The sequence below is a fragment of the Aurantiacibacter sp. KMU-128 genome (assembly GCF_056933515.1).
Window position 1 is genome coordinate 2,927,195 of the sequence record NZ_JBXORT010000001.1, and the last position, 55,378, is coordinate 2,982,572.

56 protein-coding genes and 1 pseudogene (2 of these 57 cut by a window edge) are annotated in these 55,378 nt (G+C 63.9%); 34 read left to right on the plus strand and 23 right to left on the minus strand.

All coding sequences use genetic code 11. The features are described 5' to 3' along the window. The 3 genes in view from fdxA to ACS0VV_RS14365 are tightly spaced (at most 59 nt apart) and all read right to left on the minus strand, a layout consistent with a single transcriptional unit that may run on beyond the window. On the minus strand, positions 1-40 hold the beginning of the coding sequence (gene fdxA, locus ACS0VV_RS14355) for a ferredoxin FdxA (RefSeq protein WP_483533373.1). It extends 299 nt beyond the left edge of the window; 40 of the gene's 339 nt are visible here — the first part of the coding sequence; it begins with the start codon at positions 38-40; the stop codon falls past the left edge of the window. A gap of 59 nt (positions 41-99) precedes the next feature. Beyond that, complete coding sequence (locus ACS0VV_RS14360; protein WP_483533374.1) at positions 100-369, minus strand: S4 domain-containing protein; 270 nt, start codon at positions 367-369, stop codon at positions 100-102. Continuing rightward, entirely contained in the window at positions 370-2,997 is a 2,628-nt protein-coding gene (locus ACS0VV_RS14365) for a helicase-related protein (RefSeq protein WP_483533375.1), read from the minus strand. A 193-nt stretch (positions 2,998-3,190) separates the two neighbouring features. Here ACS0VV_RS14365 and ACS0VV_RS14370 point away from each other — a divergent pair, with 193 nt between their 5' ends. The 7 genes and pseudogenes from ACS0VV_RS14370 to ACS0VV_RS14400 all read left to right on the plus strand — a co-directional run bounded on the left by ACS0VV_RS14370 (position 3,191) and on the right by ACS0VV_RS14400 (position 10,154). Then, positions 3,191-4,756 carry a peptidoglycan DD-metalloendopeptidase family protein gene (locus ACS0VV_RS14370; protein ID WP_483533376.1) on the plus strand — a complete coding sequence of 522 codons (1,566 nt, stop codon included), beginning with the start codon at positions 3,191-3,193 and terminating at the stop codon, positions 4,754-4,756. A gap of 62 nt (positions 4,757-4,818) precedes the next feature. Next, positions 4,819-5,814 (plus strand): porphobilinogen synthase, encoded by a 996-nt coding sequence (hemB, locus tag ACS0VV_RS14375; protein WP_483533377.1) that lies wholly within the window; start codon positions 4,819-4,821, stop codon positions 5,812-5,814. A 3-nt stretch (positions 5,815-5,817) separates the two neighbouring features. Beyond that, complete coding sequence (locus ACS0VV_RS14380) at positions 5,818-6,411, plus strand: GNAT family N-acetyltransferase (protein ID WP_483533378.1); 594 nt, start codon at positions 5,818-5,820, stop codon at positions 6,409-6,411. Beyond that, positions 6,404-8,632 (plus strand): fused MFS/spermidine synthase, encoded by a 2,229-nt coding sequence (locus ACS0VV_RS14385; protein WP_483533379.1) that lies wholly within the window; start codon positions 6,404-6,406, stop codon positions 8,630-8,632. The genes ACS0VV_RS14380 and ACS0VV_RS14385 overlap by 8 nt, the downstream gene beginning before the upstream one ends. Next, a complete protein-coding gene (locus ACS0VV_RS14390; RefSeq protein WP_483533380.1) occupies positions 8,629-9,216 on the plus strand; it encodes a gamma carbonic anhydrase family protein in 588 nt (195 codons plus the stop codon). Before ACS0VV_RS14385 ends, ACS0VV_RS14390 begins: the two co-directional genes overlap by 4 nt. Further along, entirely contained in the window at positions 9,197-9,481 is a 285-nt protein-coding gene (locus ACS0VV_RS14395; RefSeq protein WP_483533381.1) for a DUF167 domain-containing protein, read from the plus strand. Before ACS0VV_RS14390 ends, ACS0VV_RS14395 begins: the two co-directional genes overlap by 20 nt. A gap of 143 nt (positions 9,482-9,624) precedes the next feature. After that, positions 9,625-10,154, plus strand: a pseudogene (locus ACS0VV_RS14400) (cysteine hydrolase family protein). Between the two features lie 98 nt (positions 10,155-10,252). On the opposite strand, the gene ACS0VV_RS14405 reads toward ACS0VV_RS14400, so the two are convergent. The 5 genes from ACS0VV_RS14405 to ACS0VV_RS14425 all read right to left on the minus strand — a co-directional run bounded on the left by ACS0VV_RS14405 (position 10,253) and on the right by ACS0VV_RS14425 (position 17,428). Then, positions 10,253-11,860, minus strand: coding sequence for a cisplatin damage response ATP-dependent DNA ligase (locus tag ACS0VV_RS14405; protein ID WP_483533382.1), 1,608 nt, complete (start codon positions 11,858-11,860; stop codon positions 10,253-10,255). Then, positions 11,860-12,864, minus strand: coding sequence for a ligase-associated DNA damage response exonuclease (locus tag ACS0VV_RS14410; RefSeq protein WP_483533563.1), 1,005 nt, complete (start codon positions 12,862-12,864; stop codon positions 11,860-11,862). Before ACS0VV_RS14410 ends, ACS0VV_RS14405 begins: the two co-directional genes overlap by 1 nt. 45 nt (positions 12,865-12,909) lie before the next feature. After that, entirely contained in the window at positions 12,910-14,604 is a 1,695-nt protein-coding gene (locus ACS0VV_RS14415) for a M1 family metallopeptidase (protein ID WP_483533383.1), read from the minus strand. Between the two features lie 54 nt (positions 14,605-14,658). Next, positions 14,659-17,040 (minus strand): ATP-dependent Clp protease ATP-binding subunit ClpA, encoded by a 2,382-nt coding sequence (gene clpA, locus ACS0VV_RS14420; protein WP_483533384.1) that lies wholly within the window; start codon positions 17,038-17,040, stop codon positions 14,659-14,661. A 181-nt stretch (positions 17,041-17,221) separates the two neighbouring features. Beyond that, the gene (locus ACS0VV_RS14425; protein ID WP_483533385.1) at positions 17,222-17,428 is read right to left on the minus strand and encodes a DUF1192 domain-containing protein; all 207 of its coding nucleotides are present in this window, start codon (positions 17,426-17,428) and stop codon (positions 17,222-17,224) included. A gap of 89 nt (positions 17,429-17,517) precedes the next feature. Here ACS0VV_RS14425 and ACS0VV_RS14430 point away from each other — a divergent pair, with 89 nt between their 5' ends. The 4 genes from ACS0VV_RS14430 to ACS0VV_RS14445 all read left to right on the plus strand — a co-directional run bounded on the left by ACS0VV_RS14430 (position 17,518) and on the right by ACS0VV_RS14445 (position 21,470). Next, positions 17,518-18,522, plus strand: coding sequence for an NAD(P)H-quinone oxidoreductase (locus ACS0VV_RS14430; protein ID WP_483533386.1), 1,005 nt, complete (start codon positions 17,518-17,520; stop codon positions 18,520-18,522). A gap of 156 nt (positions 18,523-18,678) precedes the next feature. After that, the gene (locus ACS0VV_RS14435; protein ID WP_483533387.1) at positions 18,679-19,587 is read left to right on the plus strand and encodes a UDP-2,3-diacylglucosamine diphosphatase; all 909 of its coding nucleotides are present in this window, start codon (positions 18,679-18,681) and stop codon (positions 19,585-19,587) included. Beyond that, positions 19,584-20,627, plus strand: coding sequence for a glycosyltransferase family 4 protein (locus ACS0VV_RS14440; protein ID WP_483533388.1), 1,044 nt, complete (start codon positions 19,584-19,586; stop codon positions 20,625-20,627). Before ACS0VV_RS14435 ends, ACS0VV_RS14440 begins: the two co-directional genes overlap by 4 nt. 111 nt (positions 20,628-20,738) lie before the next feature. Beyond that, the gene (locus ACS0VV_RS14445) at positions 20,739-21,470 is read left to right on the plus strand and encodes a cell cycle transcriptional regulator TrcR (protein WP_483533389.1); all 732 of its coding nucleotides are present in this window, start codon (positions 20,739-20,741) and stop codon (positions 21,468-21,470) included. A gap of 81 nt (positions 21,471-21,551) precedes the next feature. Here ACS0VV_RS14445 and ACS0VV_RS14450 read toward each other — a convergent pair whose 3' ends face one another. Beyond that, positions 21,552-21,938: a bactofilin family protein gene (locus ACS0VV_RS14450; protein WP_483533390.1), complete on the minus strand. Its 387-nt coding sequence runs from the start codon at positions 21,936-21,938 to the stop codon at positions 21,552-21,554. A gap of 1 nt (position 21,939) precedes the next feature. After that, the gene (locus tag ACS0VV_RS14455) at positions 21,940-23,052 is read right to left on the minus strand and encodes a peptidoglycan DD-metalloendopeptidase family protein (RefSeq protein ID WP_483533391.1); all 1,113 of its coding nucleotides are present in this window, start codon (positions 23,050-23,052) and stop codon (positions 21,940-21,942) included. A gap of 326 nt (positions 23,053-23,378) precedes the next feature. Between ACS0VV_RS14455 and ACS0VV_RS14460 the strand changes: the two genes are divergently transcribed. From ACS0VV_RS14460 to ACS0VV_RS14510, 11 genes are all read left to right on the plus strand, one after another. Continuing rightward, positions 23,379-24,665 carry a glutamate-5-semialdehyde dehydrogenase gene (locus ACS0VV_RS14460; RefSeq protein ID WP_483533392.1) on the plus strand — a complete coding sequence of 429 codons (1,287 nt, stop codon included), beginning with the start codon at positions 23,379-23,381 and terminating at the stop codon, positions 24,663-24,665. After that, positions 24,629-25,327, plus strand: coding sequence for a nicotinate-nucleotide adenylyltransferase (locus tag ACS0VV_RS14465; RefSeq protein WP_483533393.1), 699 nt, complete (start codon positions 24,629-24,631; stop codon positions 25,325-25,327). The genes ACS0VV_RS14460 and ACS0VV_RS14465 overlap by 37 nt, the downstream gene beginning before the upstream one ends. Before the next feature lie 134 nt (positions 25,328-25,461). Further along, positions 25,462-25,857, plus strand: a complete 396-nt coding sequence (gene rsfS / locus ACS0VV_RS14470) for a ribosome silencing factor (protein WP_483533394.1) — start codon at positions 25,462-25,464, stop codon at positions 25,855-25,857. 13 nt (positions 25,858-25,870) lie between these two features. Then, positions 25,871-26,182, plus strand: coding sequence for a hypothetical protein (locus ACS0VV_RS14475; protein WP_483533395.1), 312 nt, complete (start codon positions 25,871-25,873; stop codon positions 26,180-26,182). A 29-nt stretch (positions 26,183-26,211) separates the two neighbouring features. After that, positions 26,212-26,634: a 23S rRNA (pseudouridine(1915)-N(3))-methyltransferase RlmH gene (locus ACS0VV_RS14480; protein WP_483533564.1), complete on the plus strand. Its 423-nt coding sequence runs from the start codon at positions 26,212-26,214 to the stop codon at positions 26,632-26,634. Positions 26,635-26,640: 6 nt separating this feature from the next. Next, positions 26,641-27,843: a murein hydrolase activator EnvC family protein gene (locus tag ACS0VV_RS14485; protein ID WP_483533396.1), complete on the plus strand. Its 1,203-nt coding sequence runs from the start codon at positions 26,641-26,643 to the stop codon at positions 27,841-27,843. 267 nt (positions 27,844-28,110) lie between these two features. Next, positions 28,111-29,463 (plus strand): S41 family peptidase, encoded by a 1,353-nt coding sequence (locus ACS0VV_RS14490; RefSeq protein WP_483533397.1) that lies wholly within the window; start codon positions 28,111-28,113, stop codon positions 29,461-29,463. A gap of 31 nt (positions 29,464-29,494) precedes the next feature. Continuing rightward, the gene (locus ACS0VV_RS14495; RefSeq protein ID WP_483533398.1) at positions 29,495-29,956 is read left to right on the plus strand and encodes a disulfide bond formation protein B; all 462 of its coding nucleotides are present in this window, start codon (positions 29,495-29,497) and stop codon (positions 29,954-29,956) included. Next, the gene (locus ACS0VV_RS14500) at positions 29,953-30,477 is read left to right on the plus strand and encodes a demethoxyubiquinone hydroxylase family protein (protein ID WP_483533399.1); all 525 of its coding nucleotides are present in this window, start codon (positions 29,953-29,955) and stop codon (positions 30,475-30,477) included. Before ACS0VV_RS14495 ends, ACS0VV_RS14500 begins: the two co-directional genes overlap by 4 nt. Positions 30,478-30,560: 83 nt before the next feature. After that, positions 30,561-31,190, plus strand: coding sequence for a hypothetical protein (locus ACS0VV_RS14505; RefSeq protein WP_483533400.1), 630 nt, complete (start codon positions 30,561-30,563; stop codon positions 31,188-31,190). A 28-nt stretch (positions 31,191-31,218) separates the two neighbouring features. Then, on the plus strand, positions 31,219-31,602 hold the full coding sequence (locus ACS0VV_RS14510) for a hypothetical protein (RefSeq protein WP_483533401.1): 384 nt from the start codon (positions 31,219-31,221) through the stop codon (positions 31,600-31,602). 4 nt (positions 31,603-31,606) lie between these two features. Here the strand turns inward: ACS0VV_RS14510 and fabI are convergent, their stop codons facing one another. From fabI to ACS0VV_RS14525, 3 genes are read right to left on the minus strand one after another with little or no spacing between them, the layout of a single operon-like run. Continuing rightward, positions 31,607-32,410 (minus strand): enoyl-ACP reductase FabI, encoded by an 804-nt coding sequence (gene fabI / locus ACS0VV_RS14515; protein ID WP_483533402.1) that lies wholly within the window; start codon positions 32,408-32,410, stop codon positions 31,607-31,609. Next, positions 32,407-33,429 (minus strand): YihY/virulence factor BrkB family protein, encoded by a 1,023-nt coding sequence (locus tag ACS0VV_RS14520; RefSeq protein WP_483533403.1) that lies wholly within the window; start codon positions 33,427-33,429, stop codon positions 32,407-32,409. Before ACS0VV_RS14520 ends, fabI begins: the two co-directional genes overlap by 4 nt. Positions 33,430-33,475: 46 nt before the next feature. After that, positions 33,476-34,432 carry a DnaJ C-terminal domain-containing protein gene (locus tag ACS0VV_RS14525; RefSeq protein ID WP_483533404.1) on the minus strand — a complete coding sequence of 319 codons (957 nt, stop codon included), beginning with the start codon at positions 34,430-34,432 and terminating at the stop codon, positions 33,476-33,478. 203 nt (positions 34,433-34,635) lie between these two features. On the opposite strand from ACS0VV_RS14525, the gene pdxH reads away from it, so the two are divergent. Genes pdxH through ACS0VV_RS14540 form a run of 3 tightly spaced genes read left to right on the plus strand, consistent with a single transcriptional unit; the run spans position 34,636 to position 36,970 of the window. Continuing rightward, a complete protein-coding gene (gene pdxH, locus ACS0VV_RS14530; protein WP_483533405.1) occupies positions 34,636-35,235 on the plus strand; it encodes a pyridoxamine 5'-phosphate oxidase in 600 nt (199 codons plus the stop codon). Then, a complete protein-coding gene (locus ACS0VV_RS14535) occupies positions 35,232-36,167 on the plus strand; it encodes a cation diffusion facilitator family transporter (RefSeq protein WP_483533406.1) in 936 nt (311 codons plus the stop codon). The genes pdxH and ACS0VV_RS14535 overlap by 4 nt, the downstream gene beginning before the upstream one ends. Beyond that, positions 36,164-36,970, plus strand: coding sequence for a PhzF family phenazine biosynthesis protein (locus ACS0VV_RS14540; RefSeq protein WP_483533407.1), 807 nt, complete (start codon positions 36,164-36,166; stop codon positions 36,968-36,970). The genes ACS0VV_RS14535 and ACS0VV_RS14540 overlap by 4 nt, the downstream gene beginning before the upstream one ends. Here ACS0VV_RS14540 and ACS0VV_RS14545 read toward each other — a convergent pair. Beyond that, on the minus strand, positions 36,955-38,112 hold the full coding sequence (locus ACS0VV_RS14545; RefSeq protein ID WP_483533408.1) for a serine hydrolase domain-containing protein: 1,158 nt from the start codon (positions 38,110-38,112) through the stop codon (positions 36,955-36,957). The genes ACS0VV_RS14540 and ACS0VV_RS14545 overlap by 16 nt on opposite strands. Positions 38,113-38,145: 33 nt before the next feature. On the opposite strand from ACS0VV_RS14545, the gene ACS0VV_RS14550 reads away from it, so the two are divergent. Continuing rightward, positions 38,146-38,493: a hypothetical protein gene (locus ACS0VV_RS14550; protein ID WP_483533409.1), complete on the plus strand. Its 348-nt coding sequence runs from the start codon at positions 38,146-38,148 to the stop codon at positions 38,491-38,493. On the opposite strand, the gene mnmA is transcribed toward ACS0VV_RS14550, so the two are convergent. Further along, positions 38,490-39,659 (minus strand): tRNA 2-thiouridine(34) synthase MnmA, encoded by a 1,170-nt coding sequence (mnmA, locus tag ACS0VV_RS14555; protein WP_483533410.1) that lies wholly within the window; start codon positions 39,657-39,659, stop codon positions 38,490-38,492. The two genes, ACS0VV_RS14550 and mnmA, sit on opposite strands and share 4 nt — an antisense overlap. A gap of 146 nt (positions 39,660-39,805) precedes the next feature. Here mnmA and ACS0VV_RS14560 point away from each other — a divergent pair, with 146 nt between their 5' ends. From ACS0VV_RS14560 to ACS0VV_RS14585, 6 genes are all read left to right on the plus strand, one after another. Further along, the gene (locus ACS0VV_RS14560; RefSeq protein ID WP_483533411.1) at positions 39,806-40,168 is read left to right on the plus strand and encodes a hypothetical protein; all 363 of its coding nucleotides are present in this window, start codon (positions 39,806-39,808) and stop codon (positions 40,166-40,168) included. Next, positions 40,165-40,464 (plus strand): CtrA inhibitor SciP, encoded by a 300-nt coding sequence (gene sciP / locus ACS0VV_RS14565; RefSeq protein ID WP_483533412.1) that lies wholly within the window; start codon positions 40,165-40,167, stop codon positions 40,462-40,464. The genes ACS0VV_RS14560 and sciP overlap by 4 nt, the downstream gene beginning before the upstream one ends. Before the next feature lie 114 nt (positions 40,465-40,578). Then, positions 40,579-40,845: a GlsB/YeaQ/YmgE family stress response membrane protein gene (locus tag ACS0VV_RS14570; RefSeq protein ID WP_483533413.1), complete on the plus strand. Its 267-nt coding sequence runs from the start codon at positions 40,579-40,581 to the stop codon at positions 40,843-40,845. Positions 40,846-41,082: 237 nt separating this feature from the next. Next, on the plus strand, positions 41,083-42,303 hold the full coding sequence (locus ACS0VV_RS14575) for an efflux RND transporter periplasmic adaptor subunit (RefSeq protein WP_483533414.1): 1,221 nt from the start codon (positions 41,083-41,085) through the stop codon (positions 42,301-42,303). Positions 42,304-42,308: 5 nt separating this feature from the next. Continuing rightward, positions 42,309-45,779 (plus strand): efflux RND transporter permease subunit, encoded by a 3,471-nt coding sequence (locus ACS0VV_RS14580; RefSeq protein ID WP_483533415.1) that lies wholly within the window; start codon positions 42,309-42,311, stop codon positions 45,777-45,779. 55 nt (positions 45,780-45,834) lie between these two features. Further along, positions 45,835-47,043 carry a DUF445 domain-containing protein gene (locus tag ACS0VV_RS14585; protein ID WP_483533565.1) on the plus strand — a complete coding sequence of 403 codons (1,209 nt, stop codon included), beginning with the start codon at positions 45,835-45,837 and terminating at the stop codon, positions 47,041-47,043. Here the strand turns inward: ACS0VV_RS14585 and ACS0VV_RS14590 are convergent. The 5 genes from ACS0VV_RS14590 to sucC form a co-directional block, all read right to left on the minus strand. Next, complete coding sequence (locus ACS0VV_RS14590) at positions 47,040-47,957, minus strand: hypothetical protein (RefSeq protein WP_483533416.1); 918 nt, start codon at positions 47,955-47,957, stop codon at positions 47,040-47,042. The two genes, ACS0VV_RS14585 and ACS0VV_RS14590, sit on opposite strands and share 4 nt — an antisense overlap. Positions 47,958-48,004: 47 nt before the next feature. Next, entirely contained in the window at positions 48,005-48,931 is a 927-nt protein-coding gene (locus tag ACS0VV_RS14595; protein WP_483533417.1) for an electron transfer flavoprotein subunit alpha/FixB family protein, read from the minus strand. A 123-nt stretch (positions 48,932-49,054) separates the two neighbouring features. Continuing rightward, positions 49,055-49,801: an electron transfer flavoprotein subunit beta/FixA family protein gene (locus tag ACS0VV_RS14600; protein WP_483533418.1), complete on the minus strand. Its 747-nt coding sequence runs from the start codon at positions 49,799-49,801 to the stop codon at positions 49,055-49,057. Positions 49,802-50,002: 201 nt separating this feature from the next. Next, positions 50,003-50,239: a hypothetical protein gene (locus ACS0VV_RS14605; protein WP_483533419.1), complete on the minus strand. Its 237-nt coding sequence runs from the start codon at positions 50,237-50,239 to the stop codon at positions 50,003-50,005. Between the two features lie 25 nt (positions 50,240-50,264). Further along, positions 50,265-51,464 carry an ADP-forming succinate--CoA ligase subunit beta gene (sucC, locus tag ACS0VV_RS14610; protein WP_483533420.1) on the minus strand — a complete coding sequence of 400 codons (1,200 nt, stop codon included), beginning with the start codon at positions 51,462-51,464 and terminating at the stop codon, positions 50,265-50,267. 103 nt (positions 51,465-51,567) lie between these two features. Here sucC and ACS0VV_RS14615 point away from each other — a divergent pair, with 103 nt between their 5' ends. Further along, positions 51,568-52,350, plus strand: coding sequence for a 3'(2'),5'-bisphosphate nucleotidase CysQ (locus ACS0VV_RS14615; protein ID WP_483533566.1), 783 nt, complete (start codon positions 51,568-51,570; stop codon positions 52,348-52,350). A 52-nt stretch (positions 52,351-52,402) separates the two neighbouring features. Here ACS0VV_RS14615 and ACS0VV_RS14620 read toward each other — a convergent pair whose 3' ends face one another. Further along, positions 52,403-53,083, minus strand: coding sequence for a YiaD family glycine zipper/OmpA-like lipoprotein (locus tag ACS0VV_RS14620; RefSeq protein ID WP_483533421.1), 681 nt, complete (start codon positions 53,081-53,083; stop codon positions 52,403-52,405). A gap of 199 nt (positions 53,084-53,282) precedes the next feature. On the opposite strand from ACS0VV_RS14620, the gene ACS0VV_RS14625 reads away from it, so the two are divergent. Then, complete coding sequence (locus ACS0VV_RS14625) at positions 53,283-54,575, plus strand: hemolysin family protein (RefSeq protein ID WP_483533422.1); 1,293 nt, start codon at positions 53,283-53,285, stop codon at positions 54,573-54,575. A 298-nt stretch (positions 54,576-54,873) separates the two neighbouring features. Here the strand turns inward: ACS0VV_RS14625 and ACS0VV_RS14630 are convergent, their stop codons facing one another. Together ACS0VV_RS14630 and lspA are read right to left on the minus strand one after the other, a co-directional pair. Continuing rightward, a complete protein-coding gene (locus ACS0VV_RS14630; RefSeq protein ID WP_483533423.1) occupies positions 54,874-55,284 on the minus strand; it encodes a DUF3035 domain-containing protein in 411 nt (136 codons plus the stop codon). Between the two features lie 5 nt (positions 55,285-55,289). Beyond that, positions 55,290-55,378 carry the 3' portion of a signal peptidase II gene (lspA, locus tag ACS0VV_RS14635; RefSeq protein WP_483533424.1) on the minus strand. It continues 469 nt past the right edge of the window, so only the last 89 of its 558 coding nucleotides appear in the window; the start codon falls outside the window, past its right edge; its stop codon occupies positions 55,290-55,292.

Consider the following 55,378-nt stretch of genomic DNA (forward strand, 5'->3'; position numbering starts at 1 on the left):
ATTTGCATTTGATGCAGGCGTCGGTGACGACGTAAGTCATGGCAGCAGCATTCCCTTTCGTTTGCTTGGCGCTGTCCTATGGCGATTGCCCGCAAAGCGTCAAGCGCCAGTGTGATCGCCCGCATTCAATTGCCGGTAATGGCTGCGCGCCTCGGCCGGCGGGCCGCGCCGTTCGGGCAGGCTGTCGATCGCGATCACCGCGATGCGCAGGCCGACGGGCAAGGTGAGGACGTCACCAACGCCCACCGCGCGCGAAGCCGCCACCACCCGTTCGCCATTGCAGCGGATATGGCCTTCGCTGATCCAGCTTTGCGCCACGCTCCGGCTCTTGGCGAAGCGCAAGCGGCAGAGCAGCAGGTCGAGCCGCATTCAGCCTTTGAAGAGATCGGCCAGCCCCGCCAGCGCTTTGCCGGTCGCAGGCTGGTTGGCGGGAGGACGCTGCTCGCGGCGTTCGGGTTTGGGGCCACGCCCGTCGCGCTTGCCCTTTGGCGGGCCCTTACCCTTGCCGTCGTTGCGCGGGCCGCGCGGAGGCCGTTGCGGCGCGGTGTCCTTGCGCGGCGGACGCCAGCTCCATGGCACGGGTGGAGGCGGGCCGTATTGACCTTCGGGAAGCGTGACTTCCTGCCCTTGCCGGAAGCCCGCATCCTTCATCAGACTACGGAAGTTCTCGAGCGAAAGCCCCATACTGGTGGCGAGCGCGATGTCGACCGGAAAGCCTTTGCTGCCTGCCACTTTCGCCGCCTTGGCGCGCTGTTCATGGGCGGCGCGGAACAGTTTTTCCGCCATATCGATGCGGATCGCCTGCTTGCCCGCGCGCCGGTAACCCGCCGGCACGTGCTTTGCGCCTTCGATCACCGGCGCCATGTTCTCGTTGAGATCGCGCGTATCGGCACCCAGTGCCTTGAGCAGCTTGCGCGGCGCAGGTTTGAGCAGGGCGGGGACGTAGACATCGGTCGAGCCGATTACCACGCCCAATTTGCGCAGCAGGGGCCGCTGTTCCTTGGCGACGTGTTTCAGCCCTGCATCCTCGCGCCGCACCGTGCCGTTGCGGTCGATCAGCGTCAGCAGCAAAGCGCGCACTTCGCTGCCCGCATCGGGGTCTTCCGCGCCTTGCTCCAGCACCTTCAAAGGCGCAAGCGGTTCGAGTTGCCCGTCGAGCCAGACTTGCAGCGCTTCGCCCAAACGCTTGGCGTTGGACGGATCGAGCTGGCGCAGTTCCTTGCTCATCACGATGCGCGGGGAAGCGGCGGTTTTGCCCTTCTCCAGCATAGCCACCGCCTGGCCATCGCGGCGGATCGCGCCATCGGCGATTTCCAGCGCGCCGAGTTCGGAAGTCACCAATTGCTCGGCCTTCTGCGCGAGCAGCGCGGCCATGTGCTTTTCCGCCGCGGCCAGCATCAGCTTGCGGTCTTCCTGTCCGGCATCGGGATCGACGACAAAGCGGAAGCCTTCGAGATGGCCGATCGCCTGCCCTTCCACCGTCACCCGTCCATCATCTTCGAGATTTACCCGCAACAGTCCTGCATCCTTTCCCATACCGCGCATCAATACCGCAGTCCGGCGATTGACGAAACGTTCGGTCAGCTTGCCGTGCAGCGCATCCGACAGTTTCGCTTCCGCCGCGCGCGCTCTTGCAGCCATTTCGTCGCGTGCCAACACCCAATCGGGACGTTGGCAGATATAGGCCCAGCTGCGGATCGCGGCGAGGCGGCCTTGCAGCGTGTCGATTTCGCCGCTGGTATTGCCGAGTTCGCTCACCCGCGCCGCGACATAATCCGCTCCGATATGGCCGTGGCGCAGATCGGCCCACAGGCGCGCGACGAAGCGCGAATGCGCCTCCGGCCCCAGCTGGCGGAAATCGGGGAGCTGGCACGCCTCCCAGAAGCGGCGCACCATGGCAGGTGTCGTGACGCCAGCAATGACGTCATCCTGCTCGGCGAGCCGTTTGAGCACCGCAAGATCGATCGCTTCGGGCGCGGCGGCCAGCTGCTCGCGTTCGGGGCGCATCCCGAGATCCTCGATCAACCGCGCCAGACTGTCGAAACGCGGTTCGGGATTGCGCCAGTAGAGTTTGGTGAGCGGCGCGAAGCGGTGATTCTCGATCGCGTAGATTTCTTCTTCGCTGAATTCGAGCGGCGCCGAACCGCGTCCGCTGCCCCCTGAAAGGACGCCGAAACTGCCATCGGTTTGGTGGCGCCCAGCTCTCCCCGCGATCTGCGCCATCTCGGCAGGTGTCAGCCGCCGCTGGCGCACCCCGTCGAATTTGCTCAGCGAGGCGAAGGCAACATGATGCACGTCGAGATTGAGCCCCATGCCGATGGCGTCGGTGGCAACGATGTAATCGACTTCGCCCGACTGGAAGAGCTCGACCTGGCGGTTGCGCGTCTGCGGGCTGAGCGCACCCATCACCACCACCGCCCCGCCTCTGAACCGGCGCAGCAATTCGGCGACCTGGTAGACTTGCTCGACCGAGAAGGCGACAATCGCGCTGCGCGGGGGCAGGCGTGACAGCTTGGCGGCACCGGCATGGGTCAGCGTCGAGAAGCGCGGGCGTTCCTCTATGCTGGCCTTGGGCAGCATGGCGCGGACAATCGGTTCGAGCGTGGCCGAGCCGAGGAGCATTGTCTCTTGTCGCCCCCGCGCATGAAGCAGCCGGTCGGTGAAGATATGCCCGCGCTCACGGTCAGCGCCCAATTGCGCCTCATCGAGCGCCACGAAAGCGTGCCCTCCGCCATCACGCGGCATCGCTTCGGCGGTACAGAGGAAATAGCGTGCATTCGGCGGTTCGATCCGTTCTTCGCCGGTGATCAGCGCGCAGGACGCCTCGCCCTTGATCCGGCACACCTTGTCATAGACTTCCCGCGCCAGCAGCCGCAGCGGAAAGCCGATGGCGCCTGAAGAATGCCCGCACATCCGCTCGATCGCCAGATGCGTCTTGCCGGTATTGGTCGGGCCGAGCACGGCGCGCACGGGGCTGGCGGAGGAAGAATGGGGCACAGTTCCACCGTCATGGCGACTGTGCCGAAGGTGTGCAAGCAGCGCCTCATTTGGTCGCGCGTGCGACTCCGCTCATCGACGTTAGGGTGAAATTCACTTTATCCCCGTAGGAATACGCGCAAATACCAAGCCCGCACTGGTCGCGCGAATTTCCCGAGCCTATGGCGCGCGCAAGGCCGTTTGGAGAGCGTGAGTGTTCACCGGAAACGCACAATCCTGGCATGATGATGCGCAGCGCGATGCAGCGTCTGCCGATGACGCGCGCGTGCGGAGCGGCTTCCGTCGCCGGATTGCCCGCTCTTCGCCGTTGCTGTCACGCATGCGCGCTCGTGACTGGACGCCAGACCTCTCGCGCAATATCGGCTCCAAGCGCTGGCTGCGCGGTGCGGCAAGCGTGGTCGCGCTGTCTGCCGTTGCGATCGCTGCGTGGCCCGGCTTTTCCCCCGTTTCCGCCGCACCTTCGATGCGAATCGACGATGCGGTGCGCGACGAGTTTCGCAGCCAGATGATCATGCCGCTCGCGCTTGGCGCGGATAGCGGCAAGCGCATGGGCGCAACCTTCGCGGTCGAGGAACTGGCCAGCGCGCCCGAACGCCCGCGGCTCGATTTGGTGGCAACGCTGACGCAAGGCGACAGCTTCGACCGGATGCTGCGCCGCGCCGGCGTGGGCGAGGCTGAGGCAGCGCAGGTTGCGCGCATGATTGCCAGCGCGGTGACGCTCAGCGAAATCGATCCGGGCACGCAGGTCGATATCACGCTCGGTCGCCGCACGGGCAATGATGCGCCGCGCCCGCTCGACGCGCTGTCTTTCCGCGCGCGCTTCGATCTGCAACTGGTGGTGGAGCGGCGCAACGGCCAGCTCGTGCTCGATCCGCGCCCGATCATGGTCGATGCGACACCTTTGCGGGTGCGCGGCACGGTGGGCAGCAGCCTCTACCGTTCGGCCCGCGCCGTGGGCGCGCCGCCCAGCGCGGTGCAGGAATATCTGCGCACCATTTCGCAAGAGCTGAATCTGGACGCCGATGTCAGCGCGACCGACGAATTCGATATGATTATCGATTACCGCCGCGCCGCGACGGGCGAAATCGAAGTCGGCGATCTGCTTTACGCCGCGATCATCCGCAACGACCGCCCGCGCTTGCAGCTGATGCGCTTCGGGCGCGAAGGCCGGTTTTATGACGCGGCGGGCGAAGGCACGATGCGCGAAGGGCTGATCCGCCCGGTGCCGGGCGCGATATCCTCGCGTTACGGGATGCGTCGCCACCCGATCCTTGGTTATCGACGGATGCATTCGGGCGTCGATTTCCGCGCCGCGCACGGCACGCCGATCTATGCGGTGAGCGACGGGACGGTGTATTTTGCCGGGCGCAATGGCGGCTACGGCAATTTCGTACGACTGCGCCACGCGGGCGGGCTTTCGACAGGCTACGCGCATATGAGCCGGATTGCGGTGAGCAACGGGCAAAGCGTCGCGCGCGGTCAGGTGATCGGCTATGTCGGATCGACCGGACTCTCGACCGGCCCGCATCTCCACTATGAAATGTACCGCAACGGGCAGGCGATTGACCCGCTGAGCGTGCAATTTGTCACCCGCGCGGTGCTCTCGCCCACCGAAATGGCCAATTTCCGCGAGCGGCTGGTGCGCTTGCAACGGGTCGAGCCCGGTGCTGCGCTGGCAAACTTGGCACCCGATCCCGCCATGCGCGAGGAACCGCGCCGCGAGATCGACCGGATCGAAAACCGCCGCTCCATCGACTGAACGGTTCGAAAATTCGCCGCCCGCATTGCCCGTAAACGCCTTTTGCGGCAGGACGTGCGCCCATGAACCGAAGCTACCCCAACACCCGCCTGCGCCGCACCCGCGCGACCGGCTGGAGCCGCGCCTTGGTGCGCGAGACTGTGCTGACGCCAAGCGACCTGATCTGGCCGCTCTTTGTCACCGAAGGTACAGGCGTGGAAGATCCCGTCGGCAGCCTTCCCGGCGTCTCGCGCTGGTCTGTTGACAATATCGCCAGACGTGCCAAGGAAGCCGTCGCGCTCGGGATTCCCTGCATCGCGCTGTTTCCAAACACGCAGGCAGACAAGCGCAGCGATGACGGGGGCGAGGCGCTCAATCCCGACAATCTGATGTGCCGCGCGATCAAGGCCGTGAAGGATGCCTGCGGCGAGGACATAGGCGTGCTGACCGATGTCGCACTCGATCCCTACACCACACACGGGCAGGACGGGCTGGTAAACGGCGCGGGTTATGTGGTGAACGACGATACTGTCGCCGTGCTGGTCGATCAGGCGCTCAACCAGGCGCAGGCGGGGGCGGATATCATCGCCCCGTCGGACATGATGGACGGCCGCGTCCACGCGATCCGCATGGCGCTGGAAATGGGCGGGCACCACAATGTGCAGATCATGGCCTATGCCGCCAAATATGCGTCCGCCTTTTACGGCCCCTTCCGCGACGCGGTGGGCAGCGGCGGGCTGCTGAAGGGCGACAAAAAGACCTACCAGATGGATCCCGCCAATGGCGACGAAGCGCTGGCCGAAGTCGCACTCGACATTGCCGAAGGGGCAGACAGCGTGATGGTGAAGCCCGGCCTCGCCTATCTCGACATTATCTGGCGGGTGAAGCAGCAATTCAGCGTGCCCGTCTATGCCTATCAGGTGAGCGGCGAATATGCGCTGATCGAAGCGGGCGCAGCCGTGGGCGCTGGCGACCGCGATGCGCTGCTGATGGAAAAGCTGGTCGCGTTCAAACGCGCCGGATGTTCGGGTGTGCTCACCTACCACGCGCCGGTGGCCGCGAGATTGCTGGGAGCTTGAGGGGTGACATCATTCCGGCATGAAACGCCGCGGCTGGTGCTGCGCGACTGGCGTGAGGGCGCCGAGGGCCAAGCCGATTGGGACGAACAGTTCCGCGTCACCAACACGCCCACTGTCATGCGCTGGCTCGGCGGGCAGATGGGCGAGGACGCCCTACAGGCGCAAATTGCGCGGGTCGAGAAATGTCAGGCCGCGAACGGGTTTTGCTTCTGGGTGGTCGAGCGGCGCGACGATGGCGGCCATCTTGCAGGCGAGATGCTGGGGATGTGCGGCCTCAAACGCGCCGATGCACCGGGCAGCAGCGTTACCGGCGCGATGGAAATCGGCTGGCGCCTGCGCGAGGACGCATGGGGCCATGGCTATGCCAAGGAAGCGGCAAGCGCCGCCCTTCACCTTGCCTTCACCGGTTTCGCGGCAAAGGAAGTTGTCGCCCTGACGGTGGACGGCAATTCCCCTAGCTGGGGCCTGATGGAGCGCCTTGGAATGCACCGCCGCGCAGATCTGGATTATGTCGATGAACGGTTCGGCGAAGAGCTGAACCCCACCATCATTTACGCCATCACCGCCGCGCAATGGGAGCGTGCCGCGCATGACTGAGACCGGAGCGGGCTCCGCCACCGCGCGCCGCTGGCTGTTCACACTGACCATTCTGGCGGGCAGTTTCCTGCTGTTTCTGGTGCAGCCAATGGTGGCGCGCATGGCGCTGCCCAGGCTGGGCGGCGCGCCCAATGTTTGGAACAGCGCGATGCTGGTGTATCAGGCGCTGCTGCTGGGCGGCTATGCCTATGCCCACTGGATCGGCCGCTTCACGCTGAAGACGCAAGGGATGATCCATATCGGCGTGCTGCTGCTGGGCGGGCTGACCTTGCCGCTGGCGCTCGCCGATATCGGCGCCCCGACACCCGGCTGGGAAGCGCTGTGGGTGCCCTATATGTTTCTGCTCACCGTGGGGCCGGCCTTTTTCGCTGTCTCCGCGCAGGCGCCGCTGATCCAGCGATGGTTTGCCGCGCATCCGGCGGCGGGCAATCCCTATCCGCTTTACGCCGCGTCCAATCTTGGCAGCTTCGCCGGCCTGCTCGCCTATCCGCTACTGGCCGAGCCGCTGCTGAGCATCGGGCAGCAGAGCCTGTATTGGGCGATCGGCTATGCGCTGCTCATCGCCTTCGTGGTGTCGAGCGTTTGGGCAAGGCGCGGCGCATTGGCGGAACATACGCCTGAGCCGGAAGGGCAAGAAGAAGAGCAGGGTTCGGGGGAGCGAAGCGGCTGGAAGACCGTGCTTTTGTGGCTCGCGCTGTCCGCCGTCCCGTCGGGCCTCATGCTCTCGACCACGACCTTCCTCACCACCGACATTATGGCGATGCCGCTGCTTTGGGTGATCCCGCTCGGGCTTTACCTCCTCAGCTTCTCCATCGCCTTTGCCGAGAAGCGGCATATTGCGGGGTTCTTCGTGCTGATCGCGCCGGTCGTGCTGCTCGTCGACGGATCGGTGGCGATGTTCACCGCGGGCCGCGCCAATCTCCTGGCAGCGGCGGCGAGCATCATGCTGCTGTTCGTCACCGCTGTGGCCTTGCACGCCCGGCTGTACGAGAACCGCCCGCCCGCGCGCGAGTTGACCCGCTTCTATCTGGTGATGTCGGCGGGCGGCGCGCTCGGTGGTGTGTTTACCGCTCTGATCGCGCCGGTGCTGTTCGACTGGACGTGGGAGCATCCGCTGCTCGTGCTGGCGGCGGCTGCTTTGCTGCCTCTCGGCCCGTGGGAACGCTGGATCGGCAGCCGCTTCGGCAATCCGCGCCTTGCGCTGATCGTGCTCGGCGGCGGCGTGCTGCTCGTGTTCAACTTCGCGTTCCAGATTTACCAGTCGGCCCTGAACGATGCCGTGCTGACGGGGGCGCAATGGGCGGCCTTGCTCGGCGTTCTGCTCGTCTCGGTGATTTTCGCGGCGAAGCGCTGGTCTTTCGTCGCGGGCACGGCGGCGCTGCTGCTGGCTTTGGGTGGCGTCGCCAATTTGCAAACCAGCATGGAGGGCGCGCGCGAACGGAGCTATTTCGGCATTTACTCGATCCGCGACGATGCCGATGGTGATCGCAAATTGATGCACGGCACGACAATCCACGGTGTGCAGCGCGCGGGCGAGGGGGCGGCGAGAGAGCCTACTGCCTATTACGGGCGCACATCGGGCGTAGGGCGCGCTTTGCTGCAAGCCGAAGCCATGTTCGGGTCGCAAGCGCGGGTCGGTGTGGTCGGCCTCGGCGTGGGGACGCTCGCTTGCTACAGACAGCCGCAGCAGGACTGGACTTTCTTCGAGATCGATCCCGAAGTGCTTGCCTATTCGGAGCGCGGGCAGTTCACCTATCTTTCCCGCTGCGCACCCGGCAGCCCGACAATCATCGGCGATGCGCGGATCGAGTTGGAGGCGATGGATGCGGGCCGCTTTGATATTCTGGTGATTGACGCCTTCAGTTCGGACGCCATCCCGTTGCACCTGCTCACTGCCGAGGCGCTCGATATCTATCTCCGCGCCATGAGCGAGGACGGGTTGCTGGTCATGCATATCTCCAACAATTACATCCGGTTGGAGCCGGTGATCGCGCGGCTGGCGGAAAGCCGCGGGCTTACCGTGCGCCTGCTCGCCGACGGGATGGATCGAGAGCGCGAGCTGTTCGCTTCCAACTGGGTGGTGATGGCCCGCGATCCGGCGCGTCTGGCTCCGCTGGAAGCCGAAGGAGGCTGGCGCGAACTCGCCGAGCCCGAAGGTCCTGTCTGGACCGACGATTACGCCTCGATCCTGCCCTATCTCGCTTGGGAGAACTTCTTGTGAGCGACATCGCCACCCTGCAAGCGCGCTATCCCGGCGCGACGATTATGGCGTTTGACGGCAAGGTGCCACAGATCGCCGAGAGCGCCTTTATCGCCCCGGGCGCGCGGATCATTGGCGATGTCACCATCGGGCCGGAAGCGAGCGTGTGGTACAATTGCGTGCTGCGCGGCGATATCCACCGGATTGCGGTGGGCGCGCGCAGCAATGTGCAGGACGGCAGCGTCTTCCACGTCGAAGGCCCGCGCCCCGACACCGATGGCGAGCCGACCATTGTGGGAGAGGACTGCGTGATCGGCCATATGGCCGTGGTGCATGGCTGCCAGCTCGCCGACCGCGCTTTCGTTGGCATGGGCGCTGTTGCGATGGACGGAGCGCGGATTGCCGAGGGCGGAATGCTGGGCGCGGGGGCCTTGCTCAGCCCCGGCAAGCAGATCGGCCCTGGCGAAATCTGGATTGGCCGCCCGGCGAAATATTACCGGACGCAAGACGCAGCACAGATCGCGAAGATCCGCTTCCAGACCGAACGCTATTGCAGGCTGGCGGCGACGCATTTGGCCCAAATCCGTGGCCAGGCCGAAGGCTGACTCCCTGCCCGCCGAAGCACTGCGGGCTTTGGCGGATGATCGTGGGCGGCTCGCCGTGCGGGTCACACCGGGCGCGCGGAGCGAGGCGCTGGAGATCGCCGATGGTCGCCTGCTCGCCAAAGTCCGCGCCAAGCCGCAGGACGGGGCGGCCAATGCGGCGGTGATTGCGCTGCTTGCAAAGCCGCTGGCCATCGCGTCGACGAGCATCGAATTGTTGCGCGGCGCAACTTCGCGCGAAAAGCTGTTTCGGATCGAGTTGCTCTAAATCGATGGCAGACAATTTGGGTGGAGCACTTGAACGACTGGTCTCCATGAATATCGCCCCATTCCTGCCTTTCAGCAAACGACCCCATATCTATCGTTCGGAAGCGCTTGCCGATCAACCTCAAGCGGACGTAGACAGTCCCCATGGGAAAACGCTGTCTCCTGATTGTCGATGTCCAAGAGGGCCTGTTTGCGACGCCTCGCTACGATGCGGATCAGATCGTAAGGCGCCTCAATGAACTTGCTGACAGGTTCCGCGCCAGTGGTGATCCGGTGGTCTTCGTTCAACACTGTGGCCCGGAAGGTGATCCACTTCATCCTTCTCAGGCCGGTCATGCCCTTTATTCGGCTCTCGAACCGAGACCAGAAGATGTCCGCATTGCAAAAAATCTTGCGACGCCTTTCTGGAGACAGATCTGCTTGCACTTCTCAAGGAATGGGGCGTGACCAAGCTAGTCATAAGTGGATTTGCTACAGAATTTTGTGTCGACACGACTATTCGAAGCGCATTGGCGCTAGGTTTTGAAACCGTGGTTCCCGCAGACGGCCACACAACCGCAGACCGCGAGCATATGCCGGCAGCCAAGGTCATTGAGCATCATAATGCGACCTGGCCCTGGCTCGTTACACCAGTAGGTGGAGCTACGATGACGAGATGCGCTGAAATTTTGTAAGCCCTTCTGCTGGGCTTCATGCCTCAAGACCAGCCCATCAGCTTTCCACCCAGTTTGCGCCATTAGGTCACCAAACGCGTGATCCCAAAAGCGGCCGTTCAATCTCGCACCAGCTTCCGCAGTGCCTCGATCCGGTCCGCTTCATGCACCGGCTTGTCCCAGCGGATGCGGTGGATTCTTGGAAAGCGCATCGCCAGCCCGCTTTTGTGCCGCTTGCTCGTATGCACGCTGTCGAAGGCGACTTCGAACACCAGCGTGCGTTCGACTTCGCGCACCGGGCCGAAGCGGTTGAGCGTGGTCTGGCGCACCAGCCGGTCGAGCTTTCTCAACTCCGCATCGGTGAAGCCCGAATAGGCCTTGCCCACGGGAAGCAGCTCCGCGCCCGCATCGGGATCGCCGTCCCAGCAGCCGAAGGTGTAGTCCGAATAGAAGCTCGACCGCTTCCCGCTCCCGCGCTGCGCATACATCAGCACACAATCGACCAGCAGCGGATCGCGCTTCCACTTGTACCACAGGCCGGTCTTGCGGCCGGGGACATAGAGAGAGTCGCGCCGCTTGAGCATCAGCCCTTCGATGGCGGCATCGCGGGTGCCTTCGCGTATCTCGGCGAGGTGATCGAAGTCGCGCGCCTCGACCAGTTGCGAGAGGTCGAAATGGCTCTGCGGCAGATGCGGGACGAGGCTTTCGAGCACATCGCGCCGCTGCTGCCATTCGAGCCCGCGCCGGTCTTCGCCGTCCCATGACAGCACATCATACAGCCGCACGAAAGCGGGGCTCTCGGTGAGCATTTTTTTGCTGACCGTCTTGCGCCCCAGCCGCTGCTGCAAGGCATTAAAACTCGCTGCACCGCCTTCTTCGCCGCCTTGGCGGTCGCCGCGGACCAGCAATTCGCCGTCGAGCACACCGGGCCGGTCGAGCGCCTGAACCATCTCGGGGAAAGTCGCGGAGATATCGTCGCCCGAGCGCGAATAGAGCCGCGTCTCGCCACCGTTCTCATTGGCGACATGAACAAGCTGCACGCGAATCCCGTCCCATTTCCACTCCGCCGCGTAATCGGCAAGGTCCACCACCGTGTCTTCCAGCGGGTGCGCGAGCATAAAGGGGCGGAAGAGCGGGATGTTCTTTGTATCGGGCGGGGCAGCGCCATCGGCGGCCCATGCGAACAGCTCGCCATAGGGCGGCTGAAGCGCGTGCCAGTATTCCTCCACCGCATCGACGGACACATCGAAGGCCTGCGCAAAGGCTGTCTTGGCGAGGCGCGCGGAGATGCCAATGCGCATTCCGCCCGTGGCGAGCTTGATCAGCGCATAACGTCCTGACGGGTCGAGCCGGTCGAGCAGTTTGGGAAGTTCGACAGGTGCGGTGGCGCGGGTCATGGCGCTCAAAGCTGCCACCGCTTCGCTCACAGTCGGCGGTGGCGCAACTTCGCCCAAGGGTTCCGGCCATAGCAGACTCGCCGTTTCCGCCGTGTCGCCGACAAAATCGCGGCTGAGCTGCCACAGCACCGGATCGACCCGTTCCTGCATCAGATTGCGGATGGTGGAACTCTTCACCGCCTTGAAGTCGAGCCCGTCGGTGAGCGCGCCCAAGGCCCAGCCGCGATCCGGATCGGGCGTATTGCGCAGATACTCCGCGATCAGCCGCAATTTTTCGTTGCGGGAGCGCGTGAAGACCAGCGCATCGAGCAGGGCGGCGAAGGCTTGCACTACTCGTCCTCGTCTTCTCGCCCGACCAGTGCCAGCGCCCGGGCGCGGCGCTGGTGGAGTTGGTGCCAGCGCAGCAGCGCTTCCTCTCGGCCGTGGGTAATCCAGGTTTCGTAGGGGTCGACTTCCTGGATTGTGCGGGTCAGCTCGCCCCAGTCGGCATGGTCGGAAATCACCAGCGGCAATTCGACATTGCGCTGGCGGGCGCGCTGGCGCACGCGCATCCAGCCGCTCGCCATGGCGGTGATCGGGTCGGGCAGACGGCGGCTCCACCGGTCATTGAGCGCCGATGGCGGGCAGATGACGATGCTGCCGCGCATATCGTCCTTCCCGTGATCGGCCACCAGCCGCAATTCGCCCAGATCGACACCGAATTCCTGATAGAGGCGGCACATCTTCTCCATCGCGCCGTGGAGATAGATTGGATCATGGTGCCCTGCCGCGCGCAACTCCGCGATCACCCTCTGCGCTTTGCCCAGAGCATAGGCCCCGACCAGCACGCACCGGTCTGGATGCGCGTGGAGGCGATCCAGCAGTTTCGCCATCTCGTCCGCGATGGGCGGATGGGTGAAGAGCGGCAGGCCGAAGGTCGCTTCGGTGATGAAGATATCGCAGGGCGTGACTTCGAACGGCGGGCAGGTAGGATCGGGGCGGCGCTTGTAATCCCCGGTGATGATCACCCGCTCGCCAGCGTGTTCGAGAAGTATCTGCGCGCTTCCCAGCACGTGTCCGGCGGGAATATAGGTCGCTTCCACCCCGCCGCCCAGCTTCACGCTCTCGCCATACTGCACCGGCTGCGCGCCTTCGCGCGTGTTGTAGCGCAGCTCCATAATCGCCAGTGTTTCGGGCGTGGCGATCGTCTTGCCATGCCCGCCGCGCGCGTGATCGGCATGGCCGTGGGTGACAAGCGCCTGCTCCACCGCGCGCGAGGGATCGACCCAGCAATCGGCGGGCGCGATGTGGATGCCGTGGGGATGCGGGGTAATCCAGGAAAAGGGCGCGGCCATTGGGGATGAACCCGTCAGCGCCGCGCCCGTTCCTGTCGTCAATCCCTAGAAGCGCGCGCGCCCGTCAATCGCTGCGTTGTACATCAGGATCTGGTTGCGCGGATCGATCTGCACGATGCTGTTCGCGGCAGGCAGCGCGATGCTGCCTTCGCCGCCCGTCATCGGCACCACGCGCGCTTCGCCATCGACAATCACTTCGAGCGGCATTTCGAAGGCCATTTGCGACGGCGTTTCCCAGCGCAGAGTGATCGCATCCGCGCTGCGTTCCTCGATCAGGCGCGGGAGCGGGCCCTGATAGAAATAGGCGTCGAAGAACCAGTCGAGCTCGCGCCCGGTGCGGCGTTCGAGAATGGCGCGGAAATCGTCCGTCGTCCGGCTCACCACATCGAAATTGCCCGGCTGCGGATTGTCGGTGCCGTAAGTGAGCTCGGTCAGCGCGGGGAAGATTTCATCTTCCCCCACCAGATAGCGCAAGGTGTGCATCACCCACGCGCCCTTGTTGTAGATATCGCTGCCCCAACCCGTCGAACTGTCATTGTAATCGGGCATGGTCTCACCCAAGGAGACCAGCGGCACGCGGCTGGCGATGCCCTGCCGTTTGCTCCACATATCGGCGGCGTAATACATCTCGCCATTGGCCCAGCCGAGATAGAGCGGCTGCATCCATGTACCGATGCCTTCATGCAGCCACATATGATCGATGCTCGCATGGGTCAGCTGGTTGGCGAACCATTCATGCGCGAATTCATGCGCCAGCAGCCAGTCATAGCCGAGCGGATCGGGCCGGAAGCGGTTGCCATAGGCGTTGATCGTCTGGTGCTCCATGCCCAGATGCGGGGTTTCGACCACGCCTGCCTTTTCATCGCCGAACGGATAGGGGCCGATAGTGCTTTCGAAGAAATCGAGATAGTCGGCCATCTCCGTAACCAGCCGCCGTGCACCGGCCTTGCTTTGCGGCAGGTGCCAGAACTGGATCGGGATGGTGTTGCCATATCGGCTTTCATACATCTGCTCGGTCAGCTCATACGGGCCGATTTGCAGGACGATGCCGTAATTGCTGGGATCGCGCGCGGTCCAGTGGAAGGTGGTGGTGCCATCGCCATTATCGGTCGTGTCCACCAGCCGTCCGTTGCCCGTTGCGGTCAGGCCCGTGGGCACGGTGAAGCGCGTGTCGATGCTGTCCATCCGGTGCAGCGAATTGTCGATACACGGCCAAAGCATATCGCAGCCTTCGCCCTGGAACGCGGTGGCGATCCACGGCTGGCCGCCCGATTGCGACCATACGATCCCGCCATCCCACGGCGCATTGCGCGCGACGTGCGGCGATCCCGAATAGGCGATGCTGACATCCAGCGTTTGCCCCGCGCGCGTGCGCTGTGGCAATTGCAGCGTGAGCAGTCCGTCGGGATTGCTGATCGATGCAGCAGGGAGCGCTGTTCCGCCAACGGTAACGCGGCTGACCGTGTAGCGCGGGTCGAGATCGAATTGCAGCTGGCTCAGCGCGTCCGACACTTGGATGCGGTATTCGCCTTCGCCCGCGATCATCCGCCGGTCGGGGAACACCGAAATGGCGAGTGTCACGTGCTCGATCTGCATCGAAGCGCGCGGCCCTTCGAGCGGCAGATCGGTTTGCGCGGTGCGGCCATTCAAGGCCTGCGCATTGGCAGAAGCGGGAGCGAGCATGGCGGCAAGCGCAAGCGCGCTGGCCGATGCGAGTGGAATCAGGGCTTTGCTGGTCATGCGGCGAGCCTAGCGCCTGCTACGCCCGCCGCAAGATGGAAAACGCCTGACCGGTTATCCTTCTGACGCCGTGCCGTCATCTTCGCCCGCAGCGGGCGAACCGGACGGCTTGGGTGCGGCCTTCTTGCCGGAGGTCTTGCGCTTGGGCTTGGCCTTGCCTTTGGGCGCGGCGGGGGTGAGCTCGAAGGCGAGCTTGTCGTCCTTCACGCTCACATGAACCTCGCCGCCGCTCGCCAGCTTGCCGAACAGCAATTCCTCGGCCAGCGGCTGCTTGACCTTTTCCTGGATCAGGCGCGCCATCGGGCGGGCGCCCATCAGCTTGTCATAGCCGCGCTTGCCCAGCCATTCGCGCGCATCGCCATCGAACTGGATATGCACATTCTGTTCGGCCAGCTGCAATTCGAGCTGGAGGATGAACTTGTCGACCACGCGGCTGATCGTATCGGTGCCGAGATAGGTGAAGGGGACAATCGCATCGAGACGGTTGCGGAATTCCGGTGTGAACATCTTCTTGACCGCTTCCTCGCTCGCCTCGGTCTTGGTGCCCGCGCCAAAGCCGATGCCCTGCTTCGCAGCATCCGACGCGCCGGCATTGGTCGTCATGATCAGCACGACATTGCGGAAATCCACCGTCTTGCCGTGATGGTCGGTCAGCTTCCCGTTATCCATCACCTGCAGCAGGATATTGAACAGATCGGGATGCGCCTTCTCGATTTCGTCGAGCAGCAGCACGCAATGCGGGTGCTGGTCGATGGCATCGGTGAGCAGGCCGCCCTGATCGTAGCCGACATAGCCCGGAGGCGCGCCGATCAGGCGGCTGACCGAGTGGCGTTCCATATATTCGGACATATCGAAGCGTTTCAGCTCGATGCCCATGATGCTGGCGAGCTGGCGTGCGACTTCGGTTTTGCCGACGCCGGTGGGGCCGCTGAACAGGAAGCTGCCGATGGGCTTGTCCGGATCGCGCAGGCCCGCGCGCGACAGCTTCATCGCCACCGACAGGCGTTCGATCGCCTCGTCCTGGCCGAAGACAACGCGCTTCAGATCCTTTTCCAGCGTGGAGAGCGCGGCCTTGTCGTCCTTGCTCACCGATTTGGGCGGGATGCGCGCCATCGTCGCCACGACCTTTTCGATTTCCTTGGCGGTAATCGTCTTGCGGCGGCGGCTGGGCGGCACCAGCATCTGCATCGCGCCGACTTCATCGATCACGTCGATGGCCTTGTCGGGCAATTTGCGGTCATTGATGTAGCGCGCGCTCATCTCGACCGCGGTCTTGATGGCGTCGGGCGTGTATTTGACCTTGTGATGTTCTTCGAACGCGGAACGCAGGCCTTTGAGAATCTTGATCGTGTCCTCGATGGTCGGCTCGTTCACATCGATCTTCTGGAACCGGCGCAGCAGCGCGCGGTCCTTTTCGAAGTGGTTGCGGAATTCCTTGTAGGTGGTCGAGCCGATGCAGCGGATCGCGCCGCTGGAGAGAGCGGGCTTCAGGAGGTTGGAGGCATCCATCGCCCCGCCGCTGGTCGCGCCCGCACCGATCACCGTGTGAATCTCGTCGATAAACAGGATCGCATCGGGCATCTTTTCGAGTTCGTTCACGACCTGCTTCAACCGCTCCTCGAAATCGCCGCGATAGCGCGTTCCGGCGAGCAGCGCGCCCATGTCGAGCGCGTAGATTACCGCAGGTTCGAGCACTTCGGGCACATCGCCTTCGACAATCTTGCGTGCGAGACCTTCGGCAATGGCGGTTTTCCCGACGCCGGGATCGCCGACATAGAGCGGGTTGTTTTTCGACCGGCGGCAGAGAATCTGCACCGTGCGGTCAACCTCCGGCCCGCGCCCGATCAGCGGATCGATGCGGCCATCGAGCGCCTTTTGGTTGAGATTGACGCAGAACTGGTCGAGCGCAGAATCCTTCTTCTTCTCGCCCTTTTCGTCTGCCGGTGCCTGCGTCTCGTCCTCGGCACCTTCGGGCGTGCGGCTTTCGATCTGCTTGCCGCCCTTGCCGATGCCGTGGCTGATAAAGCTCACCGCATCCAGCCGGCTCATATCCTGCTGCTGGAGGAAATAGACCGCATAGCTGTCCCGCTCGGAAAACAGCGCCACCAGCACATTTGCGCCGGTCACCGTGTCTTTGCCCGACGACTGGACGTGCAGGATCGCGCGCTGGATCACCCGCTGGAAGCCCGCCGTCGGCTGCGGATCGGCGTCTTCCTCGGTCTTCAAGGACTGGTATTCCTGATCGAGATATTGCCGCACCACGCCGGTCAGCTCTTCCAGATCAACCCCGCAGGCGTTCATCACCTCGGCCGCGTCGCTATCGCTCACCAGCGCCAGCAGCAAATGTTCGAGCGTCGCATATTCATGCGCCCGGTCGATGGCGTGCTGGATCGCGTTGTGGAGGGTCTTTTCGAGGTTCTGCGCAAAACTTGGCATGATCGTCCTTAGCGGGTGCGGGCGGATGCGGTGCCCGGAAAAAAGGCTGCGCGCAGTATGGTTAACGAACCACTAACGCGCGGCACAAACGGGCGCGTGGGTGAAGACACGCCGCGATTGGCAAAAGATGTGGGGCGCGGCAGCGCGAATGTTAAGGGGGGCAAAGGGCCGTGGCGGCCCATCAGCCGTTTTCCCGCTTGCCGAACAGCGCCTCGGCCGCCTTGCGATGGTCTGCCGCCTTGGCGTGATGCGCCTTTACGCGGGCAATCTCGGCTTCGAGCAGAGCGATGCGCGCCAGCAGCTCGTCCTGCGAATAGGTATCGAGCAGCTCGGTGCCGAGCTGGTCTGCCGCATCGCCGCGCTTCCGGGGAAGGTCGTCTGCTTCCATAATTCGGGACAATCCGCCCTGCCGCGCTTGCTGTCAATGGGGGAGCCGCCTAGGTGTGCCTGCGAACAGGGGCTTCAGCAGGAATCGTGATGGCAAGCGACATTCCGGACACAATGCAGGCGATAGCGATCACCGCGCCCGGCGGGCCGGAGGCGCTTGCGCTCACCGATTGGCCGGTGCCACAGCCTGCACAGGGCGAAGTGCTGGTGCAGGTGAGCCATGCGGGCGTCAACCGCCCCGATTGCCTGCAACGCCGCGGGTTGTATCCGCCGCCCGAGGGCGCCTCTCCGCTGCCGGGGCTGGAAATCGCGGGCGCAGTGGTCGCCTTGGGCGAAGGGGTTGATCCGGGCGAACTGGGCAAGCGGGTTTGCGCATTGGTGAGCGGGGGCGGCTATGCCCCATACTGCCTCGCGCGGCCCGAACACTGCCTGCCGGTGCCGGACAGCCTGCCCATGGCCGAAGCCGCTGCATTGCCCGAAACGCTCTTCACCGTGTGGCACAATGTCTTCCAGCGCGGCCTCGCTCGCGATGGCGAGACGCTGCTGGTGCATGGCGGCACATCGGGCATCGGCACGATGGCGATCAAGCTCGCCAGGCTGTTCGATATGCGCGTGATCGTGACCTGCGGCTCCGAAGAGAAATGCGAGGCGGCGCGCGGCCTCGGTGCGGACCATACGATAAACTACAAGGCCGAGGATTTCTCCGCCCGCGTGCTCGCCATCACCGGAGGGCGCGGCTGCGATCTGGTGCTCGATATGGTGGCGGGCGAATATACGCAGCGCAATCTCGATTGCCTCGCCGAAGACGGGCGGATCGTCGTGATTGCGACGCTGGGCGGCCCCGCATCGGACGTCAATCTGCTCAAACTGATGATGAAGCGTCAGTCGATCACTGGCTCGACCCTGCGCGCGCGGCCCGATGTCGTCAAAGGCATGATCGCCGACGAGATTTTCCGCGAAGTCTGGCCGCTCGTCGAAAGCGGCGAATTGCGCCCGGCGATGGATCGCACTTACCCCCTCGCAGAGGCCGCTGCCGCGCATGCGCGGATGGAAGCGGGCGAGCATATCGGGAAGATTGTTCTGCAAATCGCCTGAGGCCGCTTGGCGGGCGGCAATCACCGCGACTCGGTTATTACGCAGCCTGACTCGAATCTTTCACAATGTCGTCAATCCGCCGCCAAATTGCGGTCAGCGCGTAACAATCACGCGCTATCCAGAGACTCCAGAAGCGATCTTCTGGAAGGATATCCGATGTTCGACAGCTATCTGGATGCTGCGGCGGGCGCAGGCACGGACGGCGACAGCGACGATGTCATCGTGCAACTCGCGCGCGCCGAGGCGCATACGCCTGTCATCCCCGAACGCTCCCCCGATGGACGGCGCAAATATCGCACGATCTGGATTTCCGACGTCCATCTCGGCACGAAGGGCTGCAATGCCGAGCTGCTGATCGACTTTCTCGACAGCGTCGATAGTGAGACGATGTATCTGGTCGGCGACATCATCGACGGCTGGCGGCTGAAAAAGAAGCTCTACTGGCCCGCCGAGCATAATGACATCGTCTGGCGCATCCTCAAACGCGCCAAACGCGGCACGCGCATCGTCTATATTCCCGGCAATCATGACGAGATGTTCCGCCAGTTTTCGGGCATGAGCTTTGGCGGCATCGAAATCCAGCGTGCGGCCTTCCATACCACGGCCGACGGGCGCAAGCTTATGGTGCTGCATGGTGACGAGTTCGATGCCGTCATGCTGTCGCACCGCTGGCTCGCATTCGTGGGTGACGCCGCTTACCACCTCACCATGAAGCTCAACCACTATGTCAATGTGGTGCGGCGCGCTTTCGACTTGCCCTATTGGTCGCTCAGCAAGATGGCCAAGCACAAGGTCAAGAACGCGGTCGAATTCATCGGCAAATATGAAGAGGTCGTCGCCGAAGCGGCGGCGCGGCGCGGGGTTGATGGCGTCGTTTGCGGCCATATCCACACCGCCGAGCACCGGATGTTTGGCCCAACCGAATATTGGAACGATGGCGACTGGGTGGAAGGCTGCAACGCGCTGGTCGAACACGCCGATGGGCGCATGGAAATACTCCATTGGCCCGAAGAAATGGCAAAGCGCGAAGGCGGCGAAGTCACCGCAGTGGCGGAGGCGGCATGAGGATCGCGATTGTTAGCGACGCCTGGCATCCGCAGGTCAATGGCGTGGTGCGCACGCTCGATACCGTGATCGGCAGGCTGCGCGAGCAGGGGCACGAGATTGACGTCATCGCGCCATGCCAGTTCCGCTCGATCCCCGCGCCTTCCTATCCCGAAATCCGGCTGGCGCTGGCGGGAGCGACCAAGGTGGGCAAAAGGCTGCGGCGCTTTGCGCCCGATGCTATCCATATCGCCACCGAAGGCCCGCTTGGCTGGGCAGCGCGGCGCTGGTGCCTGCGCAATCGCCACCCTTTCACCACCGCCTATCACACCCAGTTTTCCGACTATTTCGCGCGCCGCACGGGTCTTCCTGCCAGCCTGTTCTGGCCCTTTATCCGCCGCTTCCACCGCCCGGCAGAACGGATCATGGTGGCGACCGAAACGATCCGCGCCGAATTGCGTGCGCAGGGCCTCACCCAGCTCCACCATTGGAGCCGCGGGGTCGACACAGCGCAATTCCACCCCGATCACGCGCCGCCTGACCTCTTCCTGCGCCTGCCGCGCCCGATCCAGCTCTATGTTGGCCGCGTGGCGGTGGAGAAGAACATCGAGGCGTTTCTCGGCAATACCCATCCCGGCTCAAAAGTTGTGGTGGGCGATGGCCCCGCGCTCGCCAAGCTGCGCGCCGATTATCCCGACGCCTGCTTCCTCGGCAAACGCAGCGGCGACGAGCTGGCGGCGTGCTATGCGGGTGCCGATGTGTTCGTGTTTCCCAGCAAGACTGACACTTTCGGCCTCGTCATGATCGAGGCGCTTGCCTGCGGGACTCCGGTGGCGGCCTATCCGGTGGCCGGGCCGCTCGATGTGCTCAGTGAAGGCAGCGGGGCGATGGCAGAGCGTCTGGAGGATGCGATTGCGCAGGCGCTCGGATTTAGCCGCGAAGATTGCCTGCAAGCAGGGCGCACCTATAGTTGGGAAGCGAGCGCGCAGCAGTTTCGCAGCGGTCTGGAGCGTGCCGATCTGGCGCAAAGTATGGCCGCCACCAAGGCCTTGACCGCCTGACGCTTGCCCAAAGGCGGCAAAGCGACTACATCACGCCCATGCAAGGCCGTCCCGCGAGGGGCGGCCCTTTTATTTCGGAGACAAAAAGTGGCGGATCAGCCCAGACCCCTCATGCCCCATGCGACGGCCAGCTGGCTGGTCGACAACACGGCGCTCAGCTTCACGCAAATCGCGGATTTCTGCGGTCTGCACATCCTCGAAGTGCAGGCGATGGCCGATGATCTGGCAGGCTCCAAATATACCGGGCGCGATCCGGTGCATTCGGGCGAGCTGACCCATGCCGAGATTGAACGGGGCCAAGCCGACCCGTCCTATGCGCTCGTCATGCAGAAGGCTCCGGTCGATGTCAGCCGCACCAAGGGCCCGCGTTACACGCCGGTTTCGAAGCGGCAGGACAAGCCCGATGGCATCGCCTGGCTGATCCGCAACCATCCGGAAATCTCCGATGCGCAGATCGGTCGTCTGATCGGCACCACGCGCAACACGATCAACGCCATCCGCGATCGCAGCCACTGGAATATCGCCAATATCCAGCCCAAGGATCCGGTGACGCTTGGCCTGTGTTCGCAGCGCGAGCTCGACGCAGCCGTGGCCAAGGCGGCCAAGCGCGTCGCCGCCAGCGAAGAGCCGGTTGCCGCGGTTGAAGGCGAAGATGCGCCTGCCACCCCCGTCGATCCGCGCGATGACAAGGCGAAGCTGATCGAGGAACTGCGCAAGGAACGCGAAGACGCCGCCAAAGCTGCCTCGCAAGCCGCGCAGGAAGCCGAGGCCGAACAGTGGCTGGCCGCCAAGCGCGAAGCCGAGGCCAATCCCGCGCCGGAGCCGGGCCCCGACGATCTCTGATCGCGCAGGATAACCCCCGCGGGAACGAAAAAGGGGCAGCCCGACGGCTGCCCCTTCCTCTCCCAAAACTGCAAATATGTCTCAGCTCGCCACAGTGAGGTCGAGCGGCACTTCACCAGCCTTGGCTGTGTTCTTCTTCGCGCCAAGCGGAGCAAAACGCCCGTCGACATTCGCACCCTGTTCGATCGTGAGCGTCTCGTAAGTCACATCGCCTTCGATCCGCGCGCTTTTCATCACGACAAGGTTCTTGGCCTCGATCCGGCCTTTCACGCGGCCTGACAGGCGCGCGCTATCGGCGGTGATTTCGCCTTCGATCGTGCTGCCATCGCCTTGTACCAGCGAGGCGCAGGAAATATCGCCGTGAACCGTACCATCGACGTGGAGATCAACCGTTGCCTCGATATTGCCGCGAATGACGACATCGGGTCCGATCACCGAGAAGGTGCTGCCCCCTGAACCGCCGCGCATATTAGCGACGCTCCCGGGCGCGGGCATTGGGGGCGAATTCGGCGCGGGCTTCTTCGAGAACATCGGGGGCCGTCTCCAGGAACGGACGCGGATTGACGGCGCGGCCATCAATGCGGACTTCGAAATGCAAATGCGGGCCGGTTGAACGGCCGGTGCTGCCGATGGCGCCGATATGGCTGCCCGCAGGGACTTCTGCGCCCACCTGCGTGTTGAAGCGCGACATATGCGCATAGCGCGTGATCATGCCGGCACCGTGATCGATCTCGACCGTATTGCCATAGCCCGACTTCCAGCCGGCAAACACCACCCTGCCTGCCGCCGCAGCGTAGATCGGCGTGCCAGTCGGTGCGCGGAAATCGAGCCCGCTATGCATTGCCGCGCCGCCATTGAAAGGATCGCGGCGATAGCCGAAGCCCGAGCTGATCGAATTGATATCGGCGGGCATGACCTGCGGAATGCTTTCCAGCCCGCGCTCAAGGGCACTCATACGTGCAAGGCTGAGGCCGAGCCGTTCGAAGCGCGGATCAAGCGAGCCGTCGGCATCCGACACCAGCCGCTCGAGCGGGCCACCGATCGCGCTTTCGTTCTCTGCCACCACCGCTTGCGGGTTAACCCCTAGCTGGCGCATCGCGTGTTCGGCGCGCGCCGCACGCCGGTCGGCATAGCGCGTCAGCCGTTCGACATAGGCGAGCTGCCGTGCTTCGATCCGGGCGAGCCCCTCCGCTTCCGGAAAGACTTCGCGCATCAAGCTGATCAGCTCGGCGCTTTCCTGCGAGGAGTCGGAGACGGTGTCTTCCGCTTCCCCGGCATTGTCTACAGCCACATCTTCGGGAAGCATCTCTGCCAAATCTTCAAGGAATTGCTGCCGCGCTTCGAGATCTTCAACGGTTGCTTCGAGATCGTCGGCATAGGCGGAATAGCGTTCTTCCGAGGAAGCCACCTGCGCCTCGCGCTCGAGCAAAGAGGCCATTTCGCTGCTGTTGCGATATTGCGTAAACGCCGCGACGCCCATGGATGTGGTCCAGCCGACAACGGCGATAACTGCCAGGCTGGCAGCGATCATCTGCGTGCGCGTGGTGATGGTGATGAAACGAACCTGACCCTGCGAGCGCATGAAAAACTCGCGCTCGGGAAACCAGCTCCGCAGGCGATCCCATTTTCCGCCAGCGTTTGACTTTGACAAAGCGACCCCGTTCATCAGGTGTTTATGATCCGGGACCGGCTTGTAAGGATGCGACACCAGAGGTCGAGTCACCTGGGGGGAATCTCCGGCGAATCGAACAAGGGGTGCGATGAATCGTTTAAATGCGTAAACTTTGTCCCCAGCCTATCGCGCAAATCGCGATTTTCGGGAACGATTCGCCCAGCCGCTTCGCTATGTGATCGTTAACACGGGCCTGCGCAGAGCCCCCGACGAGAAGGAATTTTCAAGCCAAGATTATGACCGATACCCCGACCATCCCTACCGCCGAAACCACCTCTCCCGCCCACCTGATTGCGCAGCTCGCCACCGCCGGGCACGCGGCGCAGCGTCATCTGGCGCGTGCGAGCGATGCGCAAAAGGCCGCGGGCCTGCGCGCTGCTGCAGCCGCCATCCGCGCGCAACAAGCGGCGATCCTTGCTGCCAACGCGCAGGATATTGCGGCGGGAGAGGCAAACGGATTGACGGGCGCGATGCTCGACCGGTTGAAGCTCGATACGGGGCGGCTGGAAGGCATTGCGGCGGCGATCGAGAACGTGGCTTCATTGCCCGATCCGGTGGGCGAGGAAATCGACCGTTCGGTGGCCCCTGCCGGGATGACCCTGGTGCGCCGCCGCATCCCCATCGGGCTGATCGGTATCATCTATGAAAGTCGCCCCAATGTGACCGCCGATGCCGCTGCGCTGTGTCTGCGCTCGGGCAACGCGGCGCTGCTGCGCGGCGGGAGCGAGGCGGTGCATTCGAACCGGGCGCTCCACGCCGCTTTTGCGCAAGGTGTGGCAGAGGCCGGCCTGCCCGCCGAGGCGATCCAGCTGCTCCCGACGCAAGACCGTGCGGCTGTGGGCGCGATGCTCAAGGCGGCCGGGCTGATCGACATGATCGTGCCGCGCGGCGGCAAAGGGCTGGTCGCCCGCGTGCAGGCCGATGCCCGCGTGCCGGTGCTCGCCCATCTCGACGGCATCTGCCACACCTACATCCACGCCGGTGCCGATCCGGCGATGGCGCAGGCGATTGCCGTCAATGCCAAGATGCGCCGCACGGGCATTTGCGGAGCGATGGAGACGCTGCTGATCGATTCCGCTTTCGGCGCGGCGGGAACGGTGGTCGGCGCGCTGCTCGATGCCGGGTGCGAATTGCGCGGTGATGGCCGGGCGCAGGCGCTCGACCCGCACATTGCGGCGGCCAGCGCGGAGGACTGGGAGACCGAATATCTCGACGCCGTGCTCTCGGTCGCGGTGGTCGATGGCTTGGAAGCGGCGCTGGCGCATATCGCGGCGCATTCCTCCGGCCATACCGACGCGATCATTACGGATGATAGCGAAGCCGCCGAACGCTTCCTCGCCGAGGTCAACAGCGCGATCGTGATGCACAACGCCTCCAGCCAGTTTGCCGATGGCGGCGAGTTCGGCCTCGGCGCAGAAATCGGCATTGCGACGGGTCGCCTGCACGCGCGCGGGCCGGTCGCGCTGGAAGGGCTGACAACGTATAAATGGCAGGTTTTGGGTTCAGGGCAGGCGCGCGCTTGAACCGATCTGACACAATTACCGGGCTCCTCGGCGGCAGTTTCAACCCCGCGCATGGCGGCCACCGGCGGGTGACGCTCTTCGCCATCCAGGCGCTGGGGCTGGACGAGGCTTGGTGGCTGGTCTCCCCCGGCAATCCGCTCAAGCCCAAGGCCGGGATGGCGCCGCTGCCCGCGCGGGTGAAATCCGCGCAGCGCGCCAGCCGCAGCGCGCCGATCCGCGTCACTGCTATCGAGCAAAAACTCGGCACGCGCTACACGGTGGACACGCTGCGTGCGCTCAAGCGCCGCTACCCCAAGCGTCGCTTTATCTGGCTGATGGGGGCGGACAATCTCGCGCAATTCCACCGCTGGAAGAACTGGCGCGGCATCGCGCGCGAAATGCCCATTGCCGTTATCGCCCGCCCGGGGTATGACACGGATGCCCTTGCAAGCCCTGCAATGGCCTGGTTACGGCGTTTCCGGTTGTCCGCATCCAGCTTGAAAAACCGGCGCGAATGGAGCGCACCCGCGCTGATAGAACTGCGTTTCGATCCCGATCCGCGCTCGGCAACAGCCATACGCCGCGCTGATCCCCATTGGGCGGACCGGTATTCCGGCCTACCGCCACGGGACGACATCACGCATTCCCTCATCCACGAATTTTCCGGAGGGCAGGCCGAGTGATTGGGCCATGCTCTTGCGGGATATGCCTTCCATTCCCACTCTCAGGAGCATGACCAGCAGCGATGACCCAAGCCAGCAGCGCAGCGCTTTCCGGCGCAGAACCGAACGGCCCAGCCACCGCGCCCATTTCCATCATGTCGATATCTGATAACCTCTCCACCGAACTGCCGGAAACCGAACCCGGCTCCTTGCACGAACTCGTGATCTCCCAGCTGGATGACGATCAGGCGCAGGAACTTGTCTCGATTCCGCTCGCGGGCAAAAGCTCGATTGCCGATCACATGGTGATCGCCTCCGGCCGTTCGACGCGGCAAGTTGCTGCGATGGCGCAGAAACTGGCGGAAAAGATCAAGCAAAGCGGCATGGCGATGCCCCGCGTCGAGGGCCTTCCCGCCGCCGACTGGGTGCTGATCGATGCCGGCGATGTGGTCGTCCACCTGTTCCGCCCCGAAGTGCGCGGCTTCTACAACCTTGAACGGATGTGGGGCTTCGGCGACGACGGCGAAACGCGGCAGATGGGTAGAAGTTGAGTAGGAGGGCCGCTTGAGCCCGAAAGCCAGATACCGGCTGGCCAACTGGTCGTGGTGGCTGGCCCTAGCCTTGTTCGCATTCTTGGCAATTTACCTTCCCAGCAAAGCGCCTTGGGGCGATGTTGAACTTCTGTTGTTCCTTCTAGCGTTTGCCGCGACGTGTCTCCTGGTAATTTTCATTCCTTTGTTTGCGCTCATTGCCCAGCGAACGGTGCGTTGCGGTGAGTGCGGAGAGCGGTTCTTCGACTGGATTTTCATCACCTTCCCAGTGCAGGGCGGCTGTAAGAATTGTAGCGCGCCCATTGAAAACGCGGTGATCGACTAACCGCCGCTTGATCCGACAGGAGCGCTCAAATTCTTCTCCACATCATCGCTCGCGGAAAAATTGCCCGTTCGCCGGAGGAGGAGCTGGTCGAGCGGTACGTCAAGCGCATCCAGTGGCCGGTCAAACTAACCGAACTCCCTGAAACCGGGGGGCGAATCCCTGAACCGCAAACGCCGTTCCGCACGGTGCTGCTCGATGAAAAGGGCAAAAATCTCGGCTCGGAAGATTTCGCACAAATCCTCGAACGCTGGCGCGATGACGGCATTCGCGAATGCCGTTTCATGATCGGCGCGGCGGACGGGCATTCCGAGGACGACCGTGCGCAAGCCGACCTGCTGCTGAGCTATGGCAAGGCCACGTGGCCGCATCTGCTCGCCCGTGCGATGCTCGCCGAACAATTGTTTCGCGCCACCAGCATCCTTGCCGGACACCCCTATCATCGGGCAGGGTAGCACACGATGCATCGCACAATCCTTCTCCTCGGCTCGGCGCTGATTTTCGCCGGAGCTGCGCTTGGCCAAAGCGCAAGCCAGTTCGGCAGCGATGACGAGGCACGGCAGGCTTTGGCGCAAGCATTGGAAGAACGCGCCGCTGCCGAGGATCGCAGCCGCCGCCTGGAAGGCGAAGCCGACGCTGCCGAAAGCGAGGCGGAGCGCGCCGCACGCCAGTCCGCCGCGCTCGCCGCGCGCATCCAGCAGGCCGAGGCAGGTATCGCCGCCGCCCGCGCGCGGATGGCGCTGCTCGACGAAGAGCGTGCCACTTTGCGCGAAACGCTGGGCCGCGAGCAGCAACCGCTGATCCGCCTCACCGCCGCGCTCCAGCAATTCTCGCGCCGACCCGTCGCGCTGTCGCTGCTGCGTCCCGGCGAGATTAGCGACGTCGTCTATCTGCGCGCCGTGCTGCACAATGCGGTGCCCACGGTCGAGGAGAACACCGCAGGCCTGCGCGGCCAGATCGCCCGCGCCGCGACTTTGCGCGAGGAAACCGCGCAAACCACCCAGTCGCTGCAAGCCGAGGAACGCGCACTGGCAGAGAGGCAGGCTGAGCTCGCCGATATCGAAAGCGCCCGCCGCCTCGCCGCGCGCGAGGCCGGAACCGCTGCCGACCGCGAGGCCGAACGCGCGCTGGCGCTCGCCGAGCAAGCGCGCGATCTGGACGGGCTGGTGGAAGAGCTGGAAGGCGCGGCGGCGCTGCGCCAACGGCTCGCCGCTTTGCCCGGCCCCGAACTGCGCCCGGGCAGCAATAGCGGCAATGCACCCGCCGCTCCGACCGCCGCCGCTACCGCTGCCGAACGCTCCGCACCGCGCCCCTATGTGCTGCCCGTCACCGGGCGCACCGTCACCGGCTTTGGCGCATCGCAAGCTACGGGGCTAAGCCAGGGGCTGACGCTTGCACCGATCGCCGGGGCGCAGGTGATTGCTCCGGCTGAAGGCCGCGTCGGCTTTGCCGGTTCGTATCGCGGCTTTGGCCGGATCGTGATTATCGAGCACGAAGGCGGCTGGACGAGCCTCATCACCGGTCTCGCACGGCTCGATGTGCGGACGGGGCAAGAACTGGTCGGCGGCGCGCCATTGGGCATTGCCGGGCCGGGCAATCCGCAAATCACGCTCGAACTGCGGCGCGATGGCGAGCCGGTTAATCCGCTCCTATATACTCGCTAATTATGTTCGGCCCGCGCATCCGCGCGTGCCATCCTCGGTGCTATTCGCTTCGCCAGAGCTTCGCTCCGGCTGCGCGGCATCGGAGTTTATCCTGAGCGGCTGCTGCAAGCAGCCAGCCGAGGGGGGTCGGCCGCTTGGCCTCGGTCACTCGCTTTGCTCGTGAATGCGCCGCGTTACCCATCAAAACCCCCTCCTAAAACCTCATCTGGCGTTCAGACCGCGCCTGCGATACACCGTGGCCCGGGACCATCCCCTCGCAGGAATGATATGAAAACCAGATTCTCCGCCAAATTCGCTCCCGCCATCCGCGCAGCGGCGCTGTGCACCGCTGTTGCACTGGTGCCCGCCACCACGTCCGCCCTGGCGCAGATGGAAGGGCGCGCGTCGCCCGAATTCCAGCGGCTGTTCGCCACCTACCAGCGGATCAAGACGAGCTATGTCGATCCGGTGGAGGACGAAGTGCTGATCCGCGGCGCGATTGACGGGATGCTCGGCGCGCTCGATCCGCACAGCGCCTATATCGATGGCACCCAGCTTGAACGTCTCACCACGATGATTGACGGCAATTACCAGGGGCTGGGCATTTCGATCCAGATGGATGATGGCGCGGTGCGCATCATTTCGCCGTTCCGTGGCAGCCCTGCCGAGGCTGCCGGTCTGGCCGCGGGCGATTACATCACCCACATCAATGGCGAGCTGATTTACGGTCAGGATGTCGATTACGCGGTCTCGCAAATGCGCGGGCCGGCGGGCACCTCGATCGAGCTGACGATTTTCCGCCCGGGCCGCGAGGATTCCTTTGACGTGACCGTGACGCGCGGCGTGATCGAGCTGGAACCGGTGACCTGGGAACTGCTCGAAGGCAATATCGGGCATATCTCGGTCAACGAATTCTCCGCCGATGTGGGGGCCGATGTGCTGACCGGCCTGCGGGCACTGGAGCAGGAGGCGACTGGCGGACTCGAGGGCATCGTGCTCGATCTGCGCCGAAATCCGGGCGGTTCGCTCGACGAAGCGGTGGCGCTGTCCGACCTGTTCCTCGATTCGGGCCAGATCGTCTCGCAGCGCGGGCGCACCCGGCGCGATACCATCTTCTACGATGCCGAAAGCGTCTATCGCGGCGATGTGGCGGAAGGCATTCCGATCATCGTGCTGATCGACGAAGGCTCGGCCTCGGCGTCCGAAATCGTCGCGGGCGCGCTGCAGGATCACCGCCGCGCGCTGGTGATGGGCGAGCGCAGCTTCGGCAAGGGTAGCGTGCAGACGCTGCTGCCGCTCACCCGCGATTCGGCGCTGAAGCTGACGACGGCGCGGTATTACACCCCATCGGGCCGCAGCGTGCAGGAGAACGGGATCGAGCCCGATATCCGCGTGCCGCAGCTCTCAGATCCCGATGCCGAGCGCCGCCAGCGCCTTGCCCTGCGCGAAAGCGATCTGCGCGGGCATCTTATCAACGAGATCGGCGCGGAGGACGATTCGCTCGAACGCGACCGGCTGGACGACCCGCGCTTCCAGCTGACCGCTGCACAGCTTGAGGAAATGGGAATCGAGGATTTCCAGCTCGATTACGCGGTGCGCACATTGCGGCGGCGCACCGGCGTTTCGGTGGCGAGGAATTGAGAGCTGGCCCTGCACCCGTTAAGCGAAGCCCATGACTGAGCCTCTCCCCACATCGGACCGCATCGCGCAGCGGCTCGCGCTGGCCGTGCCCGCGCTGCTGCTTGGTGGCGCTTACCTTTCGCAATACGGTTTTGACCTGTATCCGTGCGAAATGTGCTGGTGGCAGCGTTACCCGCATTTCGCCGCGCTGGCGCTCGCGCTGCTGTCGCTGTTCGCGCCGCCCAAGCGGATGTGGATCGCGCTGGCGGCGGGGGGAATCCTGACCTCGGGCATGATCGGAGCCTTCCATGCCGGTGTCGAATATGGCTGGTGGCAAGGCATTACCGGCTGCGCGACCGGTGCATCCGACCCGCTCAGCTTCGATGTCGTGCGCTGCGATGTCGCACCGTGGTCTTTCATCGGTATTTCACTCGCCGGGTGGAATGCGCTTCTTTCCATCGGCAGCGCGATGGCCATATGGGTGCTGCTGCTCGCGAAAGAGAGGACTGCATGACCGCGAAGAAAGACCGTTCGGAAATGATCCGCGTCGATCAGGCGGGCGAGTTTGGCGCGACGCGCATTTATGCCGGCCAGCTCGCCGTAATGGGCGAACGCGGGCCGCATTCGGCAGAAATCCGCGCCATGGCAGAGCAGGAGCGGGTGCACCGCGAGGAATTTGACGCGCTGATGGCGAAGCGCGGCGTGCGCCCTACCGCGCTGCAACCGTTCTGGAATGTCGCGGGCTATGCGCTCGGCGCGGGCACTGCCTTGCTCGGCCCTGAAGCGGCAATGGCGTGTACGGCAGCGGTCGAGACCGAGATTGACAAGCATTATTCTGACCAGCTCGCCGAGCTGGAAGCCGATGGCGATGATCCCGAACTCGCCGCGATGATCCACCGCTTCCGCGAGGACGAGCGCGAACACCGCGATGCCGCGTTCGAGCATGGTGCAGAGAAGGCACCTGCCTATCCGCTGCTCTACGCCGCGATCCGGCTGGGCTGCAAAGTGGCGATCAAGGTCTCGCAGAAGGTCTGACCCTTCGCCTGTGCTGCTTCATGGCGCATTCAAGCTGGGTTCTGCTATGGAAGCGGGAAAGTTTTACTGAACCGAGGTTTTCGATGAGTCGCTTGCTCACCCTGTCCGCCGCTGCACTGGTCGCGATCACCGCGATGCCCGCTGCGGCGCAAGACCGTCCTGCACAAGGGCCCGCGCAGCCGCCCGAATACCGCGTCAACCAGCTGATCATCTATGGCGAGGACCCGTGTCCGCAATCGGACGAGAACACGATCAATGTGTGCGCGCGGCTTGCCGAGAGCGAACGCTATCGCACCCCGCCGCGCCTGCGCAATGTCAATTCGCCCGCCAATGAAAGCTGGACGAACCGTGCGGAAAGCCTCGAAGTCCTTGGGGCATTCGGGCCGCTTAGTTGCACGCCCACGGGGCTGGGCGGCGATCATGGCTGCACGCTCGACATGATCGAGCAGGCCTATGCCGAACGCGCGCAGGGCAGCGATGTGCGCATGGGGCAGCTGGTCGCCGAAGCGCGCGCCGAGCGCCTGTCCGAGATCGACGGCAATGCCGCGCTGACGCAGGCCCGCGTCGAGGAACTGGAGCGCGCCGAATTCGAACGCCGCCGCGCCGCGCAAGGACAGGCCCTGCCCGACGAGGAAGGCCCGCCGCCCGTGCTGGTCGATCCGAGCCGCATTCCGGACGAGCCGCCTGCTGTTCCCGCAACGCGGGACGATTGATTTGGTGACTAAAGAGTCGGGTAAGTGAATGGAGTCTCTTTTCACATGGCTCGTTGGCGCATGCTTCGCTTCGATTGCGATCGGCTTTGTCGCCGTTGATATACTGAGGCTTGTGGTTGGTGTCGAAAACGTCGACGCACAACTGGCGGCATTCGTTGAAGAACGTGGTCGGTGGTCGTACGACGGTGACTTTCCGCGCTACGAGTACTCCGTCGATGGTCGGCACTACAGCAAGATTGGCTGGCTGCCAGATCGCCTGTTCCTGCTTACGAGGCCGCAAACGCCCGCCACGTTAAGACTGACCTACCCGCGCGGATTTCCAAGGCTCGCACGCGCGCACGCGCCGATTCAACGAGTCTTCGCGATCGTGCTTTGCGCCGGTGCGGCTGCGTTTGCCTTTATTTTCGTATGACCGCTCAACTCAAAGCAATATCCGGCGCGTCTTCCTGCTTCATGCCGACGACATGGTAGCCCGCATCGACGTGATGCGTCTCGCCCGTCACGCCCGCTGACAGGTCCGAGCAGAAGTACAGGCCCGCACCGCCGACATCCTCGATGGTCACATTGCGGCGCAAAGGCGAATTGAGCTCGTTCCACTTCAGGATGTAGCGGAAATCGCCGATCCCGCTCGCCGCCAGCGTCTTGATCGGCCCCGCGCTGATCGCGTTCACGCGGATACCGTCCGGCCCCAGATCATTGGCGAGATATTGTACGCTGGTTTCCAGCGCGGCTTTGGCGACGCCCATCACATTGTAATGCGGCACGACCTTTTCCGCGCCGTAATAGCTCAGCGTCACGATGCTGCCGCCGTCCGTCATCAGTGGCGCAGCGCGCTTTGCAGCCGCAACCAGCGAATAGGCGGAGATGTTCATCGTCATCAGGAAATTGTCGAGGCTGGTGTCGACATATTTACCGCGCAGCTCGTTCTTGTCCGAAAAGCCGATGGCGTGGACGAGGAAATCGAGCTTGCCCCATTTCGCCTCGATCTCCGCAAAGGCGGCATCCATCGCTGCCATATCGGAAACATCGCATTCGATCAGAAAGTCGCTGCCGACTTGCTCCGCCAGCGGGCCGACGCGCTTTTTCAAGGCTTCGCCCTGATAGGAGAACGCCATTTCCGCGCCCTGTTCGTGCAGCTTCTTCGAAATGCCCCAGGCCAGCGATTTGTCATTCGCCAGCCCCATGATGAGGCCCTTCTTGCCTGCCATCAGACCCGTCATTGCGATACTTCCTCCGTATTCCCTGCCCGCTCCCGCTCGCCCGAATAGCCGAGACGGCGACGTTCCTCTTCGGGCGTTTCGGCGAGCGCGGCGTTCAATTCCGCACCGGCGACAACTCCTAAGCCTACCAGCCAGAAAAAGAAAAGCGCGATCATGAAACCGGCCAGCGAACCGTAGGTCAGATCGTAAGTGAACAGGCCGCGCAGCAAGGGCGGGAGGACGACTGTCACCGCAAACCACCATACTGTCACCAGCAGCGCGCCGGGCCATTTGGGATACCGCTTCCCGCGGTATTTGGGCGGAGTCAGCGCCACGAACAGCAACAGGATCGAGCCATAAAGGACAATTGTCGGAATGATGCGCGACCATTCGAGCGTGCCGAGCGCGCTGTAGAATTGCGGTATTGCCGCCTCGATCACTTCCTGCGCCGCGCCGATCATCACTTGCGCGATCAGCGACGTCATCAGCAGCAATACCGCGCCGATAATGATGGCGGTGGTGGCCAGCCGGTATTGCCAGAAGGCCCGCGTGGCCCGCGTGCCATAGGCGCGGCGCAGAATATCGCGGATCGTCTCGATCAGGCTCCCCACCGTCCACAGGCCGATGACTCCGCCGATCCACAGCAGCCAGCCGCTGCGCGCATTGACCACGCTGCGCGCGGCCGGGCCGATCACTTCCGCAACCACCGGCGGCATCGCGGTGAGCAGCGCATCAATGGTCGCCACGCGGTCGGCATAGTCGCCCGCGACGCTGAATATCGCCGCCGCGGTGATGAAGAAGGGGAAAATCGCCAGCACCGACATATAGGCAAGGTTGCCCGCATGGATTGTACCGTCGTTGAAGGTGCTTACAACGACCCGCTTGAGCACGGTCCATGCGCGGGTGCCGGGACCGACGCGGGCGTGCAGATTGGCGAATTCGGCGGGCTTGCCGGCGTCGCGCGCGCGCGCCTCGGGCGAATAATCAGGAAGCGGCTCCCCGTTCTCGCTATCGCGCGCCGAAGTTTCATGCGGAGCCATCGCGTTCAGAGACTAACAGCCCGAACGCCGATTGGCCAACAGGCAATCAGCCGCCCATTTCGCTGCGCGGATTGGCGGGGTCGCTCCACCCGTCGAGCTTTGCGGCCAGCTCTGCCACATCGTCGGGCAGCTGGATTTCGAGCGTGACCAATTGATCGCCGCGCCCGCCGCCCTTCCTGCTCCAGCCCTTGCCTTTGAGGCGCAGCACTTTGCCCGAGCTGGAACCCGGCGCGATGGTGAGCATGACCGCGCCGTCCACCGTCGGCACTTTCACTTTGGCGCCATGCACTGCTTCGCTGAGCGTGATCGGCAGGTCGAGCCGCACGTCATCGCCATCGCGCCAGAAATGCGCGTGCGGCGTGACGGAGATGGTGACGATCCCGTCGCCCGTGCCGCCGGGGCCGGCCTGCCCCTTGCCTTTCAAGCGCATCTGCGTCCCGTCCTCGACGCCTTCGGGCAGCGACAGGTCGATGGTTTTTCCGTCCGCCAGCGTGATGCGCTGCTTGGCGCGGCTTGCTGCATCCACGAAAGGCACGGTCAGCTTGTAGCGGATATCCGCACCCTTGCGCGGCGGAGGAGGAGGCGCCGAGCGCGTTGTCCGGCCACCACCACCACGCCCGAAAAGACCTTCGAACAGATCGCCCAGATCCATATCTTCGGTGCCGAAGCCCTGGAAGTCGGAAGAGGAATATTGCCGCCCGCCCGCGCCGTTGAAGCCGCCGCCGGGGCGTGATCCGCCAAAACCGCCGCTGCCAAAGCCGCCCCCGAAAGGCGAGCGCGGATTGCCGTCCGCATCAATCTCGCCGCGATCAAACTGTGCGCGCTTGGTTTTGTCGGACAGCAGATCATAGGCCTGCGTGACTTTGGAAAACCGCTCCGATGCGTCGGGCTTGTCCTTGTTGCGATCCGGATGCAGCTCTTTTGCGAGCTTGCGATAGGCAGACTTGATCTCCGCCTCGCTCGCCTGCCGGCCAACGCCAAGAGTGGTGTAGGGATCGCTCATGGTGTGTTAGGTAGGTAAAGCGCGGGTTTTGCGCAAGAGACGGCTTTCCTACGCTGCCCCACAGGTCTAGGTCTGCGCGCATGACCGCTCGCACTTGTCCGGAATTGGCCTTGTTTCAAGCGTGTTTTAAGCGACGGGGGATTTTCTCCCCTGAACCCTGTAACAGGTGTAACAGGTTCCGGCCAAGCCATTGAAAGCAAACGATGTCCGAAGACACCATTCCCACCACCGATCCCTTTGCCATCTTCGATGACTGGTTCGCCGAAGCGCAGGCGAGCGAGCCCAATGATCCCAACGCCATGGCGCTCGCCACCGCGACGCCCGACGCCATGCCTTCGGTGCGCATGGTGCTGCTGAAAGGCCATGATGCGCGCGGTTTCGTGTTCTACACCAATGCGCAGAGCCGCAAGGGCGGCGAAATCCGCAGCAATATGCAGGCCGCGCTGCTGTTTCACTGGAAGAGCTTGCGCCGCCAGATCCGCATCGAAGGCCCGCTGGAGGAAGCGACCCCGCAAGAGGCCGACGCCTATTTCCACTCGCGCCCGTTCAAAAGCCAGGTCGGCAGCGCCGCAAGCGACCAGTCGCGCCCGCTCGATAGCCGCGAAACCTATCTCGAACGGGTCGATGCCATCTGGGCCGAGCATGAGGCGGCAGGCAAAGTCCCCCGCCCGCCGCACTGGACGGGCTTTCGCGTGAAGCCGGTGGCGATCGAGTTCTGGCACGACCGCCCCAACCGCCTGCACGAACGGCGGAAGTTCGTGCGTGATGGCGACGGGTGGACAAGCACGTTGCTGTATCCGTGACCGACACCCGCGCCTCGCTCACGCGCAGTGCCGCACTCGCCTCGATCAGCATGGCGCTGTTTCTGGGCGTGCTCAAAGGCTGGGCGGTGTGGCAGACCGGCTCGACCGCGATGCTCGGCTCGCTGGCGGATACGACGCTCGATCTGGTGGCGAGCCTTGCGACTTTGCTCGCCGTGTGGGTCGCGGCGCATCCGGCGGATGACAACCACCGCTTCGGCCACGGCAAGGCAGAGGCGCTCGCCGCCCTGTTCCAGGTCATCCTTATCACCCTGTCGGCAGGCGCCATCGCTTTCCGCGCGGTGTTGCGGTTGGCCGAGGGCGGGGAAACGCGCGCGGCGGAGGCGGGGATCGGCGTCTCGATTGTCGCGATTGTCGCCACGCTCGCGCTGGTCGCGTGGCAGCGGCACGTGGTGAAGCGCACCGGATCGGTGGCGATTGCGACCGACCAGTTGCACTACCAATCCGACCTGCTCCTCAATCTGGCGGTGATCGCCGCGCTGGTGCTCGACCAGTATCTGGGCTGGAGCGCAGCCGATCCGCTGTTCGGGCTCGGCATTGCGGCGTGGCTGTTGTGGAATGCGTGGCAGGCCTCCGGCGAGGCGATCAATCACCTGATGGACCGCGAATGGCCCGAAGAGCAGCGCCGCGCCTTCGTCGAGCGGGCCGCGCGCCATCCGGAGCTTGCCAAGATGCACGATCTGCGCACCCGCACCAGCGGCACGCAGGACTTCGCGCAGTTCCATGTCGATCTGCCCGCCAGCATGACCGTGGCCGAGGCGCATGACGTGATCGAGCGGGTGGAGGCAGACTTGCTGGCAGCCTTTCCCAACACCGAAATCCTCATCCATATCGACCCGGAAGGCCATGTGGACGAGCCGGGCAATCCGCTCACCGAAAGCGATGAATTCGAGAAGCTGAAGGACGATCAATGACCGCTAAAGCCGTTCCCTATTGGCATATCGATGCCTTCTCCGACCGCCTCTATGGCGGCAACCAGGCGGCCGTGGTCATTGTCGAGGCGTGGCCCGACGATGCGGTGATGCGCGACATCGCGGCGGAGAACCTGTTTGCCGAGACGGCCTTTCTGCTTAAGGACGCAAGCGGCGCGGCGGATTGGGAGCTGCGCTGGTTCACGCCGACCAGTGAAGTCAAAATGTGCGGCCATGCAACCTTGGCCAGCGGCCACGCTGTGCTGACCCGTGATGGCGGAGAGAAGGTGACGTTCCGCACCCGCAATGCAGGCATTCTCGAAGTATCGCGCGATGCGGCGGGATACGCTCTCTCGCTGCCCGCAGCCAGAGTGGAGAAACGCGCCATGCCCGATCTGCTGGCGGCGCTCGGCGTGACAGGCACGGTCTTCGATACCGTCGAGGGGGTCGAAGAGACTGCAATCATCCTGCTCGAAGATGAAGCCGCAGTTTTGGCCGCCGCTCCGGACATGGCAGCCCTGGGCGCTATCGACCGGATGGCGATCTGCACCGCACCGGGCAGCGCCACCGATGTTGTCAGCCGGGTCTTCGTGCCCGCTTGGGGCGTGCCCGAGGACAGCGTCACTGGCTCCGCCCATGCGGCGCTCACACCGTTCTGGTGCGACCGGCTGGGGCGGGAGAGCTTCTCGGCCTATCAAGCGAGCGCGCGCGGCGGGCATTTGCGCTGCACACGCAATGGCGAGCGCGCTATCTTGAGCGGCCAGTGCGTGACCGTTGCCGAAGGGCGGTTCTACATACCGGGGTAAAGCCGGAAAATATCCGCCAGTTCTGCCACCAGCGCGGGCCGCTGATCGCCTCTGGTTACACCCATCCGCACCACGGTGAGCCGCTGCTCGGGCGAGACAATGACATATTGCCCCAAATGGCCGACCAGCGCGAAGGCGGTTTCCGGCCCCTGATCGGGGAACAGCACCACGCGCTCTGTGCCCGAGTCGCGGTTGAGCCAGAGCTGCGCGCCGTAATCGCCCGTTGCCGGGTTCTCCGCGCGCATAAAGTCGATCCAGCCGCGCGGGACGATTTGCGCGCCCGCAACCGAACCGCCATTGCGCAGGAATTCGCCGATCCGCGCCCAGTCGCGCGGGCTAGCCCAGATGGAGCTGCCGCCCAGAAGCGTGCCCGACGCATCATATTCGCCGCGTAAGGATTCCAGCCCCAGCGGCACGGCGAGGCGCGCTTCGAGAAATTCCGCCATCGCCGCCTGCCGCTCCGCTGCGTTGGCATCGGGCGCAAGCACATCGGTTGCGATGTCGGAGAGAATGACGCTGCTCGCGGTCGAATACTGGAAATGCGTGCCCGGATCGTATTCGAGCGGCTGCGCTTCGGCCCAAGCGGACATATCGTCGCGCCCTGCCATGAACATCATCTGCACTTCGGAGGATTCGAACGCCGGATCGTGCCCTTCGCGGTGGCGCAAGCCGGAGCGCATTTGCAACAGGTGGCGCAGGGTGATGGCGCTGCGCGGATCGCCGCTGCGCTGCCATGTGTCCACCGGCGCGGTCGCATCGAGGCTGAGCCGCCCGTCCGCCACCATCATGCCGACCAGCAACGCGGTGACCGTCTTCGACATCGACCAGCCGATCTGCGCAGTCTCCGGCCCGAAGCCTTCGGCATAGCGCTCGGCCACGATCTCGCCGCGATGCATGATGACCACGGCGCGGGTTTCGCCAATGCCCTCGACGGTAAACAGCTCGTCGACTTCCCGCGCCAGCTGCTCGCGCGAGACCCCGGGCTCGACCACCACCGCTTCCAGCGCTGCATCGGACAAAGGCGGGGGGGGAGGCGGCCCGTCTTGCGAACACGCGGCGAGCGCCAGCAATGCGGCAAAGGCCACTGGCGAGCGGGCAAAAGCGAGGCTAAGGGCGGGGCTAAAGGCAGGGCGACGCGACATGGGTGGCGCGCTCTTTCCAATAGAGGCGAGCGAATGGCAACTGCAAAACGGGCAAAGGCGGGCTGGGGCGCCATCACTTTCCGCGTGCTGTTGCTCGGCGGCATTGCGGTTGGCCTGCTGTGGTTCTTCTTCGGCGCGTTCGCCGGCGGGATGAGTGTTGCGGGCACCGGCTATGCCGCGAAGACCGCCTGTTCGTGCCGCTTTTTGGCCGGACGCGAGCTCGATTCGTGCAATGCTGATCTGGGCGACGGCTTTGCCATGGTCTGGCTGAGCGAGGATGCCGACGAGCAAAGCGTTACCGCCACCGTCCCCGGCCTCGCCAGCACAACGGCAACCTACCAGGATGGCCCCGGCTGTGTTCTGGAGCGGTGGGAGGGCTAGGCGCCTACCGGTGCCGTCGCATCGATCCAGCCGCCGCCGACCACGCGGTCACCGGCATAGATCACCGCCGCCTGCCCCGGGGCGACCCCGAATTCGGGCGTAGCGAAATGCAGCGTTATGGTCGCGCCATCGCCCAGCGGGCCGTCGAGCGTCACCGGTACCGGCTTGGCGAGCGAGCGCACCTTGGCGGTCAGCGGCATATCGGGCACGGGGCCGATGCGATTGGTTTCCACGATGGTGGCCGAGCCGACCGCGAGCATCCGCTTCGGCCCGACGCGCACCTGCGCCTTCTCCGCATCAAGGGCGACGACATAGAGCGGCTCCGGCTGCCCGCCGATCTCCAGCCCGCGGCGCTGGCCGACGGTGTAATGGATAATGCCCGGATGCTGCCCCAGCACTTCGCCCGTCTCGGCATGGACGATGTTGCCCGCTTTGCCGCCTTCGGGGCGCATCTTTTTGACGATCTTGGCATAATCGCCATCGGGCACGAAGCAGATGTCCTGGCTGTCGGGCTTGTTCGCCACGACCAGCCCGAAACTTTCCGCAATCTCGCGCACCTGCGCCTTGGGCAGGCCGCCGAGCGGGTAGCGGATATAGTCGAGCTGCTCTTCGGTGGTTGCGTAGAGGAAATAGGACTGGTCGCGCGCCGGATCATGCGCGCGGTGCAATTCGACGCCCGCCTCGCCGCGCTCGCGCCGGACATAATGGCCGGTGGCAAGGCAATCCGCGCCCAGTTCCTTCGCCATGCGCAAAAGGTCGGTGAATTTGGGCCCCATATTGCAGCGGATGCAGGGGATGGGGGTGCGGCCTGCGAGATATTCGTCGGCGAAAGTCTCGACCACTTCCTCGCGGAAGCTCGATTCGTGGTCGAACACGTAATGCGCGATGCCCAGCCGGTCGGCGACCATTTGCGCGTCGCGGATATCGTCACCCGCACAGCACGCGCCCTTGCGGCCGGTTGCCGCGCCATAGTCATACAGCTGCAGCGTGATCCCGATGACTTCGGCACCGGTCTGCGCCGCCAGAGCTGCCACGACCGAGCTATCGACCCCGCCCGACATCGCGACAACGATACGGCATTCGGCCGCAGGGCGCGGCAGATCGAACAGCGCTTCGGCGTTAACCGCGTTCAGCGGCGGGCCAAGGGTATCGGACGATGTGGACATGGCCGCGCCCATACACGCTTGTGCATAGCGGCAAAAGCCCCGCAATGGTCGCGGTACAGGGCAGTGTGCGGCACCGCTGAATTTGTAACAGATGGTTAAGCGCGGTTTTACCCGATCTTGACGCTTGCCGCCTAAAGCCATCAGCCATGTTCGAAGGAAAACCGCCTTTTGCGCCCGAGGCGCGGGTTTGGAAGCGTGGCGAGGCCGTGGAGGATTCGCTGTGTGCGGTCGATTGGGACGAGCTCAAGGCCCGTCTTGCGGCTGCCCGCGATCTGCGCCGCGAATGGAGTCACGACACAGCGTGCGAGGATGCCAGCTTCGATGCCGATTCGGCGCGGCGGCTGGCGGCCCTGCATGACCGTGACGACGGTTTCGTCTTCGACGACGCGCCCTTAGCCAATGGCAAAGGCGGCGTTAACCCTGATGATTTAGCCAATGGCAAAGGGGCTTGCCCCACTATTGGCCGGAACAGCGAAAACGGCGATCCGGCCAATCGAGGAAACACATGATCGAGAACCAGAAAATCCGTCCGGCACAAGTCATCGGTCCGCTCGGCGAGCCGTTGACGCTGGAAGATCTGCCGGCACCCGAAACCAAACGCTGGGTCGTGCGTCGCAAGGCCGAGGTCGTGGCTGCCGTCAATGGCGGGTTGCTGACGATTGACGAAGTGCTCGAACGCTATGGCCTGACGCTGGAGGAATTTGCCGGTTGGCAGCGCGCGGTGGACCGTTCGGGAATGCAGGGCCTGCGCGTCACCCGCATCCAGCACTACCGCGATCTGTACGAACGCCAGCTCAAATACTGATCCGCCCTTCGTAAAATCTGCTAACGCAAATGGGGAGTCCCGGAACATCGGGGCTCCCCTTTGCGTTGGGGGTTTATCCCGCGGGTTCGGGGGAAACGAAAGAGGAGAAGAATTATGGGTTGGATTATCGCTTTGATTGTCGGCGGCGTTGCCGGTTGGCTCGCCAGCAAGGTGATGAATCGTGATGCCTCGATGGGCATTTTCTGGAATATCGTGGTCGGCTGTATCGGTTCGGTGGTCGGCAATGCGCTGGCTGGCCCGCTGTTCGGCGTTTCCGGAAGCGTGCAGGAATTCTCGCTCACCGGACTGGTGATCGCGATCGTCGGCGCAGTCGTGCTGCTGGGCATCGTCAACCTTGTGCAGCGCGGCAAGGTTCGCTGATCGCCGGCATCAGACGAACAATGGCAGGGCGGAGTGCTGCGGCGTTCCGCCCTTTTCATTTGCACTTTGTCGATGGCAGTGCTCCGCTCGGCGAGGTTTGCATTGCGCCTGCACACCAAGCCCGCCAAAGGGCAGTTTCGGGGCAGGCGCATATAGTCGCATCCATATATTTGCTGTGCTAAAGCCCTAACGCACCTCTGGCCGCATTGCGGCCTTCAAAACCAGGGCTATGGGCCGATGAATTACGAAACACGTGTCGCCGCAGACAACGAAGCCGGTGTGACAATGACCGATGCCGGACATGGCGGCGCCCCCGCCGAGCGCGACATGGCTCCCGCGCGCCGCCGCAATCTGTGGATCGCGATCGCCGTGCTGGTGATCGGCGCGATCATCGCCGCCTTCATGCTGTCCGGCGGCGAGGAAGAAGCGCCTTTCACACCCACCGCCGAAGAGGCCGCAACCCTGCCTGCCGTCACCGTCGCGGTGCCCGGCGCGGGTACGCTGGAAGGCGTCATCAACGCCACCGGCACGCTGGCCGCGCGGCGCGAAATTCCCGTCGGCGTGGTCGGCGAAGGCGGGCGCGTGACGCAGGTGACCGTCGATGCCGGAGACTGGGTGCGCGCCGGCCAGGTGCTGGCGGTTATCGACCGTTCGGTACAGAACCAGCAGGCCGAGGCGCAGGCGGCGCAAATCGATGTAGCGCAGGCCGATGCCGATCTGGCGCAGGCGCGACTCGATCGCGGGCTGCAACTGGTGGAGCGCGGCTTTATCAGCCAGGCCGATATCGATCGCCTGACCGCCGAGCGCGATGCGGCTGTCGCGCGTGTGCGTGTCGCCCGCGCGCAGCTGAACGAGCGGCGCGCGCGCAATGCGCAGCTCAACATCGTTGCGCCCACTTCGGGTCTGGTTCTCGAACGCATGGTCGAGCCCGGCCAAACCGTTGGCGCAGGCTCGGGCGCGCTGTTCACGATTGCGCAGGGCGGCGAGATGGAGCTGCTCGCGCGCATCGGCGAGAACGAGCTGAGCCAGATCAGCGTCGGCATCAGCGGCACGGTAACGCCGGTTGGCACCGAGCAGCAATTCACCTGCCAGATCTGGCAGATTTCGCCGGTGATCGACGAGACGACACGGCAGGGCACGGCGCGTTGCGCACTGCCTTATGATCGCGCGCTGCGTCCCGGCGGCTTTGCCGGAATCACGCTGGCGAGCGGCACCACGGTCGCCACGCGCCTGCCCGAAAGCGCGGTGCTGTCGGACGATCAGGGCAGCTATGTCTACATCGTCAATGCCGAGGACACGGTGGAACGCCGCGACGTCGAGCTGGGCGCGATCAGCGATGATGGCATTGTGATTGCCGGCGGAATCGACGGCAGCGAGCGTGTCGTGCTGCGCGCAGGCGGCTTCCTCGCTCCGGGTGACCGCGTGCGGCCGGTGCGCGAAGGCGCGGCGCAAGAGTAGGCCCGATGGATTTCAGCCAAGCCTCCGCCTGGGCGATCCGCAACCCGATCGTCCCCATCCTTGCTTTCATCGGCCTGATGTTTGCAGGCGTGCTGGCGTTCAACGATATGGACGTGCAGGACACGCCGGACATCGAATTCCCGGTGGTGCAGGTCAGCATTTCGCAACCCGGCGCGGCCCCTTCCGAAGTCGAGAACCAGATCACCCAGCGGGTGGAAGCGGCGGTCGAAACGCTCGACGGGATCGAGAATATCTATTCCTCCGCCAGTGAAGGCAACAGCTTCACCAGCATCGAATTCGCGCTCGGCACCGACATTGCCGAAGCGGTGAACGAGGTGAAGAGCGAGATCGACAATATCCGCGGCGAATTGCCCGACGGAATTCTCGAACCGCGCGTCTTCAAACAGCAAACGAGTTCGCAGCCGATCGTCAGCTTCGGCGTAGCCGCCGACGATATGACGCTGGAGGAGCTGAGCTGGTTTATCGATGATACGGTGACCAAGGAATTGCTCACGGTTGACGGGCTTGCCGAAGTCAGCCGCCGGGGCGGGGTGGACCGCGAAATCCTCGTGATCCTCGATCCCGCGCGGATGCAGTCGCTTGGCGTCACTGCCAGCCAGGTCAACACCGCGCTGCGGCAGGTCAATTTCAACGCGGCGGGCGGGCAGGCCGAAATCGCCGGATCGCGGCAATCGGTACGCGTGCTGGGCAATGCCGAGACCGCGTATGAACTCTCGCAAATGCAGCTTAATCTGGGCGGCGGACGCACGATCAAGCTCGCTGATATCGCTGCGGTCTCCGACAGCTTCGGCGAAGTGAACACGGTGGCCAAGGTGGACGGGCAGCAGGTCGTCACCTTCTCGGTCACCCGCGCGCGCGGCGAAAGCGATGTGCGCGTGTATGATGATGCGGTCGAGGTGTTGCAGCGGCTGGAGGAGGCCAATCCCGGCATTACCTTCACCCGTCTGTTCACCGAAGTCGATTACACGCGCGGCCAGTATGAAAGCAGCATGGCGCTGCTGGTGGAAGGCGCGCTGCTGGCGGTGATCGTGGTGTTCCTGTTCCTGCGCGACTGGCGCGCGACGCTGATCGCGGCGATGGCGATCCCGCTTTCCGCCATCCCGACCTTCTATTTCATGGAAGCGTGGCTCGGTTTCTCGCTGAACACGCTCTCGCTCCTCGCGCTCGGCCTGGTGGCGGGCGTGCTGGTGGACGACGCCATCGTCGAGATCGAGAATATCGTGCGCCATATGCGCATGGGCAAAAGCGCTTATCAGGCGAGTATCGACGCGGCGGACGAAATCGGCCTGCCGGTTGTGGCGACGACCTTCTGCATCGTCGCGGTGTTCCTGCCCGTTGGCCTGATGCCGGGCATTTCGGGCCAGTTCTTCAAGAATTTCGGCCTGACCGTGGTGGTCGCGGTGCTGATGAGCCTTGCGGTGGCGCGCCTCATCACCCCGATGGCAGCGGCCTATTTCCTCAAGGCCGAAGGACACGGCACGCATGGCGAAGGCCCGATGATGGACCGCTATATGCGTGTGCTGCGCTGGTCGCTCGATACGAAGGCGTTCCGCGAGATGCGGCGGCGGCTCGGTTTCCAGGGCACGCGCTGGTGGTTCGTCCCGTTCAACATCCTGATTGGCGTATTGACCATTGCAGCGATTATGGGACTGATGGCGCTCGGTGCTTCGCCCGAAGAAGCAGGCGCTGCTGCCGCCGCTCCGCCAGAGCCGGAATTGCCGCCATGGTGGCTGATCGGCCTCGGCATTTTCGCGCTATACCTGCTGGGCGCTCTGGTGACGATGATCGTTGGCGGAGTGCTCGGGCGCAGCAAGGATGCAGCGGGGCAGAACGCGCTTATGCGCCGCGCGCGCTATATGTCCGCCCGCTTCCTCGACCACCGTGTGTGGATGATGCTGCTGGGCGTCGCCTCTTTCGGCGCAACCATTCTTATCGCGGCGCAGCTGCCCGTCCAGTTCTTCCCCGATACCGATAGCGATTTCAGCCGCGTCAGCATTTCGATGGTGCCCGGCACCACGCTCGAACAGACCGAGGAAGTGGTCGACCGCATCGCCGCGCGCCTCAGCGAGGAGCAGGAAGTCGCGGTTGCGCTTGGCACCTCTTTCGAAGGGTCGGGCAATATCAGCCTCGTGCTGCGCGAAGACCGCGTGCGATCGAGTATGCAGTTCGAGCGCGAATTGACGCCGGTGTTGCAGGATATTCCCGATGCGCGGGTCAATTTCCAGAACAACCAGGGCGGCGGCGGCGGTACGGGCCGCGCGATTTCGATCATGCTGTCGGGCTCCGATCCCGAATTGCTCGAAGAAACCGCGTCGACTTTGGTCGAGCAGATGGCCAGCGTCGAAGGCGCGGTTGCGCCGCGTATCGAGCGTGATTTGCAGCGCCCCGAACTGATTATCGAGCCGCGCGAGGATCTTGCCGCCAGTCTCGGCGTCACGACCGCTGCGCTCAGCCAGGCGATCCGCATCGCGACGCTGGGTGATATCGACCAGAACGCGGCGCGCTTCTCGCTCTCGGACCGGCAGATCCCGATCCGTGTGCGGCTCGCCGAAAGCGCGCGACGCGATCTGGCGACGATCCAGAACCTGCCCGTTCCCACCGCAGGTGGTGGTTCGGTGCCGCTGAGCCGCGTCGCCGATATCTCGCTGGGCATGGGGCCGACCTCGATCGAGCGGTTCAACCAGAGCCGCCGCGTCTTCGTCGGCCTCGATATCGCGCCCAATGTGGCGCGCGGCGATGTGCTGCTGGCGATCAACGCGCTGCCGATCATGGAAAACCTGCCTGCGGGCGTTTCCAATATGCCGGTGGGTGCCGACCAGTGGCAGGCCGACCTGGCGCGCGATTTCCAGACCGCGCTGATCACCGGCCTGTTCCTCGTTTTCGGTGTGCTGGTGCTGCTCTACCGCCGGATCGTGTCGCCGCTGGTGAACATGGGATCGCTGCTGCTCGCCCCCTTGGGCGGCTTCGTTGCGCTGGTGATTGCGGGTTATCTCGAAGGCTTCTCCACCGGCAATTTCGCCCCGCTACCCATTTCGATGCCGGTGTTTATCGGGATGCTGCTGCTGCTCGGCATTGTCGCCAAGAACTCGATCCTGCTGATCGACTTCGCCATTGAGGAAATGGATCGCGGCGTAGACAAGTTCGCCGCGATCATGGAAGCCGGACACAAGCGCGCGCAGCCGATTGTGATGACCACCGTCGCCATGACCGCTGGCATGATCCCCACCGCCATTTCTTTGAGCGGCGATGGCGGTTGGCGCGCGCCGATGGGCACCACGGTGATCGGCGGGCTGATCCTGTCGACCGTGCTGACGCTGGTGATCGTGCCCGCGGGCTTCAGCCTGGCAGACGGGATGGAGAAGAAGCTTGGGCCCTGGCTACGCGAGCGCTTCCTCACCTACAAACCCGGCGATGATGCCGCCGACAAAGCTGCGGAGCCGCAGCCTGCCGAATAGCTCGAAACTGACCTTCGCCAGCGGCGCTCCACTGCCGCCCGACAAGGCGCGGCGGATGCGCATTACCGCGACTTTGCTGCTGGTGGCGATGGCGGCGGTGTTTGTCGGCTCGCACCAGATGCTCGGCGCGCATCCGGCTTGGGGCTATGTCAACGCCTTCGCCGAGGCGGCGATGGTCGGCGGGCTGGCGGACTGGTTCGCGGTGACCGCGCTGTTCCGCCACCCGATGGGCATTCCCATCCCGCACACCGCGATCATTCCTGCGAACAAAGACCGCATCGCCGACACGATGGCGACCTTCCTGCGCACCAATTTCCTCACCCCCGTCGTCGTGGCGCGGCGGATGCGGGCGATGAATGTGGCGAGCGCGGCGGGCGATTTCCTCGTCAGCCGGAGCGCGGGGGAGCAGGGCCGCATCCGCGCGGGCGCGGGGCAATTGCTGGTCGAACTGCTCGAAACGCTCGATCCCGACCGGCTCGGCCTGCAGGTGAAGGCAGGACTGGCACGGCAGGCTGAGAAGATGGACGTCTCCCCGTTGCTCGGGCGGCTGCTCGAAAGCGCGATAGCGGGCAACAAGCACCGCCCGCTGATCGACAGCTTCATCCGCTGGGCGGGCGTGACGCTCGAAGACAATGAGGACATGGTGCGCGACGTGGTGCAAAGCCGCGCCAATGCGGTGATCCGCTGGACGGGGCTCGACGGAAGGCTCGCCAATTCGGTGCTCGATGGCCTGTACAAGCTACTCGCCGAAATGCACGTCGATCCCGACCATCCGGTGCGCGGCAAGGTGGAGGAGGGCCTGGCGAAGCTGGCGCAAGACCTGCAGCACGATTCCGAAACCCGCGCCAAGGTGGAGCGGATGAAGAACGAACTGCTCGCCAATCCGGCGGTGGCCGATTGGTGGATGGGCGTGTGGGAGCGGCTGCGGCGCTCTTTGATCGAGAAGCTGCGCAATCCCGACACGGCGCTCAGCGGACAGATGGGCGACAGTCTCGCCGATCTGGGCAAGACGCTGCAAAGCGATCCGCGCCTGCAAGTCCAAATCAACCGCTTCGCCCGCCGCACTTTGGTGGGCGTCGCCAACCGCTATGGCGAGCAGATTGTCAGCCTCGTTTCAACGACGGTGAAGAGCTGGGACGCGAGCACGATAACCCTGCGCATCGAACGCGCCGTCGGCCGCGACCTGCAATTCATCCGCATCAACGGGACGCTGGTGGGCGGGCTGGTCGGGCTGACCATCCATGCGGTGATCGAGCTGGTTTAGAGGCTGCCGTCCGCATTCTGCCGGACAACCGCGACGAAGGTAATCTGCTGGAGCATGAAATCGGTCACCGGATTGCCTGTTGCATCCAACGCTACCTCGAACTCGGCATCTTCCATCAGCACATCGCAGGTGATCTCTTCCAGATCGCGACGCGCCATTTGCGTCACCAGATCGCAGCGAATGGCGTTGCCATTGCCATCCACAATCATGCGGACCGAAACCGGCCCGCGCGCCCATATGCTCGTCGCCTCGCGGCCATAGGCATGGCCCAGATCGCGGGTTACCTCGCGCATATTGGTTATGCTGGCATAGCGCTGGAAACGACCGCGTCCGCGCCAATCCACACCGTATTGGCTGAGCTGTTCCAGCGTGCAGCTGTTGAGCAGATCGAACACCTCGCCGACGGGGCCGGTATTGAGCACCAGGGGAGCATTATCCTCGCCTTGCACAACAAAGTGCCCGGTCCGGTCACCCCAATAGCGTTCGAGTTCGGCCATCGCGGCTTCGTCGCGGAAAGGCTGGCGGGCAAAGGCAAAGCCGTCTCGCTCGCCCATGCTCGCAGAATTGCGCTGTGCAATTGCGAGCATTGTACCAGTGGGCACAAAGCCTGCGGCCATTTCGTCCTCATGGCTGAAGCCGGAGCCGATCACCGCAAACTGCACCTCCAGAAAGGGTTGCAGCCTGCGCATGACGACAGTCACGCGTTCATTGCCATCACCGAATATCTGGCTCGCGGTGCAACCCGAATCGCGCGGCGTGATGCGCCATTCGCGCGTGGGGTTGAGGCCGCCGCCACTCTCGATCACCGCCTGCGCTTCGGCAGACAAAGGCTGCTCCGCGCCTTCCTGCGCGGATGCAGAGAGGGGAGCAAATGCGAGCGCGGCGCCAGCGGCGCCCAAAAGAAAATGCCTCATGCAGCGAACCTATCAGGCGCGCTGCATGAGGCAATAGTCTTTGAAAATCAGAGCTTGCTCGTCAATTCCGGCACGGCGGTGAACAGGTCTGCGACCAGACCGATATCCGCCACCTGGAAGATCGGCGCGTCGGGGTCCTTGTTGATCGCGACGATCACTTTGGAATCCTTCATGCCCGCCAGATGCTGGATCGCGCCCGAAATGCCGATTGCGACGTAAAGTTCCGGCGCAACGATCTTGCCGGTCTGGCCGACCTGATAGTCGTTCGGAACATAGCCTGCGTCCACTGCCGCGCGTGAGGCGCCGATGGCGGCGCCGAGCTTGTCGGCGAGCGGAGTGATATATTGCTCGAAAGTCGGCCCGTCCTTCAGCGCGCGACCACCCGAAACGATGATGCCTGCGCTCGTCAGCTCGGGACGGTCGGACTTGACCGCGTCGAGCTTCACGAACTGCGAAATCCCTGCATCGCCCGCGCCTGCGACGCTTTCGACCGCGGCGGAACCGCCCTCGGCAGCGGCCTTTTCAAAGGCGGTGGTGCGCACGGTGATGACCAGCTTCGCGTCAGAGCTTTCGACCGTCGCAATGGCGTTACCGGCATAGATCGGGCGCTTGAAGCTCTTGGGGCCTTCGACACTGATAATGTCGGACACCTGCATCACATCGAGCGTGGCGGCGACGCGAGGCAGCACGTTCTTGCCGGTGGTGGTGGCAGGGGCAAGCACCGCGTCATAGCCGTCCATCAGCCCCGCAATCAGCGGCGCTACATTCTCGGCAAGGCCGTTGGCGTAGGCAGCATCGCCCGCATGGAGAACTTTCGACACGCCAGCGATCTTCGCGGCGGCATCGGCGGCTGCCGACGACCCGGCGACGAGCACATGAACATCTCCGCCGAGCTTGGCAGCAGCGGTTATAGTAGCAAGAGTTGCATCAGCGATGGCATCGCCAGCGGTTTCAGCAAGGACAAGATTAGCCATTGTATTCTTTCCTCAAAATCCGTTCGCCCTGAGCCTGTCGAAGGGCTGCACTTCAATCTTTAAACCCCGGTCCAAAAGAAAGGACAGTCCTTCGACAAGCTCAGGACGCGCGGGGGATGTGTCTTACGCCACCCCGAGCGCTTTGAGTTTGGCGACCAGCGCGTCCACATCGGCGACGATCTCGCCCGCCTTGCGCACCGGCGGTTCGGCCACGTGGGTGGTGGTGAGGCGCGGGGTGGTGTCCACGCCGTAATCGGCGGGGGTTTTGACCGCGAGTTCCTTCTTCTTCGCCTTCATGATGTTGGGCAAGCTGGCATAGCGCGGCTCGTTCAGGCGCAGATCGGTGGTGACGATGGCGGGAAGCGAAAGCTTCACCGTTTCCAAGCCGCCATCGACTTCGCGGGTAACGCTGACGGAATCTCCGTCGACACTCACTTCACTGGCGAAGGTGCCTTGCGGGCGGCCCATCAGCGCGGCGAGCATCTGGCCGGTCTGGTTCGAATCATCATCAATCGCCTGTTTGCCGAGCATCACCAGTCCCGGCTGCTCTTCATCGGCGATGGCTTTAAGGATCTTGGCGACCGCCAGCGGCTCAACCGCATCCTCGGTTTCCACCAGAATCGCGCGGTCTGCGCCCATGGCGAGCGCGGTGCGCAGCGTTTCCTGCGCCTTGGCCGGGCCGACGCTGACCGCAATGATCTCTTCCGCCTTGCCCGCTTCCTTCAGCCGGATCGCCTCTTCCACGGCGATTTCGCAGAACGGGTTCATGCTCATTTTGACATTGGCGAGATCGACGCCCGAGCCGTCCGCTTTGACGCGCGGCTTCACATTGTAATCAATCACCCGTTTGACGGGGACGAGAATTTTCATCGCTGTGCCCTCTCGTGATTCGGCCCTCTCCGAGCCCAAAGGTATGCCGCTTATGTAAACGACTTGACGTATACGTCAAGCAGCATTGGCCTGCGCCTTGTTCCTTGCCCTGAAAGCACTAGGGCCGCAATTCCGAATTGGAAATGCGGCCCTTTGTGTGTGCGGCAATGTGTAAGAATGGCTAAGATGCTGGCGACAAAATCAGCTCGCCTCCCGCCGGTCCAACTCGGCCTGCAGCCGCTCAATGGTCTGCGCCGCTTCGGCCCGTTTGGCTTCGTCGGCATTGTTTTTCACGACCATGCGCGCAAAGGCGATGTTCTGCTTCAACTGTCCCTTGGACAGCGTGGAGAGATCATCGGTGGACGACGCTTTCGAAAAGCTCTTCAGAACCAACACCATGGCGACCGCCACAACGATCAGCAAAAGCACCTGTACCATGCCGAACTCCTGACCGGCCCTGAAGTTACGCCGCTTCTTTCACCTCGGCGACGATCTTCTTCGCAGCGTCGCCCAGATCGTCGGCGGGGATGATCGGCAGGCCGCTATTGGCGAGGATATCCTTGCCCTGCTGAACATTGGTGCCTTCGAGGCGGACGACCAGCGGCACGTCGAGTTCGACTTCCTTGGCGGCGATCACAATGCCCTCGGCAATCGTGTCGCAGCGCATGATGCCGCCGAAAATGTTCACCAGAATGCCCTTCACCGCCGGATCGGACAGGATGATTTTGAACGCCGCGGTCACCTTCTCGGTCGTCGCACCGCCGCCCACATCGAGGAAGTTGGCGGGGAAGGAGCCATTGAGCTTGATGATGTCCATCGTCGCCATGGCAAGGCCCGCCCCATTCACCATGCAGCCGATATCGCCATCGAGCTTGATGTAAGCGAGATCATACTTGCTCGCTTCGACTTCCATCGGGTCCTCCTCGGTCTCGTCGCGCATGGCTTCGATATCGGGGTGGCGGTAGAGAGCATTCGAATCGAAGCTCATCTTGGTGTCGAGCACCAGCAGTTCGCCGCCGGCGGTCTCCACCAGCGGATTGATTTCGAGCATATCGCAATCGAGCGCCGTGAAAGCAGTGTAAAGCTGGCTCGCCAGCTTGGCCGCTGCCTTGGCGAGCGCGCCTTCCAGCTTCAGCGCATTGGCCACCGCGCGGCCGTGATGCGGCATAAAGCGGGTGGCGGGATCGATGGTGATGGTGGCGATCTTCTCCGGCGTCGAATGCGCGACTTCCTCGATATCCATGCCACCTTCGGTCGAAACGATCATGGCGACACGGCTGCTCGCGCGGTCGATCACCATGGAGAGGTAATATTCCTTGGCGATATCCACGCCATCGGTGACGTAGAGCCGGTTGACCTGCTTGCCCGCATCGCCGGTCTGCACCGTTACCAGCGTGTTGCCGAGCATTTCGGTGGCGTCCTTGCGCACATCGTCAACGCTCTTGGCCAGCCGCACGCCGCCCTTGGCATCGGCGGGCAGTTCGGCAAACTTGCCCTTGCCGCGGCCGCCTGCGTGAATCTGCGCCTTCACCACATAAAGCGGCCCGGGCAGCTTCTCCGCCGCTGCCACCGCTTCGTCCACGCTCAACGCCGGATAGCCGGTGGGCACGCCGATACCGAATTTGGCGAGCAGTTCCTTGGCCTGGTATTCGTGGATGTTCATTGGGAAACCTTCATTGTCGAAAATGGAAAATGCTGCGCTGCGCTAAAGCATCATCGCCGCGCGCTTGCAAACGCTACATTCGTCGATCATCTGGCAGGCCGATATGATCGATACGATGCGCCTTGAACAGATTTGCCGCGAAGCGGGCCATATGGCGTTGGGCCGGTGGCCGGGCGCGGGTCACGAGCTGAAAAGCTGGGAGAAAACGCCCGGCAGCCCTGTGTGCGAGGCCGATCTGGAAGTCGACGCTTTTCTGAAGCGCGAACTGGGCGCGCTGCTGCCTGCCGCAGGGTGGCTGTCCGAAGAAACCGCCGATTCGGCAGAGCGATTGGATGGCGGACTCGTCTGGCTGGTCGATCCGATTGACGGGACGCGCGATTTCATTCGCGGACGCAGCGGCTGGGCCGTGTCGGTCGCGCTGGTGAGCGGCGGGCGGCCTTTGCTCGGTACGCTGGTGGCACCCGCGCGCGGCGAGGTGTGGTCGGGCGTTGCGGGCAAGGGCGCGTGGCTTAACGGCAAGCGGCTGGTGGCGAGCACGCGGAGCGAGTTTTCCGGCGCGCGCGTGCCCGCCGATTCGCTGGCCAAGGAAGACCGCGATCTGGCGATGGTCGAGAAACCCAATTCCATCGCGCTGCGCGTGGCCATGGTAGCCGATGACCAGGCCGATCTGGTGGCGACCCTGCGCTGGGGCTACGAATGGGACATCGCCGCTGCCGCTCTGATCGCGAGGGAAGCGGGAGCGCGGGTGACCGACGCATTCGGCAATCCGCTCGCCTACAACAAGCGCGATCCGCGCGCTTTTGGCCTGCTGGTATGTGCTGCGGCGATCCACGGCGCGGCGGTCGAGCGGCTGGCGGAGCGGGCGGCAACCCTCTCGCGCCAATAAAAAAGGGGCGCCCCGCAGGACGCCCCTTTCTCTCTCTTGCTCTAGCAAGCTGTTAGTAGGCCGCGTCTACATCAGCCTGCGTTACCGGCGTGATACGGATTTCTACGCGGCGATTGGCTGCGCGGCCTGCATCGGTCGTGTTATCCGCCACCGGATATTGCTCGCCATAGCCGATCGTCTCGATCCGGGCGCGGGCAACGCCGCGCGAGACGAGATAGTTCGCCACCGATTCGGCACGGCGGCGCGACAGATCGAGATTGTAGCTGTCACTTCCCGTCGAGTCGGTATGCCCCATCACGTCGATCAGGCTGTTGGGATAGTCGATCATGCTCTGCGCCACGCCGTCGAGCACTTCGCGCATGGACGGGGTGATCGTGGTAGAATTGACCGCAAAAGTCACATCGGGGAAGGTCACCAGAATGCCATCACCGCCCGGCGTTTCGGTCACATCGACGCCGGTGCCGGCGGTGACTTCCTCGATCTCGCGGATCTGCTCATCCATGCGGTAGCCGACATAGCCGCCCGCCGCTGCGCCGATTCCTGCACCGACAATGCGCGCGGTGCGCCCGCCGACAATCCCACCGAGCAGATAGCCCAGGCCCGCGCCGCCGATGCCGCCAATGGCCGCGCGTGAAATGACCTGGTTGCCGGTGTTCGGATCGGTCACGCACGCGGTGGTCGTGCCGATCAGCGCAACCGCTGCCACGCTCGTCGTCAAAAATTTCTTGGTCATGGTATCCAGTCCTCCATCTCTCGCCCTGACTGCATCCAGATAACAGGATTGCGCCAGAGTCCCAACATGGCAAATAAATGATGAACGCTGGCAGACGTTCCCGTAACTTTGTGTATCCCTGCGCAAACTTCGCTCGTCTGCACGCTTTGTGCGCTGCCTCTTCGCTTGCCCGCCGCTTTCTGCTAGCGCCGCAATCCTGATGGAACCTTTTCCCTGGCATTACCTTGCCGCGCTCGTCTTCCTGATCGTTCTCAACGGCGTGTTTGCCATGTCGGAGCTGGCCATTGTCTCGGCACGCACCGCGCGGCTGCGCATGGCGGCAGACAAGGGCAGCGGTAGCGCGCGCATTGCCATGCGGCTGGCTGCCGATCCCGGCAAATTCCTTTCCACCGTGCAGATCGGCATCACCCTGATCGGGATTATCAATGGTGCCGTGTCGGGCGCGGCGCTGGGCGAGCCGGTGGGCGCGCGGATCGCGCAGTTGGGGGTGGACGAGGATATTGCTGACAATATCGGCTATGTCGTGGTGATCGGCGTCACCACCTATCTTAGCCTCGTGATCGGCGAGCTCGTGCCCAAGCAGCTTGCCCTGCGCGCGGCGGAGCCGGTGGCGATCATCATGGCGCGGCCGATGGATATGCTGGCGCGCATTTCCAAACCCTTCGTCTGGCTGCTCGATACCTCGTCCAACTTGCTGCTCGCCCTGCTGCGCATCCGCCACAAGGGCGATCACAAGATGACCGCGGAAGAGCTGCAGATGATCTTCGCCGATGCGACGCATACCGGCGTGATCGAGGAGCAGGAGCGGGCGATCCTGTCGGGCATTATGCGGCTGCAAGACCGCCCCGTTCGCGAAGTGATGACCCCGCGCACCGAAATCGACTGGCTGGAAGCCGATGCCGATGAAGACACGATCCGCAAGGCCATCGGCGAATCGCCGCATTCGCTTATGCCGGTGATCGAGCGGGAGGCGGACAAGGTGATCGGCGTGGTCAAAGTGCGCGAAATCCTCGCGCTGATGGTGGCCGGAGAGCCGGTCAATCTGGTCGGCCTCGCGCGCAAAAGCGAAGTCGTGCCCGACCAGCTCGATGCGTTGGACGCGCTCAAAGTGCTGCAGCAATCGGGCACCGGCATGGCGATGGTGCATGACGAATACGGCCATCTGGACGGTATCGTCACCAATGCCGATATCCTCGCCGCGATTGCGGGCAATTTCGCCAGCCATCAGGACGAAGGCGACACGCCGATGATTACCGAGCGCGAGGACGGCTCGCTGCTGGTTTCGGGCGCGCTGGCAGCGGACGATCTTGCCGACCGGCTGGGCCTCGAATTCCCCGAAGGCCGCGAATTCGCCACCGCTGCGGGATACGCGCTCTACGTGCTCAAACACCTGCCCACCGAAGGCGAGCACTTTACCGACCAGGGCTGGCGCTTCGAAGTGATCGATATGGACGGGCGGAAGATCGATAAGCTGCTGGTTAACAGGCAGTAGTGAGTAGGCAGTAGGCAGTAGGGGGTAGATGTTTGTTTGCGAACCCGCATCCGCGGGTTCGTCCTCGGTGCTATTCGCTCCGCGGGGACTTCGTTCCCGCTGCGCGGCACCTGCGGGACGCGCGCGTGCGCTCGGTCGTCGCCTGCGGCTCCGATCTCACTGCTTCAAAATTGACAAAGTGCTGAGATCGGCTGCGGCCAGCAGCCGACAAAGGGCGACTGCCCGCCCGCAGCGGGCGCGCAGCGAAGCGGAGCGCGTCTAGCGAGGACGAAGCCGCGGATGCGGCTTCGCAAACAAATCAACCAGGAATCACAACCCGAGCCGCCTGGCCGTCACCCTGCGGGGCGGCGAGGATTGTGCGGACTTCGGTGCCCTTGTTCACCGTGAAGGTGCCTTCGTCGCCAATCGCCGAGCGGATTCCCGGCTCTGCCAGACCCGCCAGTTCGAGCGCGCGCGTTTCCACGGCCGAACGTTGCTGCGGGCCGCCGAACAGGGCTTCCAGCGCCTGCTCGCTCGCCGTGCCTTCGACCGGTCGCGGAGCGCCGGGTTGCGGGGGCACGAGGTGGAAATCGGGCGGCACCACCAGCGGGGCCTGCCGCTGCACGGCAAATTCGTCGGGCCGCTCACGGTTGGCAATGTCGATACCGCCACACGCGGTCAGGGCGCTGGCCGCGCCGGCGACGAAAAGGATGCGGGTGAATTTGGCCATGGGTCTTAACTCTCTCGGCCCTCTGCAGAGGGGCTCGCGTCAGGTGTCTCGTGTGTGGCCTCTTGGCCGTCATCCTCTTTCTCGCGGATGAACA

What these genes read in the sequence shown, in the direction of transcription:
- ACS0VV_RS14360 (WP_483533374.1), bottom strand. Translation starts at nt 369, where the DNA reads ATGCGGCTCGACCTGCTGCTCTGCCGCTTGCGCTTCGCCAAGAGCCGG.
- hemB (WP_483533377.1), top strand. Translation starts at nt 4,819, where the DNA reads ATGAACCGAAGCTACCCCAACACCCGCCTGCGCCGCACCCGCGCGACC.
- ACS0VV_RS14385 (WP_483533379.1), top strand. Translation starts at nt 6,404, where the DNA reads ATGACTGAGACCGGAGCGGGCTCCGCCACCGCGCGCCGCTGGCTGTTC.
- ACS0VV_RS14410 (WP_483533563.1), bottom strand. Translation starts at nt 12,864, where the DNA reads ATGGCCGCGCCCTTTTCCTGGATTACCCCGCATCCCCACGGCATCCAC.
- ACS0VV_RS14415 (WP_483533383.1), bottom strand. Translation starts at nt 14,604, where the DNA reads ATGACCAGCAAAGCCCTGATTCCACTCGCATCGGCCAGCGCGCTTGCG.
- clpA (WP_483533384.1), bottom strand. Translation starts at nt 17,040, where the DNA reads ATGCCAAGTTTTGCGCAGAACCTCGAAAAGACCCTCCACAACGCGATC.
- ACS0VV_RS14425 (WP_483533385.1), bottom strand. Translation starts at nt 17,428, where the DNA reads ATGGAAGCAGACGACCTTCCCCGGAAGCGCGGCGATGCGGCAGACCAG.
- ACS0VV_RS14430 (WP_483533386.1), top strand. Translation starts at nt 17,518, where the DNA reads ATGGCAAGCGACATTCCGGACACAATGCAGGCGATAGCGATCACCGCG.
- ACS0VV_RS14435 (WP_483533387.1), top strand. Translation starts at nt 18,679, where the DNA reads ATGTTCGACAGCTATCTGGATGCTGCGGCGGGCGCAGGCACGGACGGC.
- ACS0VV_RS14440 (WP_483533388.1), top strand. Translation starts at nt 19,584, where the DNA reads ATGAGGATCGCGATTGTTAGCGACGCCTGGCATCCGCAGGTCAATGGC.
- ACS0VV_RS14445 (WP_483533389.1), top strand. Translation starts at nt 20,739, where the DNA reads ATGCCCCATGCGACGGCCAGCTGGCTGGTCGACAACACGGCGCTCAGC.
- ACS0VV_RS14450 (WP_483533390.1), bottom strand. Translation starts at nt 21,938, where the DNA reads ATGCGCGGCGGTTCAGGGGGCAGCACCTTCTCGGTGATCGGACCCGAT.
- ACS0VV_RS14455 (WP_483533391.1), bottom strand. Translation starts at nt 23,052, where the DNA reads ATGCGCTCGCAGGGTCAGGTTCGTTTCATCACCATCACCACGCGCACG.
- ACS0VV_RS14460 (WP_483533392.1), top strand. Translation starts at nt 23,379, where the DNA reads ATGACCGATACCCCGACCATCCCTACCGCCGAAACCACCTCTCCCGCC.
- ACS0VV_RS14465 (WP_483533393.1), top strand. Translation starts at nt 24,629, where the DNA reads ATGGCAGGTTTTGGGTTCAGGGCAGGCGCGCGCTTGAACCGATCTGAC.
- rsfS (WP_483533394.1), top strand. Translation starts at nt 25,462, where the DNA reads ATGTCGATATCTGATAACCTCTCCACCGAACTGCCGGAAACCGAACCC.
- ACS0VV_RS14485 (WP_483533396.1), top strand. Translation starts at nt 26,641, where the DNA reads ATGCATCGCACAATCCTTCTCCTCGGCTCGGCGCTGATTTTCGCCGGA.
- ACS0VV_RS14490 (WP_483533397.1), top strand. Translation starts at nt 28,111, where the DNA reads ATGAAAACCAGATTCTCCGCCAAATTCGCTCCCGCCATCCGCGCAGCG.
- ACS0VV_RS14495 (WP_483533398.1), top strand. Translation starts at nt 29,495, where the DNA reads ATGACTGAGCCTCTCCCCACATCGGACCGCATCGCGCAGCGGCTCGCG.
- ACS0VV_RS14500 (WP_483533399.1), top strand. Translation starts at nt 29,953, where the DNA reads ATGACCGCGAAGAAAGACCGTTCGGAAATGATCCGCGTCGATCAGGCG.
- ACS0VV_RS14505 (WP_483533400.1), top strand. Translation starts at nt 30,561, where the DNA reads ATGAGTCGCTTGCTCACCCTGTCCGCCGCTGCACTGGTCGCGATCACC.
- ACS0VV_RS14510 (WP_483533401.1), top strand. Translation starts at nt 31,219, where the DNA reads ATGGAGTCTCTTTTCACATGGCTCGTTGGCGCATGCTTCGCTTCGATT.
- fabI (WP_483533402.1), bottom strand. Translation starts at nt 32,410, where the DNA reads ATGACGGGTCTGATGGCAGGCAAGAAGGGCCTCATCATGGGGCTGGCG.
- ACS0VV_RS14520 (WP_483533403.1), bottom strand. Translation starts at nt 33,429, where the DNA reads ATGGCTCCGCATGAAACTTCGGCGCGCGATAGCGAGAACGGGGAGCCG.
- ACS0VV_RS14525 (WP_483533404.1), bottom strand. Translation starts at nt 34,432, where the DNA reads ATGAGCGATCCCTACACCACTCTTGGCGTTGGCCGGCAGGCGAGCGAG.
- pdxH (WP_483533405.1), top strand. Translation starts at nt 34,636, where the DNA reads ATGTCCGAAGACACCATTCCCACCACCGATCCCTTTGCCATCTTCGAT.
- ACS0VV_RS14540 (WP_483533407.1), top strand. Translation starts at nt 36,164, where the DNA reads ATGACCGCTAAAGCCGTTCCCTATTGGCATATCGATGCCTTCTCCGAC.
- ACS0VV_RS14545 (WP_483533408.1), bottom strand. Translation starts at nt 38,112, where the DNA reads ATGTCGCGTCGCCCTGCCTTTAGCCCCGCCCTTAGCCTCGCTTTTGCC.
- ACS0VV_RS14550 (WP_483533409.1), top strand. Translation starts at nt 38,146, where the DNA reads ATGGCAACTGCAAAACGGGCAAAGGCGGGCTGGGGCGCCATCACTTTC.
- mnmA (WP_483533410.1), bottom strand. Translation starts at nt 39,659, where the DNA reads ATGTCCACATCGTCCGATACCCTTGGCCCGCCGCTGAACGCGGTTAAC.
- ACS0VV_RS14560 (WP_483533411.1), top strand. Translation starts at nt 39,806, where the DNA reads ATGTTCGAAGGAAAACCGCCTTTTGCGCCCGAGGCGCGGGTTTGGAAG.
- sciP (WP_483533412.1), top strand. Translation starts at nt 40,165, where the DNA reads ATGATCGAGAACCAGAAAATCCGTCCGGCACAAGTCATCGGTCCGCTC.
- ACS0VV_RS14570 (WP_483533413.1), top strand. Translation starts at nt 40,579, where the DNA reads ATGGGTTGGATTATCGCTTTGATTGTCGGCGGCGTTGCCGGTTGGCTC.
- ACS0VV_RS14575 (WP_483533414.1), top strand. Translation starts at nt 41,083, where the DNA reads ATGAATTACGAAACACGTGTCGCCGCAGACAACGAAGCCGGTGTGACA.
- ACS0VV_RS14580 (WP_483533415.1), top strand. Translation starts at nt 42,309, where the DNA reads ATGGATTTCAGCCAAGCCTCCGCCTGGGCGATCCGCAACCCGATCGTC.
- ACS0VV_RS14585 (WP_483533565.1), top strand. Translation starts at nt 45,835, where the DNA reads ATGCGCATTACCGCGACTTTGCTGCTGGTGGCGATGGCGGCGGTGTTT.
- ACS0VV_RS14590 (WP_483533416.1), bottom strand. Translation starts at nt 47,957, where the DNA reads ATGAGGCATTTTCTTTTGGGCGCCGCTGGCGCCGCGCTCGCATTTGCT.
- ACS0VV_RS14595 (WP_483533417.1), bottom strand. Translation starts at nt 48,931, where the DNA reads ATGGCTAATCTTGTCCTTGCTGAAACCGCTGGCGATGCCATCGCTGAT.
- ACS0VV_RS14600 (WP_483533418.1), bottom strand. Translation starts at nt 49,801, where the DNA reads ATGAAAATTCTCGTCCCCGTCAAACGGGTGATTGATTACAATGTGAAG.
- ACS0VV_RS14605 (WP_483533419.1), bottom strand. Translation starts at nt 50,239, where the DNA reads ATGGTACAGGTGCTTTTGCTGATCGTTGTGGCGGTCGCCATGGTGTTG.
- sucC (WP_483533420.1), bottom strand. Translation starts at nt 51,464, where the DNA reads ATGAACATCCACGAATACCAGGCCAAGGAACTGCTCGCCAAATTCGGT.
- ACS0VV_RS14615 (WP_483533566.1), top strand. Translation starts at nt 51,568, where the DNA reads ATGATCGATACGATGCGCCTTGAACAGATTTGCCGCGAAGCGGGCCAT.
- ACS0VV_RS14620 (WP_483533421.1), bottom strand. Translation starts at nt 53,083, where the DNA reads ATGACCAAGAAATTTTTGACGACGAGCGTGGCAGCGGTTGCGCTGATC.
- ACS0VV_RS14625 (WP_483533422.1), top strand. Translation starts at nt 53,283, where the DNA reads ATGGAACCTTTTCCCTGGCATTACCTTGCCGCGCTCGTCTTCCTGATC.
- ACS0VV_RS14630 (WP_483533423.1), bottom strand. Translation starts at nt 55,284, where the DNA reads ATGGCCAAATTCACCCGCATCCTTTTCGTCGCCGGCGCGGCCAGCGCC.